The organism is Maricaulis maris (genome assembly GCF_049116555.1).
Taxonomy (GTDB): Bacteria; Pseudomonadota; Alphaproteobacteria; order Caulobacterales; family Maricaulaceae; genus Maricaulis; species Maricaulis maris_C.
Genome location: NZ_JAGDYT010000001.1, coordinates 678,306 through 732,848, shown reverse-complemented (window position 1 = coordinate 732,848; position 54,543 = coordinate 678,306). Strand labels below are relative to the sequence as shown.

Annotated in this window: 60 protein-coding genes (2 of these 60 running past the window's edge); 33 read left to right on the top strand and 27 right to left on the bottom strand. The window is 63.3% G+C overall.

From position 1 onward, the window contains the following. From JXQ94_RS03460 to JXQ94_RS03440, 5 genes are all read left to right on the top strand, one after another. A protein-coding gene (locus tag JXQ94_RS03460) for a TIGR02301 family protein (RefSeq protein WP_421922424.1) crosses the window boundary here: on the top strand, positions 1 to 385 show its 3' portion. 83 nt of this gene lie to the left of the window's left edge; the window shows 385 of its 468 coding nt (coding positions 84-468); its start codon lies beyond the left edge, outside the window; its stop codon occupies positions 383 to 385. Between the two features lie 103 nt (positions 386 to 488). Then, positions 489 to 1,520, top strand: coding sequence for an efflux RND transporter periplasmic adaptor subunit (locus tag JXQ94_RS03455; protein WP_421922423.1), 1,032 nt, complete (start codon positions 489 to 491; stop codon positions 1,518 to 1,520). Positions 1,521 to 1,607: 87 nt separating this feature from the next. Then, positions 1,608 to 2,321: an ABC transporter ATP-binding protein gene (locus JXQ94_RS03450; protein WP_295690580.1), complete on the top strand. Its 714-nt coding sequence runs from the start codon at positions 1,608 to 1,610 to the stop codon at positions 2,319 to 2,321. Continuing rightward, positions 2,318 to 3,475 (top strand): ABC transporter permease, encoded by a 1,158-nt coding sequence (locus JXQ94_RS03445; RefSeq protein ID WP_421922422.1) that lies wholly within the window; start codon positions 2,318 to 2,320, stop codon positions 3,473 to 3,475. The genes JXQ94_RS03450 and JXQ94_RS03445 overlap by 4 nt, the downstream gene beginning before the upstream one ends. A 10-nt stretch (positions 3,476 to 3,485) precedes the next feature. After that, a complete protein-coding gene (locus tag JXQ94_RS03440; RefSeq protein WP_421922421.1) occupies positions 3,486 to 4,670 on the top strand; it encodes an ABC transporter permease in 1,185 nt (394 codons plus the stop codon). Positions 4,671 to 4,845: 175 nt separating this feature from the next. On the opposite strand, the gene JXQ94_RS03435 is transcribed toward JXQ94_RS03440, so the two are convergent. From JXQ94_RS03435 to JXQ94_RS03420, 4 genes are all read right to left on the bottom strand, one after another. Then, positions 4,846 to 5,607, bottom strand: a complete 762-nt coding sequence (locus JXQ94_RS03435; RefSeq protein ID WP_421922420.1) for a hypothetical protein — start codon at positions 5,605 to 5,607, stop codon at positions 4,846 to 4,848. A 78-nt stretch (positions 5,608 to 5,685) separates the two neighbouring features. Beyond that, complete coding sequence (locus JXQ94_RS03430) at positions 5,686 to 6,078, bottom strand: DUF6165 family protein (RefSeq protein ID WP_421922419.1); 393 nt, start codon at positions 6,076 to 6,078, stop codon at positions 5,686 to 5,688. A gap of 38 nt (positions 6,079 to 6,116) precedes the next feature. Next, entirely contained in the window at positions 6,117 to 7,454 is a 1,338-nt protein-coding gene (locus JXQ94_RS03425; RefSeq protein WP_421922418.1) for a dihydroorotase, read from the bottom strand. 3 nt (positions 7,455 to 7,457) lie between these two features. Then, on the bottom strand, positions 7,458 to 8,408 hold the full coding sequence (locus tag JXQ94_RS03420; protein ID WP_421922417.1) for a glycosyltransferase family 9 protein: 951 nt from the start codon (positions 8,406 to 8,408) through the stop codon (positions 7,458 to 7,460). Positions 8,409 to 8,474: 66 nt separating this feature from the next. On the opposite strand from JXQ94_RS03420, the gene JXQ94_RS03415 reads away from it, so the two are divergent. Together JXQ94_RS03415 and JXQ94_RS03410 are read left to right on the top strand one after the other, a co-directional pair. Further along, positions 8,475 to 9,296, top strand: a complete 822-nt coding sequence (locus JXQ94_RS03415; RefSeq protein WP_421922416.1) for a YgfZ/GcvT domain-containing protein — start codon at positions 8,475 to 8,477, stop codon at positions 9,294 to 9,296. Positions 9,297 to 9,523: 227 nt separating this feature from the next. Next, positions 9,524 to 10,102 (top strand): DNA-3-methyladenine glycosylase I, encoded by a 579-nt coding sequence (locus tag JXQ94_RS03410; RefSeq protein WP_421922415.1) that lies wholly within the window; start codon positions 9,524 to 9,526, stop codon positions 10,100 to 10,102. Here JXQ94_RS03410 and JXQ94_RS03405 read toward each other — a convergent pair whose 3' ends face one another. Next, the gene (locus JXQ94_RS03405) at positions 10,103 to 10,717 is read right to left on the bottom strand and encodes a hypothetical protein (protein ID WP_421922414.1); all 615 of its coding nucleotides are present in this window, start codon (positions 10,715 to 10,717) and stop codon (positions 10,103 to 10,105) included. 149 nt (positions 10,718 to 10,866) lie between these two features. Here JXQ94_RS03405 and JXQ94_RS03400 point away from each other — a divergent pair, with 149 nt between their 5' ends. Continuing rightward, positions 10,867 to 11,109: a hypothetical protein gene (locus JXQ94_RS03400; protein WP_421922413.1), complete on the top strand. Its 243-nt coding sequence runs from the start codon at positions 10,867 to 10,869 to the stop codon at positions 11,107 to 11,109. A gap of 25 nt (positions 11,110 to 11,134) precedes the next feature. Here JXQ94_RS03400 and fghA read toward each other — a convergent pair whose 3' ends face one another. After that, a complete protein-coding gene (gene fghA / locus JXQ94_RS03395; protein WP_421922412.1) occupies positions 11,135 to 11,992 on the bottom strand; it encodes an S-formylglutathione hydrolase in 858 nt (285 codons plus the stop codon). A gap of 192 nt (positions 11,993 to 12,184) precedes the next feature. On the opposite strand from fghA, the gene JXQ94_RS03390 reads away from it, so the two are divergent. Next, positions 12,185 to 13,375 (top strand): DUF5694 domain-containing protein, encoded by a 1,191-nt coding sequence (locus tag JXQ94_RS03390; RefSeq protein WP_421922411.1) that lies wholly within the window; start codon positions 12,185 to 12,187, stop codon positions 13,373 to 13,375. 12 nt (positions 13,376 to 13,387) lie between these two features. On the opposite strand, the gene JXQ94_RS03385 is transcribed toward JXQ94_RS03390, so the two are convergent. The 4 genes from JXQ94_RS03385 to JXQ94_RS03370 all read right to left on the bottom strand — a co-directional run bounded on the left by JXQ94_RS03385 (position 13,388) and on the right by JXQ94_RS03370 (position 16,118). Beyond that, complete coding sequence (locus tag JXQ94_RS03385; RefSeq protein ID WP_421922410.1) at positions 13,388 to 13,816, bottom strand: type II toxin-antitoxin system VapC family toxin; 429 nt, start codon at positions 13,814 to 13,816, stop codon at positions 13,388 to 13,390. After that, entirely contained in the window at positions 13,813 to 14,046 is a 234-nt protein-coding gene (locus tag JXQ94_RS03380; RefSeq protein WP_421922409.1) for a FitA-like ribbon-helix-helix domain-containing protein, read from the bottom strand. The genes JXQ94_RS03385 and JXQ94_RS03380 overlap by 4 nt, the downstream gene beginning before the upstream one ends. A 592-nt stretch (positions 14,047 to 14,638) precedes the next feature. Beyond that, complete coding sequence (locus tag JXQ94_RS03375) at positions 14,639 to 14,968, bottom strand: hypothetical protein (RefSeq protein WP_421922408.1); 330 nt, start codon at positions 14,966 to 14,968, stop codon at positions 14,639 to 14,641. A gap of 43 nt (positions 14,969 to 15,011) precedes the next feature. Beyond that, a complete protein-coding gene (locus tag JXQ94_RS03370) occupies positions 15,012 to 16,118 on the bottom strand; it encodes an S-(hydroxymethyl)glutathione dehydrogenase/class III alcohol dehydrogenase (protein WP_421922407.1) in 1,107 nt (368 codons plus the stop codon). A 174-nt stretch (positions 16,119 to 16,292) separates the two neighbouring features. Here JXQ94_RS03370 and JXQ94_RS03365 point away from each other — a divergent pair, with 174 nt between their 5' ends. Continuing rightward, positions 16,293 to 17,408 carry a beta-ketoacyl-ACP synthase III gene (locus JXQ94_RS03365; protein ID WP_421922406.1) on the top strand — a complete coding sequence of 372 codons (1,116 nt, stop codon included), beginning with the start codon at positions 16,293 to 16,295 and terminating at the stop codon, positions 17,406 to 17,408. Positions 17,409 to 17,425: 17 nt separating this feature from the next. Here JXQ94_RS03365 and JXQ94_RS03360 read toward each other — a convergent pair whose 3' ends face one another. From JXQ94_RS03360 to JXQ94_RS03350, 3 genes are all read right to left on the bottom strand, one after another. Beyond that, a complete protein-coding gene (locus JXQ94_RS03360) occupies positions 17,426 to 18,865 on the bottom strand; it encodes a serine hydrolase domain-containing protein (protein ID WP_421922405.1) in 1,440 nt (479 codons plus the stop codon). Between the two features lie 66 nt (positions 18,866 to 18,931). Further along, entirely contained in the window at positions 18,932 to 19,156 is a 225-nt protein-coding gene (locus JXQ94_RS03355; RefSeq protein ID WP_421922404.1) for a hypothetical protein, read from the bottom strand. A gap of 168 nt (positions 19,157 to 19,324) precedes the next feature. Continuing rightward, on the bottom strand, positions 19,325 to 20,533 hold the full coding sequence (locus JXQ94_RS03350) for an ammonium transporter (RefSeq protein ID WP_421922403.1): 1,209 nt from the start codon (positions 20,531 to 20,533) through the stop codon (positions 19,325 to 19,327). Positions 20,534 to 20,775: 242 nt separating this feature from the next. Between JXQ94_RS03350 and JXQ94_RS03345 the strand changes: the two genes are divergently transcribed. The 3 genes from JXQ94_RS03345 (at position 20,776) to JXQ94_RS03335 (ending at position 24,074) form a co-directional block, all read left to right on the top strand. Further along, positions 20,776 to 21,894 carry a beta-ketoacyl-ACP synthase III gene (locus JXQ94_RS03345; RefSeq protein ID WP_421922402.1) on the top strand — a complete coding sequence of 373 codons (1,119 nt, stop codon included), beginning with the start codon at positions 20,776 to 20,778 and terminating at the stop codon, positions 21,892 to 21,894. Beyond that, complete coding sequence (locus tag JXQ94_RS03340; RefSeq protein ID WP_421922401.1) at positions 21,891 to 22,850, top strand: TolB family protein; 960 nt, start codon at positions 21,891 to 21,893, stop codon at positions 22,848 to 22,850. Before JXQ94_RS03345 ends, JXQ94_RS03340 begins: the two co-directional genes overlap by 4 nt. Before the next feature lie 504 nt (positions 22,851 to 23,354). Continuing rightward, positions 23,355 to 24,074, top strand: coding sequence for a hypothetical protein (locus JXQ94_RS03335; protein WP_421922399.1), 720 nt, complete (start codon positions 23,355 to 23,357; stop codon positions 24,072 to 24,074). Positions 24,075 to 24,400: 326 nt separating this feature from the next. Here the strand turns inward: JXQ94_RS03335 and JXQ94_RS03330 are convergent, their stop codons facing one another. Beyond that, positions 24,401 to 24,775 (bottom strand): hypothetical protein, encoded by a 375-nt coding sequence (locus JXQ94_RS03330; protein WP_421922398.1) that lies wholly within the window; start codon positions 24,773 to 24,775, stop codon positions 24,401 to 24,403. A gap of 129 nt (positions 24,776 to 24,904) precedes the next feature. On the opposite strand from JXQ94_RS03330, the gene JXQ94_RS03325 reads away from it, so the two are divergent. The 12 genes from JXQ94_RS03325 to JXQ94_RS03270 all read left to right on the top strand — a co-directional run bounded on the left by JXQ94_RS03325 (position 24,905) and on the right by JXQ94_RS03270 (position 35,619). After that, a complete protein-coding gene (locus tag JXQ94_RS03325) occupies positions 24,905 to 25,843 on the top strand; it encodes a hypothetical protein (RefSeq protein WP_421922397.1) in 939 nt (312 codons plus the stop codon). Positions 25,844 to 25,869: 26 nt separating this feature from the next. Next, complete coding sequence (locus JXQ94_RS03320; protein ID WP_421922396.1) at positions 25,870 to 26,856, top strand: acyl-CoA desaturase; 987 nt, start codon at positions 25,870 to 25,872, stop codon at positions 26,854 to 26,856. Between the two features lie 94 nt (positions 26,857 to 26,950). Then, on the top strand, positions 26,951 to 27,574 hold the full coding sequence (locus JXQ94_RS03315) for an HD domain-containing protein (RefSeq protein ID WP_421922671.1): 624 nt from the start codon (positions 26,951 to 26,953) through the stop codon (positions 27,572 to 27,574). Next, a complete protein-coding gene (locus tag JXQ94_RS03310) occupies positions 27,574 to 28,545 on the top strand; it encodes an NUDIX hydrolase (RefSeq protein WP_421922670.1) in 972 nt (323 codons plus the stop codon). The genes JXQ94_RS03315 and JXQ94_RS03310 overlap by 1 nt, the downstream gene beginning before the upstream one ends. 5 nt (positions 28,546 to 28,550) lie before the next feature. After that, positions 28,551 to 29,234: an RluA family pseudouridine synthase gene (locus JXQ94_RS03305; RefSeq protein WP_421922395.1), complete on the top strand. Its 684-nt coding sequence runs from the start codon at positions 28,551 to 28,553 to the stop codon at positions 29,232 to 29,234. Between the two features lie 124 nt (positions 29,235 to 29,358). After that, positions 29,359 to 29,610, top strand: a complete 252-nt coding sequence (locus JXQ94_RS03300; RefSeq protein WP_421922394.1) for a hypothetical protein — start codon at positions 29,359 to 29,361, stop codon at positions 29,608 to 29,610. Positions 29,611 to 29,728: 118 nt separating this feature from the next. After that, on the top strand, positions 29,729 to 30,868 hold the full coding sequence (gene nadA, locus JXQ94_RS03295; protein ID WP_421922393.1) for a quinolinate synthase NadA: 1,140 nt from the start codon (positions 29,729 to 29,731) through the stop codon (positions 30,866 to 30,868). 187 nt (positions 30,869 to 31,055) lie between these two features. After that, entirely contained in the window at positions 31,056 to 31,928 is an 873-nt protein-coding gene (locus JXQ94_RS03290; protein ID WP_421922392.1) for a hypothetical protein, read from the top strand. Beyond that, positions 31,925 to 33,535 carry an L-aspartate oxidase gene (locus JXQ94_RS03285; RefSeq protein ID WP_421922391.1) on the top strand — a complete coding sequence of 537 codons (1,611 nt, stop codon included), beginning with the start codon at positions 31,925 to 31,927 and terminating at the stop codon, positions 33,533 to 33,535. Before JXQ94_RS03290 ends, JXQ94_RS03285 begins: the two co-directional genes overlap by 4 nt. A gap of 10 nt (positions 33,536 to 33,545) precedes the next feature. After that, positions 33,546 to 34,394 (top strand): carboxylating nicotinate-nucleotide diphosphorylase, encoded by an 849-nt coding sequence (gene nadC / locus JXQ94_RS03280; protein WP_421922390.1) that lies wholly within the window; start codon positions 33,546 to 33,548, stop codon positions 34,392 to 34,394. Positions 34,395 to 34,431: 37 nt separating this feature from the next. After that, positions 34,432 to 34,824 (top strand): VOC family protein, encoded by a 393-nt coding sequence (locus tag JXQ94_RS03275; RefSeq protein WP_421922389.1) that lies wholly within the window; start codon positions 34,432 to 34,434, stop codon positions 34,822 to 34,824. A 69-nt stretch (positions 34,825 to 34,893) separates the two neighbouring features. Beyond that, entirely contained in the window at positions 34,894 to 35,619 is a 726-nt protein-coding gene (locus JXQ94_RS03270) for a type II CAAX prenyl endopeptidase Rce1 family protein (protein WP_421922388.1), read from the top strand. Positions 35,620 to 35,788: 169 nt separating this feature from the next. Here the strand turns inward: JXQ94_RS03270 and JXQ94_RS03265 are convergent, their stop codons facing one another. Beyond that, entirely contained in the window at positions 35,789 to 36,118 is a 330-nt protein-coding gene (locus JXQ94_RS03265) for a hypothetical protein (protein ID WP_421922387.1), read from the bottom strand. Further along, the gene (locus JXQ94_RS03260; RefSeq protein ID WP_421922386.1) at positions 36,115 to 36,672 is read right to left on the bottom strand and encodes a phosphoribosyltransferase; all 558 of its coding nucleotides are present in this window, start codon (positions 36,670 to 36,672) and stop codon (positions 36,115 to 36,117) included. Before JXQ94_RS03260 ends, JXQ94_RS03265 begins: the two co-directional genes overlap by 4 nt. A 94-nt stretch (positions 36,673 to 36,766) precedes the next feature. Here JXQ94_RS03260 and JXQ94_RS03255 point away from each other — a divergent pair, with 94 nt between their 5' ends. Continuing rightward, positions 36,767 to 37,783 (top strand): alpha/beta hydrolase, encoded by a 1,017-nt coding sequence (locus JXQ94_RS03255; RefSeq protein ID WP_421922385.1) that lies wholly within the window; start codon positions 36,767 to 36,769, stop codon positions 37,781 to 37,783. A 6-nt stretch (positions 37,784 to 37,789) separates the two neighbouring features. On the opposite strand, the gene JXQ94_RS03250 is transcribed toward JXQ94_RS03255, so the two are convergent. The 6 genes from JXQ94_RS03250 to JXQ94_RS03225 all read right to left on the bottom strand — a co-directional run bounded on the left by JXQ94_RS03250 (position 37,790) and on the right by JXQ94_RS03225 (position 43,576). Continuing rightward, on the bottom strand, positions 37,790 to 38,437 hold the full coding sequence (locus JXQ94_RS03250; RefSeq protein WP_421922384.1) for a hypothetical protein: 648 nt from the start codon (positions 38,435 to 38,437) through the stop codon (positions 37,790 to 37,792). A gap of 177 nt (positions 38,438 to 38,614) precedes the next feature. Beyond that, positions 38,615 to 38,953, bottom strand: coding sequence for a hypothetical protein (locus JXQ94_RS03245; RefSeq protein WP_421922383.1), 339 nt, complete (start codon positions 38,951 to 38,953; stop codon positions 38,615 to 38,617). A gap of 101 nt (positions 38,954 to 39,054) precedes the next feature. Next, positions 39,055 to 39,537 (bottom strand): response regulator, encoded by a 483-nt coding sequence (locus JXQ94_RS03240; protein ID WP_421922382.1) that lies wholly within the window; start codon positions 39,535 to 39,537, stop codon positions 39,055 to 39,057. Positions 39,538 to 39,556: 19 nt separating this feature from the next. Further along, a complete protein-coding gene (locus tag JXQ94_RS03235; protein WP_421922381.1) occupies positions 39,557 to 40,456 on the bottom strand; it encodes a sensor histidine kinase in 900 nt (299 codons plus the stop codon). A 77-nt stretch (positions 40,457 to 40,533) separates the two neighbouring features. Further along, a complete protein-coding gene (locus JXQ94_RS03230; protein WP_421922380.1) occupies positions 40,534 to 42,861 on the bottom strand; it encodes a sensor histidine kinase in 2,328 nt (775 codons plus the stop codon). Between the two features lie 244 nt (positions 42,862 to 43,105). Next, positions 43,106 to 43,576 carry an NUDIX domain-containing protein gene (locus JXQ94_RS03225; protein WP_421922379.1) on the bottom strand — a complete coding sequence of 157 codons (471 nt, stop codon included), beginning with the start codon at positions 43,574 to 43,576 and terminating at the stop codon, positions 43,106 to 43,108. A 186-nt stretch (positions 43,577 to 43,762) separates the two neighbouring features. On the opposite strand from JXQ94_RS03225, the gene JXQ94_RS03220 reads away from it, so the two are divergent. Continuing rightward, positions 43,763 to 44,749, top strand: coding sequence for a calcium/sodium antiporter (locus JXQ94_RS03220; protein ID WP_421922378.1), 987 nt, complete (start codon positions 43,763 to 43,765; stop codon positions 44,747 to 44,749). Here JXQ94_RS03220 and JXQ94_RS03215 read toward each other — a convergent pair. Together JXQ94_RS03215 and JXQ94_RS03210 are read right to left on the bottom strand one after the other, a co-directional pair. Then, positions 44,746 to 45,789, bottom strand: a complete 1,044-nt coding sequence (locus tag JXQ94_RS03215) for a serine hydrolase domain-containing protein (RefSeq protein WP_421922376.1) — start codon at positions 45,787 to 45,789, stop codon at positions 44,746 to 44,748. The two genes, JXQ94_RS03220 and JXQ94_RS03215, sit on opposite strands and share 4 nt — an antisense overlap. A gap of 90 nt (positions 45,790 to 45,879) precedes the next feature. Continuing rightward, positions 45,880 to 46,593: a DUF4197 domain-containing protein gene (locus tag JXQ94_RS03210; protein ID WP_421922375.1), complete on the bottom strand. Its 714-nt coding sequence runs from the start codon at positions 46,591 to 46,593 to the stop codon at positions 45,880 to 45,882. 184 nt (positions 46,594 to 46,777) lie between these two features. On the opposite strand from JXQ94_RS03210, the gene JXQ94_RS03205 reads away from it, so the two are divergent. Then, positions 46,778 to 47,983 carry a DUF418 domain-containing protein gene (locus tag JXQ94_RS03205; protein ID WP_421922374.1) on the top strand — a complete coding sequence of 402 codons (1,206 nt, stop codon included), beginning with the start codon at positions 46,778 to 46,780 and terminating at the stop codon, positions 47,981 to 47,983. A 63-nt stretch (positions 47,984 to 48,046) separates the two neighbouring features. Here the strand turns inward: JXQ94_RS03205 and JXQ94_RS03200 are convergent, their stop codons facing one another. Beyond that, on the bottom strand, positions 48,047 to 48,649 hold the full coding sequence (locus JXQ94_RS03200; RefSeq protein WP_421922373.1) for a DUF4291 domain-containing protein: 603 nt from the start codon (positions 48,647 to 48,649) through the stop codon (positions 48,047 to 48,049). 155 nt (positions 48,650 to 48,804) lie between these two features. Here JXQ94_RS03200 and JXQ94_RS03195 point away from each other — a divergent pair, with 155 nt between their 5' ends. Next, the gene (locus tag JXQ94_RS03195) at positions 48,805 to 49,536 is read left to right on the top strand and encodes a hypothetical protein (protein WP_421922372.1); all 732 of its coding nucleotides are present in this window, start codon (positions 48,805 to 48,807) and stop codon (positions 49,534 to 49,536) included. A 441-nt stretch (positions 49,537 to 49,977) separates the two neighbouring features. Here JXQ94_RS03195 and JXQ94_RS03190 read toward each other — a convergent pair whose 3' ends face one another. Both JXQ94_RS03190 and JXQ94_RS03185 read right to left on the bottom strand, forming a co-directional pair. Then, positions 49,978 to 50,379, bottom strand: coding sequence for a dihydroneopterin aldolase (locus JXQ94_RS03190; RefSeq protein ID WP_421922371.1), 402 nt, complete (start codon positions 50,377 to 50,379; stop codon positions 49,978 to 49,980). Next, positions 50,376 to 51,143, bottom strand: a complete 768-nt coding sequence (locus tag JXQ94_RS03185; RefSeq protein WP_421922370.1) for an SDR family oxidoreductase — start codon at positions 51,141 to 51,143, stop codon at positions 50,376 to 50,378. Before JXQ94_RS03185 ends, JXQ94_RS03190 begins: the two co-directional genes overlap by 4 nt. Here JXQ94_RS03185 and uvrC point away from each other — a divergent pair. The 4 genes in view from uvrC to JXQ94_RS03165 are tightly spaced (at most 59 nt apart) and all read left to right on the top strand, a layout consistent with a single transcriptional unit that may run on beyond the window. Beyond that, complete coding sequence (gene uvrC, locus JXQ94_RS03180) at positions 51,142 to 53,043, top strand: excinuclease ABC subunit UvrC (RefSeq protein WP_421922369.1); 1,902 nt, start codon at positions 51,142 to 51,144, stop codon at positions 53,041 to 53,043. The two genes, JXQ94_RS03185 and uvrC, sit on opposite strands and share 2 nt — an antisense overlap. 13 nt (positions 53,044 to 53,056) lie before the next feature. Next, on the top strand, positions 53,057 to 53,623 hold the full coding sequence (locus tag JXQ94_RS03175) for a hypothetical protein (RefSeq protein WP_421922368.1): 567 nt from the start codon (positions 53,057 to 53,059) through the stop codon (positions 53,621 to 53,623). Positions 53,624 to 53,682: 59 nt separating this feature from the next. Beyond that, on the top strand, positions 53,683 to 54,510 hold the full coding sequence (locus JXQ94_RS03170) for a hypothetical protein (RefSeq protein WP_421922367.1): 828 nt from the start codon (positions 53,683 to 53,685) through the stop codon (positions 54,508 to 54,510). After that, positions 54,488 to 54,543, top strand: partial view of an HAD-IIB family hydrolase gene (locus JXQ94_RS03165; RefSeq protein WP_421922366.1) — the beginning only. 745 nt of this gene lie beyond the right edge of the window; the window shows 56 of its 801 coding nt (coding positions 1-56); its start codon is at positions 54,488 to 54,490; its stop codon lies off the right edge, out of view. Before JXQ94_RS03170 ends, JXQ94_RS03165 begins: the two co-directional genes overlap by 23 nt.

The window sequence follows — 54,543 nt, the reverse complement described above, 5'->3', positions numbered from 1 at the left end:
CCCGGAGCCGGTCGCCGCAGCCGTGGAAAGCCGGGCCGAAAGCCTTCAGGACACGGAAATCAGCGCGGAAGTCCGCGCGGAGCTGGACCTCGAACGCACCCTGCCCTTCCTCGCCTATACGCTGGGCGAACTCCACTATCTGGCCTTTGCCTGCGAAGGCCCGGATGATCAGGAATGGCGCGAACAAATGGTCGAGCTCCTGGCCATGGAGGCCGCCGACGACCGGCGTTGGCGGGACCGCCTCATCTCCAGTTTCAATGATGGCTATCGCTCGCAGCAACGCTATCGCACCCGCTGCGGCCTCGAAGCCGACGCCGAACGCCGCGCCCTCGCCCATCGCGGCCGGGATCTGTCAGAGATGATGCGCGCCGCCTATTTCGATTGAGCACACGTCGATTATCGGCGGAAGCGGGGCGTTTGCGGCCTGTGTCCCGTTCCCAATGTCATGAACTCGTGTTTAGGATACGGGGTCGCGTGCAAGAGGGGGCATGATGTCGGATCGCCGATCGCAACTGGAATCACTGAGCATTGATCGCGAGGCCGAGAGCGCCCCGAGCGGGATTTCCATTCCCGTGATGATTGTCATTGTGCTCGTCTTCTCGGCCCTTTCGGCTGGCGGGACCTGGTATCTCACGCGCAGTTCCGCCCCGGAAGTGCAGCCTGTCGCCGCCCTGCCGGCGCCTGCCCCAGCCAGCGAAACGCCGGCTGAAAGCCCGGCCCCAGCCTCGGCGCGCCCGGCCCAGCGAACATCAGGCCTCGTCGCGACCGGCTATGTCGTGGCCCGCCGGCAAGCGACGGTTTCAGCCGAAATTACCGGCCGGATTTCCGAGCTTCTGGTTGAGGAAGGCGCCCGCGTCGAACAGGGTCAGGTCCTGGCCCGGCTCGACGATACCCGCGCCCGTATACAGCTCGACCTCTTGATGGCGCAGCGCGAGGCAGCAGCCACACGCCCGCGCGCGCTCCTGGCCCAGCTCAATGAGGCCCAGACGGTGCTGCAGCGAGCAGAAACGCTGGCCGCGCGCGAGATTGGCTCCCAGGCCGCCGTGACGGCTGCGGGCGCGCAGGTCGACAGCCTCACCGCCCAGATCAGTGCCGCTCGCGCGGACTACCAGGCCGTCGCTGCCCAGGTGAGGGCCCAGGAAGACCTGATCGACCGCCATATTGTTCGCGCGCCCTTTTCCGGCATCGTCATCGCCAAAAACGCCCAGGTCGGCGAAATCCTGTCGCCGGCATCCGCCGGTGGCGGTTTCACGCGGACCGGTGTCGCCACACTTGTCGACATGGAGTCCCTGGAAATCGAGGTGGATGTGAATGAAGGCCAGATCGGCCGGGTGACGCCCGGCCAGCGCGTCGAGGCGCGACTGGATGCCTATCCTGACTGGCGCATCCCGGCTCATGTCGAGGCCATTATCCCGACCGCCGACCGGGCGCGCGCCACGATCACGGTTCGCGTTGCCTTTGACGAGCGCGATACACGTATCCTTCCGGACATGGCGTCCCGCGTCATATTCGTTGAGTAGAAGTACTTTAATTTACAAAGCATGAAACTTGGCCCATGCTGACAGGCAGATCCTGACCGACCCGTGACAAGCGCCCGGGCGGTGTTGATGAATGAGGAAGACCCGATGACGTCGCTCTACACGCTCACCGACCTGTCCAAGGGCTATACCCGCGGCAAGGAGTCGATCACGATTTTCGAAGAGCTGACCATGACAATTCCGCAAGGGGATTTCATGGCGATCATGGGCCCGTCAGGGTCCGGAAAGACGACCCTGCTCAACCTGCTCGGCGGCATTGATCGGCCCTCTTCAGGGGCCGTGGACTGCGAAGGCGTACGGGTCGACAAGCTGTCCGAGGGCAAGCTGGCCAAATGGCGCTCGCAGAATGTCGGCTTCATCTTCCAGTTCTACAATCTCATGCCGACGTTGACGGCGGCGCAAAATGTCGAACTGCCGCTACTCCTCACCAGCCTGTCCGGCAAGCAGCGCAAGGAACGCGTCGCCACGGCCCTGGACATTGTCGGCCTCGCCGACCGCAAGGGACACCGGCCGCGCCAGCTCTCCGGCGGTCAGCAGCAGCGCGTGGCGATCGCCCGCGCCATCGTTGCCGACCCGAAAGTCCTGCTGTGCGATGAGCCGACCGGTGATCTCGACCGAAAATCGGCCGATGAAATCCTGGAGACGCTGCAACTCCTCAACAAGGAACTCGGCAAGACCATCGTGATGGTCACCCACGACCCCTCCGCTGCCAAATACGCCCGCCGCGAACTGCACCTCGACAAGGGCCGCTTCGTCGAACAGGCGCAGGAGCCGGCCCAATGAATGATCTCACGCTGATCCGGAAGAATCTCTTCCGCAAAAAGCTGAGGGCGATCCTGCTGACCTTGTCGATCCTGATCGCCTTTTTGATCTTCTCGGTGCTGGGCTCGTTCAACCGCGTGCTCAATGCCGGGGTCGAACTGGCGGCCGCTGATCGCCTCGTCACAATGAACAATACCGGTTTCACCCAAAGCCTGCCCTATGCTTATTGGGGCCGGGTCCAGGGGGTCGAGGGGGTCCGCAATGTCAGCCATATGAGCTGGTTCGGCGGCTATTACCAGGAACCGACCCGGATGGCGCAGACGTTTGCGGTCGACCCGGAGAGCTTCCTATCGGCCTATCCCGAATTCCTGATGCCGGACGAACAACGCGCCGCCTTCCTGAGCCAGCGCGACTGTCTCCTGGTCGGCGAGACCCTGGCCAATCAGTATGAATGGTCGGTCGGCGACCGCATCCCGCTCCTGTCCAACATCTGGCAGAAGACCGATGGCAGCTCATCCTGGGACTTCGACATCTGTGCGATCTACACCGGGTCCGAGCCGGAAATGTCGACCGCCGCCGCCTACATGAATTACGACTATTACAACGAGGCCCTAGCCTTCAACAATGACCGGCTTGGCATGCTGATCGTCAATACGGTCGACCCGGCGATGAATGATCGCGTCGCCAACCAGATCGATGACATGTTCGCCAATTCGTCCGATCAGACCGACACCGCCACCGAGGCTGCCTTCAGCCAGGCCTTCATCAACCAGATCGGCAATATCGGGCTGATCCTGATCTATATCGTCGGCGCCGCCTTCGGCATCATTCTCCTGATTGTCGGGACCAGCCTGGTCCTGGCCATTTCCGAACGCACCAAGGAAATCGCGGTGATGAAGACGCTTGGCTTCCCGGCCCCGCGCATCTTCCGCATGGTGCTCGTCGAGTCCGTCATGCTCAGCCTGGTGGGCGGACTGGCCGGGGTCGGCCTGGCCGCACTGACGCTGAAAGCCCTGGCGCCGGTCCTCGCGGGCGTCATGCCCGGTATCGTCGTCACCCCCGGCATATTCGGCATTGCCCTCGCCATGATGATCGGCTTCGGTCTGATCACCGGGATCGGCCCGGCCATGAATGCCCACCGCGTGCGCATCGTCGATGCGCTCGGCAAGCAATAGGAGGCCGGTCATGCTCAAACAGACAAGCGCCATCACGATGATGAATTTGCGCTCCCTGCCCCAGCGGGCCGGGATGTCACTGGCGACCGTGCTCTCCATCGCCCTCGTGGTCGGCGTGTTGCTCGGCTTCCTGGCAATGGCGAACGGTTTCCAGAGAACGGTCGACGGGACAGGCTCCGAGGATGTCGTGGTGATCCTGCGCGGCGGCTCACAGGCCGAGCTCAACAGCGTCCTCTCCGCCGACCAGTTCCGAGTCATCGAGACGGCACCGGGCATCGCCGTGGACGCTGACGGCAATGCGCTGATCTCGGGCGAACTCTATGTCGTGGTCGACGGGATCAAGAGGGATCTCGGCACCGAGGCCAATCTGCCCATGCGCGGTGTCAGCCTGCAGGCGCCCCGCTTGCGCGGCCAGTTCGAGCTGACCGCCGGGCGCATGTTCGAAACCGGCACCAATGAAATCGTCGCCGGCGAAGCCGTTCTGGACGCATTCGAGGGCTTCGAACTGGGCCAGACAATCCGGCTCGGTTCCAATGAATGGCAGGTCGTCGGCCTGTTCTCGACCGGCGGAACCGTGTTCGAAAGCGAGATCTGGGCCGATATCGGTGTGGTGCAGAACCTCTATCAGCGCGGCAGTTCACTACAGTCGATCCGCGCCCGCCTGACCTCGCCGGACGCCATAACCGGGCTCGAGGAATTTGCCGCCAATGATCCGCGCATCAATGAGCTGGACATCTTCAACGAGAAGGATTTCTACGCCAGCCAGAGCGGGACGCTGACCCAGGTCATCACCCTGATCGGCTGGCCGCTGGCCATCATCATGGCGATCGGTGCCTTCGCCGGTGCCTGGAATGCGATGTATTCCTCGGTCGATGCCCGCATGCGCGAAATCGCCACCCTGCGGGCGATCGGATTTTCGGGCGGTGCCGCTGCCATGGGCACGCTGATCGAGTCGCTGGTCCTGTCGGCCATTGGCGGCCTGATCGGCGCGGTCGGGACATATTTTCTGTTCAATGGCGCTTCGGCCTCAACCCTGGGATCAGGCTTCACCCAGGTGGTCTTTTCCTTCGCCGTGACCGGCGACTCGATCATCGCCGGCATGATCATGGCCGTCATCATCGGCTTCCTCGGCGGCCTGGTACCCGCGATCCGCTCCGCCTCGGTACCGCTGCTGACAGTCCATCGCAGCGACTAGGTTCTTTCCTCCCCGGCCTGCCGGGGAGGCGGACCGCGGAGCGGTGGAGGAGTCGCGGCCGTCTGGCCGCGGGCTGCCCACGACGGGGACTGACCTCACGCCGCCTTCGGCGGCGCCCCTTCGACCCGAAGCTTTGCTTCGGCCCACTTCCCCAACTCACGTTGGGGAAGAAACATTAGCCATACCAGTCATCTTCCGCCGCGCGGAGTTTTTCCTCGTCCTTGTGCGGCGGCAGGATTTCCATCTTCACATGGCGGCGGCGATTGGTGGAGATGACGAAGAAGCGCTTGTCGGGATAATCCAGCTTGGCTTCCAGCATGGCCGAGGTGATCAGGTCGACATTCTTCAAGTCGTCGTCCGACATGCCGAAAGAGTGCGGCAGTTTGCGGCCATACTCTTCCAGACCCTTCTCCACACACTGGCGGATGGCCCGGCGCTTGAGGCCGGCCGTGGTCAGATGTGGACCCAGCTCGTCGCGGATTTCCGGATTGGAGCAGGGGTAGATGGCCAGATAATTGGGCTCCTCGGGCAAATGCCCAGCCTCGACGATGAGTTGCAGCGCGGCCTTGATGGTCTCGCGCGAGTGCTGGCGCGCCGTGACGATGGCCACCGGGCGGCGCTTGAGTACGGCGTATTTGAAGATTTCCCAGGACGGGCCGCGCCAATTGGCGCTGTCGAGTGCGCGCTTGACGTCGCGCAGCAGGTATTCGTCGCCATTGCGGTCCTTGCCGTCGGCGAATTCGCGATAGGCGCGAGCTGGCGGATCGGCCCAGTCTTCCCACAGGCCGGGCACACCGAGATAGGCCTTGATATCCTCATACTCGTGCTGGCGCATCGCCCGCTCCTCACCCGTCATGGTGTTGAGCAGATGGATGCGCGTCGGCAGATGGAGAATATTCTCGTCAATGTCGAAGAAGTAGAAGCTTTGACGGTCCACGGGCTGTCCTTGCTTGGGTATCAGCGGCCGCAGGAGGTCGCCATCTGTGCGCCCGCATACCGAGGCGGGCGGCTGACATCAATAGGCGGCGTAGGATTTCTCTTCGACGATATTGGAACCGAGCAGGAGATTGATCTCCTTCTTCAGCGCCGCACGCTTGTCATTGGTGACATAGACCGCGCGGGCCAGGCGGATGAATTCGGGACCGAAATCGCCGGCGCGCTCGCAATCGCGGATATCATCCTCGATCTCCCAGAGCTCTTCATTGACGCTCTGAAGCGCGCCATCGAGACGGGTCAGCTCGTCACTGGCCGGCACGTCTTTCGCGAGGGTCTCGTTGAGAATGCCCAGCTCGGTGCGGACATTTTTCAGCTTGGCCTCATCCTCGATGCGTTCGGATTTGATACGCAGGATGGTGATCTTGTCGATCAGCTCGCCCGGAGCGATGGCGGTGAGAATGGTCGTGGTCACGTGTGTCTTCCTTCGTAAGGGCCTTCAGGCACAGGCAATCAGTCGTGCGGCAACGCTTCCATGAAGCGCACCGGTTCGCCGAGACCGGATGCAACAAGCTCGCCATCGCGCATCACCGAGCGACCACGGATGATGGTGCCGACCGGCCAGCCGGTGACGGACATGCCGTCAAACGGGGTCCAGCCGGACTTCGACGCCGACCAAGCATCGGTGATGGTCTCGGTCCGCTTCATGTCGACCAGGGTGAAATCGGCATCCCACCCAACGGCCATGCGGCCCTTGCCGGCAATGCCGAAAATGCGCTGGGCGCCGGCCGAGGTCAGGTCGACAAAGCGTTCAATGGTCAGGCGGCCGGCATTCACATGATCCAGCATCACCGGCACCAGCGTCTGCACGCCGGGCATGCCGGACGGGCTTTGCGGATAGGGCTTGGCCTTTTCTTCCAGCAGGTGCGGCGCGTGATCCGAGCCGATCACATCGACAATCCCGCGCTGGATGCCACGCCACAGACCGGCCCGGTGATGGGCATCGCGCAGCGGCGGATTCATCTGGGCCCGACCCTTGATGCGCTCGTAAATCCCGGGACCTTCCAGCGTCAGGTGCTGGGGCGTCGCCTCGACCGAGGCGATGTCGCGATGCGCGGCGAGGAAGTCCATCTCCTCCGCGGTCGAGATGTGCAGGACATGGATGCGCTTGCCGGTCTTGCGGGCGAGGCGGACCAGGCGCTTGGTCGACATGATGGCGGCTTCCGCGTCGCGGACATGCGGATGGCTGGTCCAGTCACCTTCAACGGCCAGGTCGCGGCGGTCAGCGAGGCGATACTCGTCTTCCGAGTGGAAAGCGGCGCGACGCTTGATCGAACGCAGGACCCGTTCCACGCCCTCATCATCGGCGACCAGGAGCGAGCCGGTCGAGGCGCCCATGAAGACTTTCACACCACAACAGCCGAGCATGCGCTCCATTTCGGGCAGGATGTCGGCATTCTCATTGGTCGCGCCGGCATAAAAGGCGTGATCGCAATGCATGCGGTTTTTGGCCCGGGCCAGCTTGTCCGTGAGCATGTCCGGCACGGTGGTCGTGGGATTGGTGTTCGGCATTTCGAACACGGCGGTGACACCGCCCATGACCGCGCAGAGTGAACCCGATTGCAGGTCTTCCTTCCACTCCATCCCCGGCTCGCGGAAATGGACCTGGGTGTCGATCACGCCCGGCAGGACCATCAGGCCGGAACAGTCGACCACCTCGCCGGCTGACGCTTGGGAGAGATCACCGATCGCCGCGGTCTTGCCGTCAATGATCCCGATATCGGCATGACCGCGGCCGTCATGATTGACGATCTCGCCGCCCTTGAGGATGACGTCATAGGTCGTGGTCATGGCTCAGCTTGTCCTCTCGTAAAGCGCTCTGGCGGCATCATACACGGTCTCGACCGTCAGGTCCGCCAGCAGGCTGGTCGACGCCTTGCGGCGGTCATCATGGGCCTTGTCGATTTCCTCGAAGGTCGCCGGGCCGCGCACCGCATCGGTGTGCTCGCCCCAGGGGGCGTAGCAGCGATCATCGGACGGTCCGAACAGACCCAGCGTCGGCGTACCGACCGCCGCTGACATGTGCATCAGCCCGCTGTCATTGCCGACATAGAGGCGGCACCGTTCCAGACAGGCCGCGGTCTCGGGCAGGCCGAGCCCCAGAAGGTCGACGAATTCGGTCTCGGGAAGGGCGTCGAAAATGGGTTGGGCATAGACCTCGTCTCCCGGCCCGCCGAGCATCACAACAGGCGCGCCCGGCATCACCCCGTCCGGTGCAGTGAAGCGCCGGATGAAGTCGGCGAATCTTTCCGCCGGCCAGACCTTGAAGATCCAGGAGGCCGAGGGGCAGATCGCCAGATAGGGACCGTCACCGGGAATGCGGGCCGCGGCTTCGGCGCGCACGGCATCGGAAAAGTGGAGTTTGGGGTCGGGCGCCGGCGCCAGTTTGAGGACGCTGGCGGCCTCTTCGACCTTGGGCACCGGCACAGCGCTCTGCTTGAGGATGCGGCGCTCCCTGGCGCGCAGGAACCAGGCGGTGCCGGAACAGCGCAGGTCAATGACCAGATCCCACTTCACATCGACCGTTTCGCGCCACAAATCCCACCAATGCAGGCCCGCCTTCTTCTTGCGCATCACGATGATGCGCTCAAGACGCGGGGTCTCGGTGAAGAGCGAGGCGGCGAGCGGACCACAGGCAATCGTGAAACGCGCCTCGGGCCGCGTCTCGACGAGATGGTCCAATACCCCGGAATTGATGATCGCGTCACCGATCCGGGTCGATGTGATGAAGAGGACGCGTTCCATGGGCACCGCAGATAGCGCGACGCGAAGGGCTTGGCCAGCGACGGACGCAATGGCTATATCGGTGGCATGAACCAGCCCGCCCCCCTGCCCTTCGCCCTGCCCGACCGCCAGATCATCTCGGTCGGCGGTCCGGATGCCCGCGACCTCCTGCAACGTGTGATCACGGCCGATGTGGTCAGCCTTGAGGATGGACAGTGTCGCCCCGGTGCGCTGCTCACACCGCAAGGCAAGATCCTGGTTGATTTCCTGATCTTCGCAGACGGCGAAACCCTGTGGCTGGACGTGCCGGCGAGCGCGGCCAACGGCCTGCTGAAGCGGCTGACACTGTTCAAGCTGCGCGCCAGGGCCGAGATCGTGCTGAATACCGACATGCGCGCCCTGTGGTCGACCACGCCCTTCCCCGGCAGCGCCGAGGATCCGCGCCTCGCGGGCCGGGTCCATCGCGGCATCGGTGAACAGGGCAGTGAGGACCGCCCTCTGGACCCCATCGAGATCCAGGCCGGCGTGCCCGCCTTCGGTCGCGATTATGGCGAGGCCGATGTCTTCCCGACCGATGTCAATCTGGACGCGTTCGGCGGCGTGGGCTGGAAGAAAGGCTGTTTCATCGGCCAGGAAGTCGTCTCCCGCATGAAACGCCGCGGCACGATCCGCAAGCGTTCCCTGCCCGCCACATTCGTCGCCGAGGCCCCGCCGCCAGGCACCGCCATCATGGCGGGCCCAACGACGGTGGGCGCCATCACGTCGGCGACGGGCCACCACGCCGTCATCCTCGCCCGCCTCGACCGGTTGCGCGCCGCCGAGCACTATTGCGAAGCCGACGGCCAGGAAGCCGCGATCGTGGTTCCCGATGAGTTCTGGGCCGATCTGGAAGCGGCGCCGAAGGTTTAGTCCGTCAGGTCCTTCCCCTTGCTGGGGACGGTGGCCCGCAGGGCCGGAAGGGGTGAAACGCGCCGGCGCTCCGGCACTTACCGCCGATCACCCACTCCGGCTCGCCCATCAAGGGCGAGGACCTCTGCCGCCTGTTCCTGCCACAACGCTGTCAGCAGGGCGAGGCAAAGCGGCTTGGCAGGGTGGGCGGAACAGGGTGCACTGCCGCCATCAAGCAAGGAGCCCCCATGAACCAGCGCTGCGCCTGGGTGAATTCGCCCGATCCGATCTATGCCGAGTATCACGACACTGAATGGGGCGTGCCGGAGTATGACGCCCGCGCCTTGTGGGAAAAGCTGATGCTGGACGGCTTCCAGGCCGGCCTCGCCTGGATCACCATATTGCGCAAACGCGAGACGATGCGCGCGGCCTTCCACGGCTTCGACCCGGACCGCATCGCCGCCTATACCGACGCCGACCGCGAACGCCTTCTGGCCGATCCCGGCATCATCCGCTCGCGCGCCAAGATCGAGGCCGCCATCGGCAATGCAAAGGCCTATATCGCCATGCGCGAGAACGGCGAGGGCTTCGCCGACTATCTCTGGGGTTTCGTCGACGGCAAACCCATCCAGAACGCCTATGCGACGCTGGCGGACGTGCCGACCAAAACGGCCCTGTCAGAGACCATCTCCAAGGACCTGAAGACGCGCGGCTTCAAGTTTGTCGGGCCGACGATCGTCTACGCCTTCATGGAGGCTGTGGGGATGGTCAATGACCATGAGACCGGATGCCCGCGGCATGCCGCTGTGAAAGCGTTGGTGCGCTAGCTACCAGCTCTCGAGCACCTGCTCGGCCGCGCAGTAGAACTGGCAGCTTGTCCGCTCCTCATTGCAAACCTCACCGCCGGCATTGCTGTCATAGCTCCAGGCGGTGTTGTTGTGCAGCGGCAGGCAATCACGGCGATTGATCGGGATGCTCACCGTGGCATGGCGGCCATAACTCGCACCATCATCCAGGCTATAGCGGCAGACCAGGCTGGACGACCGCGTTTCCACGCGGACCCAGTCGAGCACAGCTATGACTGGCGCCAGGTCCGGACTGGCCGGGTCGGTGCTCTCGCGAATGCTGACCGCACGATCATGCGTCAGCATCGGGGCAACAAGCGGCCGGTTCGCGGTCGGCACCGAGGATTGGCCGCGCGGGCCGGTGGCGGGGCGCGCGGTGATACGTCCGGACGGGATCGGCCGTCGCATCGTATCGGAAACGCCGAGTTCATTGCCGCGCACCCGCGCCGCATGACGCCAGCCCGGCGCGTCCGGGAATTCGGTTTCCACAACCCAGACATCGGCCGGGTCCGGGCAATAATAGGGCTGCAGCTGCGCCTGCGCCGAGGCCGACACCAGCCCCGCGAGAAAGCCTCCGACGAGAAAACGTACCAGCATGACCGGGCCTCCGCATGATAATCGCCGGAATGATGCGCCGGAACCGCCGGCAAGGAAAGGACCGCGCAAAACAGGCGCTTGCTCCCACTCCCCCACCCGCTAAACTCACCCCCATGCGCCGGCTGGGGAGCCCGCATTGGAGCGTTGTCATGCGCCTTGTTCTGTTTGTCCTGTCTGCCACACTCCTTTCCAGTTGTGCCTGGCTGGAGAAGGGGCGAGATCCCAATTTGCCGTCCGCGGCGGAGATGGGAGCCGGCGAGTGTCGCCCGGCCGGCCCGCACGACCCTGCCGCACCCGGTGAATGGATTTGCGATGACGGCGATGGCGACGAGGAAATGCGCCCGCGCCACCGCGTTGAAAACCCGGATGATTACCGCCGCGATCCGTTTTAGGGCCAACCTTGCCAGCGCTGACGGCTCAGCCGCCGGCGCCCAGCGCTTTGGCGTGATGGCTCAGTTGGTCCTCGATGAAGCTGGCGATGAACCAGTAGGAATGGTCATAGCCGGGATGGCGGCGGACGGTGACCGGCTGCCCCGCTTCCCGGCAAGCCGCCTCGAACAGCTCGGGCCGTAATTGTGCGTCGAGGAATTGATCGGCCTCGCCCTGGTCGATCAGGATCATCTGGTCGGTCGGCTGTCGCTTCACCAGGTCGCAGGCATCATGCTCGCCCCAGGCCGGGCATTCATCACCGAGATAGGCTTTCAGCGCCTTCTGTCCCCACGGCACTTGTGTCGGCGCGACGATGGGCGCGAAGGCCGAGACCGACGCATAGCGGCCGGGATGCCGGAAATTCAGGGTCAGCGCGCCATGCCCGCCCATCGAATGGCCCATGATGCCCTGGCGCGTCATGTCGGCGGGGAAATGCGCGCCGATCAAGGCCGGCAATTCCTGGACGATATAGGTTTCCATCGAAAAATGCGGCGTCCAGGGCGCTTCGGTCGCGTCGAGATAAAAGCCCGCGCCCTGCCCCAGATCATAGCCCTCATCATTGGCAACATCCTCGCCACGCGGTGAGGTATCCGGCGCCACCACCATCATACCCAGCTCGCCCGCCACACGCTGCAGGCCGGACTTCTCCATCACATTCGACCAGTTGCAGGTCAGACCGGAGAGGAACCAGACTACCGGAACCGGGCCATCCTTGGCTTGCGGCGGCGTGTAAACCGCAAAGCGCATCGGACCGTGGCAGGCGGCGCTGTCATGATCATGGACGGAGAGCGTGCCGCCGAAAGAGGCCCAGCTGGAAACCGTCGTGATGTCAGGCGTCTGGGTCATGATGCGGTAGGATCCTTTTTTGTCGGCGCTGGCGTAGTCATACGCTGCTCCGCCGCCCCGGCAAACACGGCGCCTGCGCTGTTCAAGATTTCGCGAGAATGGCCGGCAATCGGCCTCACCGGCATTGCGTCGGATCACCGCGTCCATTTGGATAGGACCGCACAGGCACCGGTGCCTGATGAGGGGGACAAAATGAGACTGACCGTGACACTGCTCGCTGCATTCGCGCTGGCTGGCGCTGCCGTCTATGCCTATCTCGGCATGAACGAAAACGCCGCGGCACCCGCCGTCGAACACACCGCGCCGGGCCTCCCCGGCTCACCGGACTTCACGCGCACCGGGGCGGCGCCCCTGATCGATTTCTCAGGCGTTCAGGTCCAGCTGGGCGGTGAGCCGACACGGGTTCTGGTCCTGGGGACCGCGCATCTGAACGCACTGCCTGAGGACGCCTTCTCCCCGGATCATCTCGACCTGGTGATTGACCGCCTGACCGACTGGGCACCGCAGATCATTGCCATCGAAGCCGTCGACGGCCGCACCTGCGATACCTTGCGGCGCTATGGCAATCTCTATCCCGGCGTCGCCGACAGCTATTGCTACGATCCCGCCCCGGCCCTGGACTCACTGCAGATGGACCAGCCGGCGGCCGCTCTCGCGGCCCTGACGACCCTGTCCGAGTGGCCGGAACAGCCCGGAGCCAGTGATCGGCGGCAATTGGCGGCGCAGTTCTTCGGCGCCGGCGAGCCCTGGTCGGCCGCCCTGCAATGGTCCCGGCTGGACAGCGCCGACCGGATCGCCGCTGACGGCGTGTCCGAGGCCTTGCGGGACCAGCTCGACCGGATGCTGACCTCACGCAATGAGAACAATCTGCTCGCCCTGCGACTGGCCGGCGCCCTGGGCCTGGAGAGGCTGGCGGCGATGGACGACCATTCGGCCGACATCATCCAGGTTCTGGCCCCGCCGGAGCTGGGCCCGGTCATCCAGTCGGTCTGGCAGGCCGACCACCCCCGGGACGCCGAGATGGCAGAGGCCCGGGACGGCTATATGGGGTCGCCCGAAGCGGTGCTGGACGGCTATCGCTTTTTGAACAGCGCGCCCTACCAGCGCTATGTCATCGAGGGCGATTTCGGACGCGCGGCGGCGACCCCCGAGTCCGACGCCGTGGCCCGCCAATATGTGGCCTGGTGGCAGGTGCGCGGCCTGCGCATGGCCGCCAATGTCGTGGAAGCGAGCGGCAATCGGCCCGGCGCCCGCGTCCTGGTCATCGTCGGCGCCTCGCACAAGGCCTATTTCGACGCCTATCTGGACCAGATGCACGACATTGAACTGGTCGATGTCGAGGCCGTGTTGGCGGATCCGGAGATCAGCGCGGACGCGCCCTGACCGGCGCCAGAATTACGGCGCAGGCTGTGGAGTGATGCTGTCGAGCGGAATGATTTCAAGGCCCAGACGGTCGCGAGCGAGGGTGAGCATGCGCCTGTCGGCAGACAGTATCGGACGATGGTCCCGATCCGCCAGAGCGAGATAGGTGCAGTCATACACCGGGTGACCCAGTTCGCAGGCCATCTCCAAGGCCGATGCGGCCAGACCCGCCTCCTCGGGCTGCGCCACAAGACCGGCCAATTTGACCAGGGCAGTCGAGGCATCTGCGACCGTGGTCTGGTTGTGGCGAACATATTGCCAGAGCGCATTGCCGGTTTCCGCGAAGATGAGGCGCGGCGCGTGCAGCTCGAACATCTTGGCTGCGGCAATCGCCTTTTCATACCCGGGAACCGGCAGGAAGAGTTTCACGGCGACCGAGGCGTCGACTATGACGGGTCTCAATGCCCTTGGTCCCTGTCCCTGCGGATGAGATCGGTCGGATCGAGATCAGACGGTGTCGCCCGCTCGCGCATACCCTTGGCGAACTCGAAGAAACCTTCCCGGTCACGGCGCGACGCGTCCGCGAGCACTTCACGCAGGAATTGCTCCAGCGATTTGCCATCCTTGGCCGCCAACCGCTTCAGACTGGCGACGACTGCGTCGTCAAGATTGCGAATGATGACCTGACCCATGGGCGCCTCCTGATAGCATGATGATATCATGATGGGGCGGAGTGGGGAATACAGGTCCTCGCCCTTGATGGGCGAGGTGGATCGCCCGCCAGGGCGAGACGGAGTGGGTGATGCGCGGTGGCGGCTAGAACGCTGCCGCGTTTCACCCCAGCAGACGCGCCGCTTTGCGCCGGCCCACCTTGCCTACACTAGGTTGTCATCCCGGACGGAGCCCTGACCTGATCAGGGCGCGGATCCGGGACCCATAAGCCCGGTGCTGCCGATATCGGCGCGTAGGGGTCCCGGCTCTACGGCCTGCTTTCACAGGCCATTCGGCCGGGATGACAATAAAAAGCGTTCCTTTATTCCCCGCACCAGAAGTCTAACCCCTGCAGACGCACACCCAGAGAAAAATCCTGTCCGCAGCCGCGCCACCAGGCGCGCAAGGGACCACAAATCACTTGTCAGCCAGCGGGCCGTCTCCGCTTGTTCAGGTCAAGGGCCTGAAGGGCCGCGAAGCGGGTATACCCCTTGACCTGAACAAACGGAGACGGCGAACTCCCGGCAAGCGGATTATGGCGGGGTGTGCGCTGAGAGCTCTGCTATCAGCGGATCAAGGACACCCCCAATCCAGCCGGGAGCTGATTTCGGTGATCAGCCCCTCCGCCTCAGTCCAGTTCAACACAACAGTCGTCAGACATATCCCTGAGTCCCAAACCATGTCTGCGCGCGCCGGTCCATTGATCGCAAAACCGTCCGCTTCAAGTCGCGCCACCAGATCGGCATGCTCCAGACCGATTGGATAGCGCGCCGAAACAATGCTCTCTAAGGTCTCAGTCGACAGGGGCTCGGCATTTGCGAACAAGGCGGGCGTTGCCTCCTTATCCATGGCCGCGAACACCCATACAAAGCGATTGCCCCACATCAGGGCAGCGACGAGCATCAGGAAAAGGCCGATACCAAGGAGCCAGCTGAGCCGCACCCCCCTAATACTCCACCACAGCCCGGATGCTCTCGCCGGCGTGCATCAGGTCGAACCCCTTGTTGATGTCGTCCAGCTTGAGCTTGTGGGTGATCAGGCTGTCGATATCGATGCGGCCTTCCATGTACATGTCGACGATCCTGGGGACGTCGGTGCGGCCGCGTGCGCCGCCGAAGGCGGAGCCGCGCCAGACGCGGCCGGTGACCAGCTGGAAGGGGCGGGTCTGGATTTCGGCGCCGGCCGGCGCCACGCCAATGATGATACTTTCGCCCCAGCCCTTGTGGCAGCATTCCAGCGCGGCCCGCATCACCTCGACATTGCCGATGCACTCGAAGGAATAGTCGGCCCCGCCGCCGGTCAGCTCGACCAGATGGCCGACGAGGTCCTTGTGGTCCTTGGGATTGACGAAATCGGTCATGCCGAACTGGCGGGCGATGGCCTGCTTGGCCGGATTGGTGTCAACGCCGACAATCTGCCTGGCGCCGATCAGCTTGAGGCCCTGGATGACATTGAGACCGATACCGCCGAGACCGAAGACGACGGCGGTGGAATTGGGCTCGACCTTGGCGGTGAACATGACCGCGCCGATACCGGTCGTCACGCCGCAACCGATGTAGCAGATCTTGTCGAAGGGTGCGTCCTGGCGGACCTTGGCGAGGGAGACTTCCGGCAGGACGGTGAAATTCGAGAAGGTCGAACAGCCCATATAGTGCAGGATTTTCTCGCCCTTGTAGGAAAAGCGCGACGTCCCGTCCGGCATGACGCCCTGGCCCTGGGTCGCCCGCACGCGCTGGCACAGATTGGTCTTGGGATTGAGGCAGTATTCGCAGGTCCGGCACTCGGCCGTATAGAGCGGGATGACATGGTCCCCGACCTTGAGATCCGTCACGCCCGGCCCGATCTCGCGCACAATGCCGGCGCCCTCATGACCGAGGATGGCCGGGAAGGCGCCCTCCGGATCAGCGCCGGAGCGGGTGAATTCGTCGGTGTGACAGATGCCGGTCGCCTTGATCTCGACCAGGACTTCACCGGCCTTGGGACCTTCCAGATCAACCTCGACAATTTCCAGCGGTTTTCCGGCCTCGAAGGCGACGGCGGCACGTGTCTTCATGGTTCGCTCTCCCGGCGATGATTGCGGTCTTCAAATCAGTCGGAGTACAGAACTGGCATCGCTGGCCGACAAGGTCAAAGCCTTGCAGGCCCGGCATACGCAGCTGCACAGGTGACGGAGCGCAAGGCAGCCACTAAGTTGCGCGCCCTGTCTGCCCGTTGCGGAGTGAAGTGAATGAGCGCGGTGATCCGGTCGACCGGTCTTTGGACCCCTGAAGAGTCGATTTCCAACGACGAACTCGTGGCCTGCTACAACGCCTATGTTGAGCACTTCAACGCCGAGCATGCCGACGCCATCGAGCGCGGCGCGGTCGAAGCGAAGAACCCCTCCTCCTCCGGCTTCATCGAGAAGGCCTCCGGCATCAAGTCGCGCTATTCGATTGACAAGGCCGGCGTGCTGGATATCACCCGCATGCGACCCCGCGCCGAGCCGCGGCCCAATGAGGCGCTGTCACTGATGGCGGAAGCTGGCGTCGCCGCTGCGAAGGACGCACTCGAGGCAGTCGGACGCGATGCTGCCGATGTCGATGCGGTAATCTGCTCTGCCACCTCGATGCAACGCACCTATCCGTCGATGGCGATCGAGATCCAGGACGCGCTGGGCATTGAGGGCTTCGGCTATGACATGACGGTTGCGTGTTCTTCGGGCACGTTCGGCATCATCAATGCGGTCAACATGATCGAGACCGGCATGGCCAAGTCGGTCCTCGTCGTGACGCCGGAAATCACCACGCCGCAGCTCAATTTCCGTGATCGCGACAGTCATTTCATCTTCGGTGATGTGGCCGTGGCCATGCTGATCGAGCATGAGGACGTCGCCGGTGGCGACGGCTGGAAGATCATCGGTCGCAATCTGATGACCAAATTCTCCAACAATATCCGCTCCAATTTCGGCTTCCTGAATGCGTCGGAAGAGCCGGAGCCGGAGTTCGAGGACCGGTATTTCGTCCAGGAGGGCCGCAAGGTCTTCAAGGAAGTCTGCCCGATGGTCGCCGACATGATCCTCTCCGACATGGAAAATTTCGGACTCGCGCCCGCTGACATGAAGCGCCTCTGGCTGCATCAGGCCAATATCAACATGAATATGATGGTGGCGAAGAAGGTCTATGGCCGTGAGTTCACGGTGGACGAAGCCCCGGTCATTCTCGACGAGTTCGCCAATACCGCCGGCGCCGGCTCCCTGGTCGCCTTCCACCGTCACCATGACGGTTTTGAAGCCGGCGAGAAGGGCCTGATCTGCTCCTTCGGCGCAGGCTATTCGGCCGGAACCGTATTCGTCGAAAAGCTGTAGGCCGGTCGGCGGCGGGTCTATCGCCGGCCCGTATAAGCCACGCCCAATCTGAAGACCGCAAAACTGACGCCGATCACCGAACTGGCGATCAACAGGATGACCATGTCCGGCTGGTAGAGGCTGAGCGTCATGAGCGGGGCACCGAAGAGTCGGGGCATCAGGTCCAGAAACGCCCACGCCATGGCAAGGGTCGAGACAAGCGGAAACCAGAGGCTGAACAGGCCGACCGGTCCTGATTTTGCCCGCAGCCCGGCGCGACGTATCCAGACCATGACGATCCCGGCCAGGAACAGAATGGGCGTTCCCACCAGCATGAGATAGAAACTCTGTGCGCCCAGATGGCCGCCGCCAGTTGCGGGCATATTGCCGAGCGCATAGGCGCTCAGACCCGCGAGAATGTCGCCCGTCACACCGAAGCCCATACCGCTATTGGCATTCACCAGGCCGACCCCGCCCCTCTGCTCCGAGCGCGACAGGACGGCGACGGTCTCGATCCCCGGGACCAGTCCGGTATGGTAGGCCGTATCGGCCCCGGCATCCAGAAACCAGCCGAAACCGTAAAACGGTGAAGCGGCGCTGGCGGGCTGTAACATCATGGCCTTGTGGTCGGCGGTGATCAGGTCGTCCTCGCCATTCATCATCATCGCCAGATACCGGGTCACATCGGCGGCACTGCCCACAATACCCCCGGCAGGCGCCATGGCGCGTGCCATCGGGTCGTCGGAAGCCGCAACCGGCCGGCGTCCACCAAACCACGGCGTATGGCCAATCGCCACGGCCTCGCCAATCCCGCGATCACTGCCACCAACAAAGCTGTCCTCCATCCCCAGCGGGTCCAGGATCCGCGTCTCGACATAATCACCAAACTCGCGACCGCTGACCGTCTCGATCAGCGCCCCGAGAACGAGATAGTTGGCGTTGGAATACTGCCAGTCGACACCCGCCTCCCCGGCCGGCGGTGTCAGGGCCAGCTGCCGGACGCTGTCCGCCAGACTTGCGACGTGTCCGGGCTGATCGGCGTGGGACTGGTTGCCCTGCAGGGTGGAGTATCCGCTGGTATGGCTGAGCAATTGGCGGATCGTGATCGCCGCGCCCGGCTGCCCCTCGAAAGCGTCCAGATAGGCAGATATCGGGCGATCCAGATCGACCTGACCCGCCTCGACCTGCTGCATGATGGCAAGCGCCGTGAAGCTCTTCGAGATGGATCCGAGCGGGAACGGCGTGTCTTCGGTGACGCGCCGGCCACTGCCCGCGACCAACTCACCCCGAACGCCAGAGCGAACCTCACCCGCGTCGATAATCGCCCAGGCCAGACCCGGTGCCGAAGCGGCCGGCATGGCGTCATCGAGGAAGGCCTCAACGTCCGAGGATTGCGCCCCGGCTTGCGAGACGGCTGGGGGTGTCAGACACAAAACCCCCAGGACCGCCAGACCGTAAACCACAAGATAGCGCCACATTCGATGTCCCCCGTCCCGACGTCGCAGAGTATCGCCAGCGCGCGGCGCTTGCACAAGCCGGGCCTGTCAGGCGCCGATGATGATGATGGCCAGGCTGTGCGCGCCCGAGCGCCGCCCAATGTGTCTCGCAGGGCCGACAGGCTGATATTTCGCCCGATGACCGTTTCTGTCATCGCCAGGCGTCACCCTCCCCTTGAACATCAGGAGGGACATCATGCGCCATACGGAATTATTCGAATTTGCATCCAATGTGCTGGATGCGGTCGTCTGGGTTGGTTTCGTCGTCATCATGGCGGGCTTATAGCCTGCATACACACGCAAATACAGGTCATGCAAATTTGAAACTTCGGCCAAAAAGAAGCCCGGCCCGCCAACCCCTGCGAACAGGAGCGACGGGCCGGGCCAAGTATACGTCACAGGCCGGGGAGGACAGGCCAGGACGAAATGATGTGTCGGCGCCTAGCCGACGGATTCGCCGTGCAGGGTGGTGTCGAGGCCGGAAATCTCGCCTTCCTCGTCCACGCGCAAGCTCATGAGCTTTGATTGCACGAATAATATGACAATTGTCATCACGCCACAGTAAAGCGCTGCAGCCAATGCCCCCCAGGTCTGGGTCCAGACCTGCAGGAGATTGCCTTCGATCGCGCCGCTGGCCCCGCCAATGGCTTCGCTGGCGAAGACACCGGTCAGGATGGCCCCGACAAGTCCGCCTACGCCGTGCAGGCCGAACGCATCGAGCGTGTCATCAATCTTGAGGACTTTCTTCAACGCGGTGACGCCCCAATAAGCGCCAAAAGCCCCGCCGGCGCCAATGATGAAGGCCGACCAGGCCGGCACGAAACCGGCCGCCGGTGTAATGGCGACCAGGCCCGCAATGGCGCCGGAGGCTGCGCCCAGGACGCTGGCCTTGCCGCGCAGGATCCACTCCAGGCCAATCCAGACCAGAACCGCACTCGCCGCGGCCAGCTGGGTGGTCACGAAAGCATGGGCAGCCGCGCCGTCAGCCGCCAGGGCGGAACCGCCATTGAAGCCGAACCAGCCGACCCAGAGGAAACCGGCACCGGTGACGGTGAGGACAAGATTGTCCGGCGCCATGTTGGAGCCAGGATAGCCTTTGCGCGGCCCGAGAAATTTGGCGAGCACCAGGCCGGCAACACCGGCATTGATGTGGACAACGGCGCCGCCCGCGAAATCGAGCACGCCCGCCTCGCCGAGAAAACCACCCCCCCACACCCAGTGACAGATGGGCGCGTAAACCAGGATGAGCCAGGCTGCGCCGAACACCATGAACGCCGAGAAGCGGATCCGCTCGACCGCCGCACCGGCGATGATCGCCACGGTGATAATGGCAAAGGTGAGCTGGAACATCAGGAAAAGGTTTTCCGGCAGGTCACCGGACATCGTGTCCGGCATGATGCCGGACAGGCCCAATCGGCCAAGCCCGCCAACGAAGGCATTGACCGGGCCGCCATCGGAGAAGGCCAGGGAATAGGCAATCAAGGCCCAGAGAACCGTCACGACCGCCGCAGCGCCCAGGCTCTGCATGAGGGTCGAGAGCACATTCTTGCGCCGGACCATGCCGCCATAGAAGAGTGCCAATCCCGGCAGCGTCATCAGCAGGACGAGGGCGGTCGAAGTCAGGATCCAGGCGTTGTTACCACTATCCATGGGGCTCTCCGTGAACGGGCCTTGGTGTTCTTGCGATCGCTGACGAGCTAGGCCGCGGAATCGGCAGGAGTCGATGTTGCGGCGGTGATTTTTCCATATTGGCCACAGCGCGCCTCGAAATTGTGCACGCCTGCCCGCTTTCGAGGCGGGCGCGCATCATCCGTGCAATGACAGCGCGGATTGATCGGCAGCGCTCATCGTTTACGGTGGGTTGATCAGGGACAATCACAGAGTCCGGGACAGTGCAAAACAGCCTCATCCGATCAACGGGATACTGGGTCCCGCCCAACGTCATCACGAATGACGAACTCGTCGCCAGCTATAATGCCTATGCGACTCGCTTCAATTCCCGGCATGCGGACGCCATCGCCGCCGGCGAGGCCGAGGCCGTGCCCTTGTCCTCCAGCGAATTCATCCGCAATGCCTCGGGCATTGAACGCCGGCATGTCTACGAGAAAACAGGCATTCTCGACATCGATTCCATGGTGCCGCGGATTCCGCCGCGCCCGATCGAGGCGGTTTCGGTACAGGCCGAGTTTGCGCTCAAATCCGTGCAGATTGCCCTCGACAAGGCCGGGTATGAGGGCAGCGACATAGACGGCGTGATCGTCGCCTCCTCCGCCCAGCAGCGCAATTTTCCAGCCGTCTCCTGCGAGATTCAGGAGGCCATTGGCGCCAGCGGCTTTGCCTTTGACATGACGATGGCCTGCGCGGCCGCACTTTACGGGCTGAATTTGGCCAATGGCCTGATCCGGTCCGGCCAGGCGAAGCGCATCCTGATCTGCTCGCCAGAACTGATGACCTGTATCAATGTCCATTCCCGCCGCGAGGTCCATTTCATCTTCGGCGATGCCTCGGCCGCGATGATCGTCGAGGCTGATGACGGACGGCCGGGCGGCTGGGATGTGCTTGGAACCCATACCGAGAACAAGTGGTCCTCGGCCCTGCGCTCCGATTACGGCTTTATCAATGTCGCGGAGCAATCGGTCGATCCGGCCTTCGCCCCGCATCTCGACCAGGACGGACACAAGGTCTTCAAGGACGTCGTCGGCTTCGCGCCGAAAGTTGCCCGCCGGATGATGCAGCAGATTGATCTGACGCCGGAAGACGTGCGCCGGACCTGGCTCCACCAGGCCAATATCCGCATGGTCGACATGATTGCGAAGCGCATTCTCGAGCGCGACCGCACCCATGAGAATGCTCCGTCCATCCTGCACGAGTACGGCAATACCTCCTCGTCCTCGGTGGTGATGAATTTCGACATGCATTCCGACGATATGGATGTCGGCGAAACAGGCGTGATGTGCGCCTTTGGAGCCGGCTATGGTGTCGGTGCTGCTGCCGTGAGGAAACGCGCATGAAAACCTGGCTCTCCCTGATCCCGATCGCGGCGCTTGTCGCCTGCAATCCGACCCCGGTCGACGAGACCGACCCGACGGACGCGACACCTGACGCCGGAACGGACGCCGAGACGGACACGGACGCCGAGGAAACGGCGGGCCTGCCGGGCACAGACATTCATCTCTTCGCGCTCGACTGGGCCTCCGGGGCTCCGGTCCTGGGCGCTGCCGCCGGCGGCGTGATGCGCCCGGGCTATGACAACCAGCCCTTTTTCACCGCGGATGGCGGCCTGCTCTACACCGCGGGTGATGACAGCGGCGAGACGGATATCTGGCGGCTCGACCTGGCCAGTGGCGAGACCTCGCCGGTGACACAGACGCCCGGCGAAAGCGAATATTCACCGCGCATCGCGCCCGATGGTCGCCTGAGCTATATCTACCAGCCACCCGGCGGCTATGCCGGCAATGCCTATCTCGCCAATCCGGACAATTCCGACCGCGAACCGGCCGAGGCCCTGGCCCCTGTGGGCTATTACGGATTCTCCGGCGATATGAGCAAGGTCGCGGTCTTCCATCTCGGCGAGCCGATGACGCTGCAGCTCATCGACCGCACCACGACGCCCGAGACTGTCACCCATATCGCCGATAATCCCGGCCGCAGCTTCTTCCGGGCCGCCCGCGGACCGGCCATTTACGTGACCCTGGCAGATGAAGGCGGCGTCCACACCCTGCACGCGCTCAATACGCGCACCGGCGAGCTGCGCGAGATGTTCACCCTGCCCGGCACGAGCCAGGACTTTGCCGTCGCCGTCATGCCGGACGACCGCGTCACCTTCCTGACGGTTGAAGACGGCCAGCTCCTCTGGCGCACACGGGGCCGCTGGGAACCGGTCGCGGCGATTGACTGGCTGAGCGGCGTGACGCGGCTGGCATTGAGCCCGGACCTGTCCACCCTGGCGATTGTGGCGGAGGAATAGTCAGGCGCTCCCCTTCTATCCCCGATGCTCCCGCACAAATCCGCGCGGAGACGAAAAGCCGTGGACGTCACCGAGGGACATGGACCTGCGGTACATGTCCGACTGAATAGCGCGTCCTTAGACGGGACACGTACCAGAGGTACATGTCCCTATACTCTTCGCCAAAAACCCGCGCTGCGCGCAGGGCCGTCCATACATCGCTTGTCAGCCAGCAGGCCGTATCCGCTTCTTCAGCTCAAGGGTGAAACCGCGCAGCGGCGCCTGCGGCGCCCTTGACCTGAAGAAGCGGATACGGCGACGTCTCGGCAAGCGGTTTATGGTGAGGTTTGCGCCGGGGCGCAGGGGCGTAGAGAGGGACTCGCGAGAAACGGCACATGTCGCCGTGTATTCTGGAAGGTCGGCGAAATGATCAAACTTATAAAAAGCACCAGAACCGAGTAGGTCCTGAATGAAGATTGCTATGAGAAATTCAAGATCGAATCGATAATGGATAGAGGCAGAGTTATGATGAACGACCGTGAAGCAGACCCTTTTTCTGTCCTCGCAACGCCTGACGAAACTTGGACGAAGGGTCGTGGGGAGCTGTGGCATGACGCCATTAAGGCCTTTGATCCCACTGCGCCAGAGCCATTGATCAGATTGTTACGCAACCCTTGTTCGGTCACGGCAATGTCTGGTCTATATATTTTTGGTGAGCTGGGGCGCAAGGCATCGGGGGCTTTGGGCGCGGCATTGGCCTGGCATCAGCACCCGTCCGAAGCGGCACGGGCTAACTTGTTACAAGGCGTCAATGACTGTTGGCGCGACCTGACCGCTAGGCAGTTAAGTCAGATACTGCCCTTGTTGACGGACGACAGTTACCTCGTTCGTCAAAAGATGCTCACGGTGTTGGTTTCGGTAGATACAAGCTTGATCGAAAGTGCGATTGGTTTGATCGAGTGTGAAGAGGAGCGGTCGCAGCACCTATCTGGCTTTATGTGCCTTCGAGATCCAAAACTCGACGTGCAATCCGCATTCGAAGAAGCCTTATCAAGCGACAGACTAATGTCTGCGTACTTGATGGCCAACATATTACGCAGAGCGCGTTTCGACGAAGACGCGCCCGTGCCCAAATATGATGGAAGCGCCGATTTCCCAAAGAGTGTCGTAGATAGCGTTAAAGTAATGAAGGATCGCGCACGTCGCAGACGGGTGCGGAGGGGTAAACGGGATAAACGCGAATAGTGCCCCTTTAGCGCGGCCTCGATCGGATTTGAGTTCCAGATTTGTGATCCATTGATCGAAAAAGGGGACGTGCCCCTACCTCCCATCAAAACCCGGCACTGCTCGCCGGCGCGCGGAGGGATAGAGAGAAACTGGCAAGAAACCATACACGTCCCGCTTCATTCCCCGCACACCCCACACAAACCGTCATCCTGACGAAAGTCAGGACCCAGTCTCGCACGCACGATCCAGCCAATCCCGGCAATCACGTCGCGTCGCAGACCGGGTCCCGATTGTCATCGGGATGACGGTGCTTGGGGCGGGGGTAGAAATGAACCGGCGTCCGACTAAACCCCCACAGCCTCGGTCACCTTGTAGGTCAGATCGTCGCCATCGGCTTCGTGAATGGTGAGATAGTCGCCGACGCGCATCGTGTGATCGCCGAGCCGGTAGACCGGCTCGTCCGGTCCCTCATCCTCCTCGTCATAGCGAAAGAACCAGTGACTGCCGCGATGGGAGAGCCAGCCATCCGCCTTGTCGGCGGGATCCGGCGAAAAGCGATCAACCGTGCAGGCAGCCCTGTCGGCACGCCAGAGCTCGAGATCGAGTTTCCCGTCCTTGTCCAGCGGCGCCACGATCACATAACCATGGGCGTCATCACCCTCGGGAAAGCCGGCATCCGGATTGCGGCCGAGCCGCAGGACCACGCGTGTCAGAGACATTTTTTTCTCCCCTATTTTGGTAGGGCTATTTCGCGCCATCAAGCAGCCACCGTCAATGCATGAAGCTGCGGCATCTTCGCCTCTTGCTTGCATGTGAGCACGCTGACAAGTTTGCGGTCGGGGGCTAGGATGCCGAGTATCAAGACAGCGCCAAAATGGGTCTATCTGGTCTTCCTGATCGGCATCGGCACGATCACGGTGCGCGCCCTCCTGGACTCCCGCTTCGGCAATTCGGCCTTGCTCTACATCGCGACGCCGTTTGCGATTTCCTTCTTGATTTTCCAGTTCAGCGACCGGCCAAAAATCACCTCGCCCCTGATCGGATTTCTGTCCCATCTGCGCGACGCGACCATTATCATGCTGGGCAGTTCGGCCTTCCTGTTCGAAGGCTTCATCTGCGTCCTTTTCTTCATGCCGATCTACTACCTCTTCATTACGCTCGGCTATCTGGTCAGTCTGATGTTCAGGAAAGCTGACAAGGCGAAGGGCGAGGGACGGATGCGTGGCTCCGTTCTCAGCCTGATCATCCTGGTCGCGGCGCTTGAGGGCACAGCGCCATCCACCAGCTTCGAACGCCAGAACAGTGTGACGCGAACCGCGATCTTCGAGGCCGATATTGCGACCTTGCAAGCCAATCTTGCCCGACCGGTAGAATTGCCGTCGCAGCGGCAATGGTTCCTGTCGATCTTCCCGCTCCCTGTCGAATCCCAGACCGGCTCGCTGGAGCCTGGCGACATTCACACCCTGCACTTCATCTACAAGCGCTGGTTCTTCACCAATGTGAAAGAGGGCGATTTCCGCCTCCGTATCGACTCGGTAAGCGATGAGGAAGTGCGGACCAGTGTGATCGGCAATTCCAGCTATCTGGCGACCTATCTCGACCTGCAGGGCACGCATATCACCTTCGACGCCCTTCCCGATGGCCGCACGGAAGTCTCGCTGACCATCACTTATCAGCGCTTGCTGGACCCGGCCTGGTATTTCGGACCGCTGCAGCGCCATGCCATCGAGCAGAGCGCGGATTATTTCTTCGCATCCGTCTTCTCCAGAGGCATCCCCTATGAGTGAGCATTCCCTATGGGTGAGCAGGCCCTATGAGTGAACAAGCACGTGCTGATGCGGCTGGCGGCGCCTTCAAGGTCAATTCGCTGACCGGTCTCGACACAGCGGACCCGGTCGCCGGACATGTCGTCTGGGATGCGCCGCGCTCGATCTGGAACACAATCATGTTTGTCGGCGCGATCACCCTCGCACCGCTTTTCTTTTCCTGGTCGGCGCTGGCGATGTTTTTCATCCTGACCGGCTTCACCCTGTGCGCCGGCCACTCGGTCGGCTTTCATCGCCGCCTGATCCACCGCAGTTTTGACTGTCCGACCTGGGTCGAGCGCGTTCTGGTTTATCTCGGCACGCTAGTCGGCATGGGCGGACCGATCTGGACCATCCGTCTGCACGATTTTCGCGACTGGGCCCAACGTCAGCCTGACTGCCACCCCTTCCTGCGTCATGAGCGCGGCTTCCTGATGGACGGACTGCTCTATCTTCACGGAAAACTCGTGCTGGACAGTCCGCCGGGCTTTGATCCGGGACCCGGCATCGGCGACTCGGCCTTCTACCGCTTTCTCGACCGCAGCTGGATGCTGCACCAGATCCCGCTTGCAGCACTGCTTTTCGGACTCGGCGGCTGGCCCTGGCTGGTCTGGGGCATCTTCGTCCGCGTGGCCGCCTGCACCACCATGCATTGGGCCATTTCCTACTTTGCCCATACACGCGGATCGAGCGATTGGGCGCTCGAAGGCGCGGTCATCCAAGCCTATAATGTCCCGGCGCTGGCCATCCCCACCATGGGCGAGAGCTGGCATGCCAATCATCATGCCTTTCCCAGCTCAGCCCGCCACGGCCTCTATCCGGGCCAGATCGATCTGGGATGGCATTTCATCCAACTGCTGGCCTGGCTCGGCCTAGCCAGGAATATCTGCCTGCCGCACGATCTGCCCGCGCGGCCGAACATCCGGCCGCTGACCGCACGTGCCACCGACATTGTCTCGGACGCACAAAAATCGGTCTCCGGCCCGGCGGAATAATCACCATCTGTGAACAAGTGGGCTTGCCGCATTGGTCCCGGCGGCGCTTCTCTGCTATCTCCCCTGCCCGCAAGATGCTGACGAGATGGATGACATGCCCGCTGCCGCCAAGAATACCAAAACCAAGGAAGCCCCCCGCGCCTGGCAGAGAATGATTTCGGGGCGTCGACTGGATCTGCTGGATCCGTCGCCCTTTGATGTCGAGATCGAGGATATCGCCCATGGCCTGGCGCGCGTGGCGCGCTGGAATGGGCAGACCAAGGGCGATCACGCCTTCTCCGTCGCCGAACACTCGGTCGTGGTGCTGGAAATCCTCGACTTTCTCTATCCGGAGCTCGAGCAGAAATGGCGCCTGGCCGCACTCCTCCACGATGCGTCGGAATATGTGATCGGTGACATGATCAGCCCGTTCAAGGCCGCATTGGGCGTCAATTACCGCGCATTCGAGGACCGGCTCGAAGCGGCGATCCAGCTGCGTTTCGGCCTGCCGCCCAAACTGCCCGCCGAGGTCAAGCGCAAGATCAAGCGGGCCGATGTCATCTGCGCCTATTTCGAGGCGACCCAGATCGCCGGTTTCAGCCACGCCGAATCCGTGAAATTCTTCGGACGCCCCCCGGCCGGACTGGAGATCGCGATCAAGCCGCTGCCTGTGAAGACCGCCCAGCAACTCTTCCTCGACGTCTTCGCCGAGGTCCTTGCCGAGTTCGAGGCCGAGTGATGGACACGGCCGGCCAGTCCCTTTCTGTCGGCCTCAACGCGGTCATCCTGGCGGTCGATGGCGACACGCCGCAAGTGCTCATCGTGCCCCAGCCGGGTGGCGGCGAAGCCCTGCCCTTTGGTCCCTTTGACCCCACCGAGCATCGCACACTGGAGATCGGCCTGCGACGCTGGGTGGATGAGCAGGCCCGTTTCCAGCTGGGCTATGTCGAACAGCTCTACACCTTCGGCGATCGCGGCCGCGAGGCCCCGGTCGCGGCGATGACCGGCTCGGAGGACGACCGCATCATCTCGATCGGCTATCTCGCGCTGACCCCCAATGTCTCCGATCCGCCCGAAGGTGGCGGTCAGTGGCGCGCCTGGTATCGCTTCTTTCCGTGGGAAGACTGGCGCGACGGCCGGCCCGACATCATCGACAGCCAGATCCTGCCGCGCCTGTCTGCCTGGGCCGACGAGGCTGGTGGTCCCGGTCGCCGGGCCTCCTGCCATGACCGCATCAAACAGTGTTTCGGCCTCAATCCCGGCGGCTGGCAGGAAGGCCGGGCGCTGGACCGCTATGAGCTGCTCTACGAGGCGGGACTGGTCGAGGAAGCCGCACGCGACGGCCAGACCGAAGCCCGGCTGGTGGCCCCGGGTCTGGGCCAGGCCATGGCGTCGGATCATCGCCGAATCCTGGCGACCGCCATTTCCCGTTTGCGCGGCAAGATCAAATACCGCCCGGTCGTGTTCGAGCTGATGGCCGAGGTCTTCACGCTTTCGGCCCTGCAACAGGTGGTCGAGGCGGTCGTGGGCTACCGCCTGCACAAGCAGAATTTCCGCCGCGCCCTGGACAGGTCCGGCTTCGTTGACGGGACGGGCAAGGTCGAGAGCCGCACCGGTGGTCGTCCGGCCGAACTCTTCCGCTATCGCCGCGAGGCACTGGCCGGCCTGCCCTCGCTGGGCCTGTCGACGCCGCGCCTGAAAGAGGGCTGAAACCGGTGTCGGACGCCACAAGCGCCTCATCACCGCGCCCCTTCGAATACCGGCCCCCGCCCGCCGGGCCGCTGCCCGTCATCCACCGGGACGACCACATCCTGGTGCTCGACAAGCCATCCGGCCTACTGACCGTGCCCGGCAACCGGCCGGAGCGGGCCGACTGTCTGGAAGCGCGGGCGCGGGCCGACTTTCCGACCGCCCGCATCATCCACCGGCTGGACATGGACACGTCCGGCGTGATCGTGCTGGCCCTGACGCCCCACGCCCAGGCCCATATCGGCAAGCAGTTCGAAAAGCGCCAAACGACGAAATCCTACATCGCCAGGGTCTGGGGCGAGATGAGCGAGGATGACGGCGAGATTGATCAGCCCATCATCACCGACTGGCCGAACCGCCCCAAACAGATGATCTGCCATGAGTGCGGCCGCGCCGCGCAGACCCGCTGGCAGGTCCTGGCGCGAACCGGCGGAACAAGTCGTGTCCGGCTCGCTCCGCGAACCGGGCGGAGCCATCAGCTGCGCGTCCATATGGCCCATCTCGGCCACCCGATACTCGGGGACAATCTTTACGCCCATGCCGACGCGCTGGCCGCCAGCTCCCGGCTCTGCCTGCATGCGGAACGCCTCGCTTTTCGTCACCCCGATGGTGGCGCGCCTGTCTCTTTTGAGCGCAAGCCGGACTTTTGACATTCGCCTGCGAGGCGATTCGGATTGAAGGCCGGCAAGCTACACGTTTAACCTGCAACCCGTCGACAGACAGGCTTCCGGCCTGGTCCGGATATGCGCGTTTTGTCTGTGACGGGGGGGCAAAATGGTTGAGCGGTTGAAAGTCCGGGATTTTGTTCAGGCGGGCTTGTTGTGCCTGGCCCTGTGTTTCGCCCTGCTCGCCATCCGTTTTGAAGTTTTCGGCTGGATTGGCTCCGGCGCGACGATCCTGATCATGGTCGGCCTGCTCTGCGCCGGCCAGGCGCGGTTGCGCTGGCGCCTCATCCTGCCTGCCATCCTGCTCGGCAGCCTCGGATACAGCGCTGCGTCGGCCACAATGGTCGCCGCTTTCCTTTGACCCCTTGCGCAATGCTCAGCTTGAGCATATATCTGAATCACGGTTAAGCTCATTTCGAGCATAAGATCGCATTTCCGGTGATGGCCCTCCAGTCATCGCCTCTTTTCAGACCCTAGATATGCTCGTTTTGAGCAAAAGAGAGGGAAAAATGGACCGGATGAATATGGACGGCACGCTCCAGGACTTTGATCAGGATCGGCCCGAACTGGCGTATACGGACGAGGTGAAAGCCGCGACCGACCCTCTTTACGCCAAGGTCAGCCATGTCGTCACGCCGATGGAGTGGCCCGCCAAGGCCCCGCTCATCCACGCCATCAACCAGCTGAAAAAGGAAAAGAACGCGGTCATCCTGGCGCACAACTACATGACCGCCGATATTTTCCACTGCGTCGGCGACCTGATGGGCGACAGCCTCGCCCTGGCCCGCATGGCGGCCGAAAGCGAAGCCGACATCATCGTCCAGGCCGGCGTCCACTTCATGGCTGAGACCGCCAAGGTCCTGGCCCCGGAAAAGACCGTCCTCATCCCAGACACCCGCGCCGGCTGTTCGCTGGCGAGCTCGATCACGGGTGAGGACGTACGGCGCATCAAGGCCGCCTATCCGGGCATCCCGGTCGTCACCTATGTGAACACCTCGGCCGACGTGAAGGCCGAATGCGATATCTGCTGCACCAGCTCGAATGCCGTGCAGGTCGTCGAGAGCCTGAACAGCGACACGGTTATCCTGCTGCCGGACCAGTATCTGGCCAAGAATGTCGCCGCCCAGACCGATGTCAAAATCCTCACCTGGGCCGGTAGCTGCGAGGTGCACGAGCAATTCACGGCCCAGGACATCCAGGACCTGCGCGATGCGCACCCGGGCGTGGTCATCATCACCCATCCGGAAAGCCCGCTGGAAGTCGTCCAGGCCGCGGATTTCGCCGGCTCGACCGCCGCCATGGCCGACTGGGCCAAGGATAGCGGTGCCAGGAAGGCCGTCCTCCTCACCGAATGCTCGATGAGTGACAATGTCGCCGCCGACGTGCCGGAGGTCGAGTTCATCCGCCCGTGCAATCTGTGCCCGCACATGAAGCGGATCACGCTGGAAAACATCTATGACTGCCTGCGCCTGGAACAGCACGAGGTGACCGTCCCCGACGCCGTCATCGAAGGCGCCCGGGCTTCTGTCCAGGCCATGCTCGACCTGCCCAAGCCGGCCAAGCCTGCGAACTTTGACCCGAAGGCGCAGGAGAAGCGCGTGGATCTGGTGGTGATCTAGGGAGGTGGACATGCGGACCCTCGGAATAGTTATCGCCACAGCCGCGACAGTCTTGGGTGCGTCCGCTATCGCACAGGACGAAACCGTATCGATCGTCATGCCCAGCTCGGCGACCTGCCAACCGCCCGACACAGGCCCGGGATCCCGCCCTGACAACGCTTTGCCAGTAAGCCCGCAACAACTGGTCATGGACGCTGAAGATGTCGCGGAATTCGACATCGTATCCGAGTTTGATTGCCGCTGGGTCCGAACGGCCGGGCAGTTTCGCGCCATCGATTACTGGCACTATCGCGGTCAGATAAAACCGTCCGGCCTCGCCGTTTATGACCGCTCAGAGACGGCCATCTGGATCGAGAATTTCGCCGAGCCCACCCCCAGCTTCGGAAACCTCCACCAGCGAGATATCGAGCTCGTCGGTCTCTTCTATGACTTGTGTCTTCGCGCGGAAGCAGGGCGGGCGGCGGCGGAGGCCGACGGGGAGATTCTCATCAATATGGGCGGCCCTTGCCATTACGGGCGCCTGAACGGTTTGATGCTCGATGATGTCCGTGTGGTCGCCGTCAACTCGACACGACCCGAGCGCCTGCGCGGCGAGAGCAATCGGGACAGCTTCGGCGACCTTGTGGATCTTCACGCGATTGCCCCCGACGCTGTAGTGGAAGTGCGAGACACCGCGAACGCAATGCTGTCCAATCTGGCCGCGGGTGAGCGGGCGTATCTGGAACACGCACTCGCCGATCCGGATTTTGTTGCTGACAGGTTGGCCGATAGCAATGACGCCACAAGCATGATGGCCGCATGGGCTGAAACCGCGCTCGCGGCGGCAGACAACAATCCCTCCGAGCTGGCGTATCGGGCGTTCGCCCAGCGCGAACGGGGTTGGTATGCGGATCCCTACTACGACGAACCGCAACCGGTTTACGAGGCCATCGCTTGTTTTTGCACCGCCCAGGACTGTGCCGACGAGTGGCCACTCTTGGAACCAGATACCTGGTTCATCGCTGACACCGTGATGTGCCTTGGCGTCGAGGGACCGGATGACGGGTGGCCGGTCGAATGACCCGCCCCATCCTCATCTGCGGCGCTGGCATTGCCGGGCTCTGGGCGGCCCTGAAGCTCGCCCCGAGCCAGGTGATCCTGCTCACCGGTGCGCCGCTCGGTGAGGGCGCAGCTTCCGGCTGGGCGCAGGGCGGGGTTTCGGCCGCACTGGCCGCTGATGACACGCCAGCCTTGCATGCGCGCGACACGATCGAGGCCGGTGCCGGGCTGGTGGATCGCCGGGCCGCCGAAGCCCTCGCCTCGGGCGCCGCGGCAGAAGTCGCCGACCTGGCCGCACTGGGAGCACCGTTCGAGCGCGACGGGTCCGACTGGTCGCTGTCGCGCGAAGCCGCCCACTCACGACACCGCGTGGCGCGCGTGAAGGGCGATGGCGCGGGGGCCGCGATCATGGCGACCCTGATCGCTGCCGTGCGCGCGGCGGATCACATCGAGATCCGCGACGGTTGGAAAGCCGTGGCCCTTTTGGGCTCGGCCGAGGCCTGCACCGGCGCTGTGGCCGAAGGCTCCGGCGGCGCGCGTGAGCGCATCGAGGCCGACACCACACTGCTCGCCATGGGCGGCGCCGGCGGGCTGTTCGCCCTGACCACCACGCCGGCGATCGCGCAGGGCCAGGCCATGGCCATGGCGGCGCGGCTGGGCGCGGTGATCCGTGATCCCGAATTCGTCCAATTCCACCCGACCGCGCTCAATGCCGGTCTCGACCCGGCGCCCTTGTGCACCGAGGCCCTGCGCGGAGACGGTGCGACGCTGATCGACCAGACCGGCCATCGCTTCATGAAAGCCATCCACGACGATGCCGAACTCGCCCCGCGCGATGTTGTCGCCCGGGCCGTGCATCGGCAGAACGCGTCCGGCAAAGGCGCCTTCCTGGATTGCCGCGAGGCGGTTGGAGCGGCTTTCCCGGATCGTTTCCCCGCAGTCTTTGCGGCCTGCCAGGAAGCCGGGATCGATCCGCGCATTGACCCCATCCCGGTTGCGCCGACCGCGCATTATCACATGGGCGGTGTCGCCACCGATATTGACGGCCGGACCTCCGTGCCCGGTCTTTTTGCCATCGGCGAATGCGCCGCGACCGGCCTGCACGGCGCCAACCGCCTGGCGTCGAATTCGCTGGCTGAAGGCCTGGTGAGTGCGGCGCGGTTTGCGCATGTGCTCGGGTCCTCGCCCTTGATGGGCGAGGGGGACCGCGAAGCGGTGGAGTGGGTGACCGGTGGTCAGAGACAGAACGCTGCGCGTGTCACCCCTTCCGGCCCTTCGGGCCACCTTCCCCATCAAGGGGAAGGACCTGCACCGAGCTTGCCTCTCCTCGCCCTCACGCGTCTGCGGCAGGCGATGTCACGCTATTGCGGCGTCGAGCGCTCGGCGGCGGGGCTGACCGAACTGGCCGGGTTGATCAATGACCTTCGCGCCGAACACGGTGACGCCGATGCCCTGGTGGCGGCGCGCTTCATCGTCACCGGCGCGTTGAACCGGTGTGAGAGCCGGGGTGGTCATTTCCGGACCGATTGTCCACTAACACTCACGGAGGCGCGCCATACCGAGCTTCGCCTCGATGACCTTGCCGCCCCGGAGCCGGCGCCTGCCGCCCTTACCGGACCCGCCGAATAGGACGACCGACATGCCGATCATGCCCCTGCCCCGCCATGTGGTGAATGACGCCGTGGCCCGCGCCATTGCCGAAGACCAGGGCGGTCGCGGTGATGTCACCTCGCTGGCCTGCATCCCGGCCAAGGCCGAGGCGAAATTCTACGTCAATGCGCGCGAGGCCGGTGTGGTCTGCGGTTTCCAACCGGCGCTGGCGGCGATCTGGCAGTGCGATCCGGAAGCGCTGGTCAGCCCGCAGATGGAAGACGGCGACGCCGTGAAACCCGGTGATGTGCTGGTCTCGGTGACCGGTCGGGCGCGTGGACTCCTGTCCGCCGAGCGCATCCTGCTCAACTTCATGGGACGAATGAGCGGGATCGCAACGTTCACGCGGGCCTATGTCAACGCGGTCAGGGGGACCGGCGCGCGGATCGCCCATACCCGCAAGACCACGCCGGGCTTTCGCGCGTTCGAACTGCAGGCCGTACAGGCCGGGGGTGGGGCGCTGCATCGTTTCGGGCTCGATGACGCCATCCTGATCAAGGACAATCATGTCGCCGTGTGCGGCGGCGTCCGCGAAGCGGTCGAAGCTGCACGCACCAGCGCCGGGCACATGACGCGTATCGCCGTGGAGGTGGACCGCCTCGACCAGCTCGACGCGGCGATCGCAGCGGGTGCCGAGAGCGTGCTTCTGGACAATTTCTCACTGGATGACCTGACCGCCGCGGTTGCCGCCGGCAAAGGCAGGGTGACGCTGGAAGCCTCCGGCGGTGTCAATCTGGACACCGTGCGCGGCATTGCCGAAACCGGCGTGGATGTCATTTCCATTGGTGCATTGACCCATTCAGCGCCAAATTTCGACATCGGGCTCGACGAAGCCTAGGTCGTGGCGGCCGCGCCACCTTGAGGGAGAGACAGGCATGTTCAATCACATCATGGTCGGAACGAGCGACATCGAGCGCTCGAAGCGCTTTTACGACGCCGTCCTGGGCGCGATGGGCGCCGGCGAGGCGGTCCGCAATGAGGCCGCCACCGGTCACGTTCGCTATTTCTATCTGCATGACGGCAATGCCTTCTGCATCAGCGAGCCCATCAATGACGAACAGGCCACAGCCTCCAATGGCTCGACGATAGGGTTCAAGTGCAGCTCACCTGAGCAAGTGGTCGAGTTTCACGATGTCGCCGTCGCCAATGGCGGCACATCCATTGAAGACGCCCCCGGTCCGCGCTCCAGCAATATGGGCACGCTGCACCTCTCCTATGTACGCGATCCCGATGGCCACAAGCTGTGCGCGATACACCGTCCGGGATAGCGACCCCCACCCCCGAACCCGGCGGACGCCGCGCTTGCCGGGCAGTGCGGCCTTCCCTAGTCTTACCGGATGGGGATTTACAACACAGTCATCGTCGAAAGCATCGTTCTTCTGGGACTTTGCCTTGTGGCCGCAATCCTGCTGCGCGGACGGGTTCACTGGGGCTGGCTGGGTGGCGCGATCGCGCTCTACGCGGTTCACAAATTCCTGCTGTTTCTTGGGGTGGCCGGGCTGTATCCGGACATCCTTCCCGGTCGCTATAACTGGGAAGGCAAGATCGCGGGAACCGTGCTGGTGCTTGTCGCCGGTCTGATGCTGTTCCGTGGCGACCGCGCCGCCTTCGGTCTGACCCTGGCCCAATCGGGACCGGCGCCGCGGACAGGCTTTGCTGTCGCTGCTTTCACCGCCATCGCGACCGCGCTGTTCATGTGGCTTTACTGGCCTGGGGTGAAGTCGGAGCCGCTGGCCGAGTGGACCTACCAGCTCACCATGCCGAGCCTGGACGAGGAACTCCTGTATCGCGGCGTGCTGTTGTTGATGCTGGAACGCGCGTTTCGTCCGACCGTCAATATCCTCGGCGCGCCGCTTGGTTTTGCCGCCCTCATCGTCACGGCCCAGTTCTACGTCACCCACGCACTGGGGGTCGGGCCGGACTGGTCAATCAGCTTTGTCTGGGGCGAGATCGTTCCACTGATCTATGCCGCGCTGTGGATCCATGTCCGCGTTGCCACAGGCAGCCTGCTCCTGCCGATCCTGCTCCACAGCTGGGCGAATACGGCTGGCTACCTCATCTGACCTCGGATCAGGGCCAGGCCGCGTCTTTCGGGTGGCGACTTCCGCGCGCACGCCCAGCCACTCTGCTTCGGCAACCCGGTCTGCCGTAGTCGGGTGTCAGCCGTCATGGCTACAGCCTGAAAAAACAAATGGTGAGGTTTGCGCCAGGACGACCGCGGAATGGAGCGGATTAGCCGCGTCGATCCCGGGCGTGGTCTTCACTCGCGAGCTGGTCAACCAAAGCCGTCAGCTCACCGCGCCCGAGGCCGGGGGCGTCAAGCTGGCCCGGCCTGGCAAAGCGCGACAGCTCGAAGCAATTGGCGACGCTGTTGAACCAGACCGCCCGATCACCTTGGACGGCCACGACCCAAACAGCGAAATCAAACCCGGTCTCAACCGGCGCGCGCCAGGTTTCCGGTTCGATCATCACGCCCTCCCAGAACCGCCATTGGGCCTCTGAAAGCGCCCCTTCCGCCACGATAAGGAGGCCGCGCAGCTGGGCCGCGGTGACCAGGCTCATGGTTTCAGGATCACCGAGCCGGCCTCGCCCTTGGCCGCGATCTCCGCGTCGCTGAGACCGCAGATCTCATGCGGGAAGACCAGCCAGTCATCGCATTCATGGACAAAATAGTCCGGAGTCAGGTCGGTCGTGTTGCGCAGCGGCTTGTAATAGACCGTCGCAATCCGCGCATCGGCGGGGAAGTTGCGCCGGCACTTGGCGCGCAGGACTTGCAGGACCGCGGCGATCGAGCGGCCGCTGTCATAGACATCATCGACGATCAGAAGACGGTCATCGGCATTGAGCGTATCGACCAGATAGCCCTCGCCATAGACCCGGACATTACGGTCCTGCTCGCCAATCCCGGTATAGGAGGCGGTGCGGATGGCGATGTGGTCAGTCTCGATCCCGCGCCAGGCGAGATATTCCTGCACCGCAATCCCGACCGGCGCCCCGCCGCGCCAGACCCCGACGATATGGGTCGGACGAAAACCACTCTCGAGGATTTGCCGCGCCAGGCGCAGACTGTCTTCGAGGAGGTCATTGGCAGAGATGTAGTGCTTGGCGCTGGTCATGGCCGCAGGATGGCCCGGTTTGCGACCGCAGCTCAAGCATTTGCGACCGGCGCGGCGCAGCCTAGGCTGCCCGCCAGCAGATCGGGGAGTTGATATGCGCCAGGACCATTCCCTGCCAGCCGGGCAGGTTCACACCCTCTACATCGACAGCCAGGTATTGGCGGGCAACCGCCTGGGCGATCCGACGCGGCGCCGGGTCGATGTCTATGTCCCGCATGGCCATGACGGCAGCGACCTGCCGCTCCTCGTCGATCTGGCCGGCTTCACCGGCTCGGGCCTTGGCCATGTGAACTGGAAAAATTTCGGCGAGAATGTCCCCGAGCGCGCCGACCGCCTGATCGCCACCGGCGTCATGAAACCGGCCGTGATCGCCTTTCCCGACTGCTTCACCCGGCTGGGTGGCAATCAGTATGTGAACTCACCGGCCATGGGAATGTGGGCGGATTTCCTGATCAAGGAAATGTTGCCGGGCATCGAGAACAAATTTGGCTGTGGCGGGACCGGCAAACGCGCTGTCTTCGGCAAGTCCTCTGGCGGTTATGGCGCCATGATGCATGCGCTTGAGCATCCCGATGTCTGGGCCGGCGCGGTGTGCCATTCCGGCGATATGGGCTTTGAACTGGCCTTCGCGACCGACTTTGCCCACACGCTGCGCCGGATCGACCGGCATGGCGGCACGATTGCCAGCTTCATCGAGGCCTTCGAGGCCGCCCCGAAACTGTCCGGGGACGATCTGCATGCGCTGATGACCCTGGCCATGGGCGCGACCTATGATCCCGATCCGGACCCGGATGTGCTGATGGGTATCCGCCTGCCCGTGACCATGGATACCTGCGAACTGATCCCCGAGCGCTGGGCAGAGTGGATGAAGTGGGATCCGCTGGAACTGGTCGACACGCATGGCGAGGGACTGAAAACGCTCAAGGCGCTGATGATCGATTGCGGCGATATCGACCAGTATAATCTGGTCTATGGCGCCCGCCGGATGACGCGAAAGCTCACCGCGATGGGCGTCAATCACCGGTATGAGGAGTTCCCGGACACGCATTCCTCCATCGATTACCGGATGGATGTGTCCCTGCCCTATCTGGCGGCGGCACTCAGCGACTGAGACCGATCAGGCCTGCGCCTTCGGGGGCACGATCTCGGCCTTGCCGCCACCAACCGACCGGCTGACCCCGGTCGCGACCACGGCGATGAGAAGGCGGGCGATGATGGTGAAGAAAAGCAGCACGATCTTGTCGTCGGAGACCGCAAAGCGAACGCCGGCGCGCCAGCGTCCGCCAATCGGCAAATGGGCAAGCTGGTCTTCGACCCAGTCCGCCGCATCAAGCAGGGAGTGCAGGACACCTTCCGCCGCAATCGAGATCACGGCCAGCATGATGATGGCCACCACGAAGGACAGGAAGAGCGTCGCCATCATTGAGGAGACCTGGCTGATCAGCCCCGGCTCCTTGACCTTGTAGCGGTCATTCCCGCCCGTCAGGGCCGTGAATCCGCCACCAATGATCGCCAGGATGATGCGCGCGATGATGGTGAAGATAAGCAGGACGATCTTGTCGTCGCTGGCGAAGAGCCGGACGAAATTATTATAGCGGTCCTCGAGCGGAATCGCAGCGATCATGTCCTCGAGCAGATCGGCGCCATCCTGGACCCAGCTGAGCCAGTCCGCGGCGTAGAACCACAGCAGGGCCAGCATGAAGATGGCCATGACCATCGACAGGAACAGCGTGGCCGAGATCTTGGACAGACGCGCTAACAACATGATCTTCCCCTCGCCATCACCCTGTACCGGCCACCCTCGTAATGGCGACCTGCGGGCCCGATGTTAGCCGGAAACCAGGCCGTCGTCGCCTGCGGTCGCGTGAGGCGCGAAACAGCCGGGGGACGATCGCGCATCACGATCGGCTCCCCGGACTGCCATGATTGAGATTACAGCTGACTATTCAGCGATGATCTGCACGGTCAACGCGCTGCCATCATCCGACCAGCCATTGGTGACCCAGCTTTCGCCCGCGGCGAGCGCTTCATTCCACGGACCGCAATTCTCATTGGCGCCGTTCTCGGTCATGACCTGGATGCAGAGCTGGCTGTCATAGGTCCAGGTCCCGGCAACGCCGCGACTGTCGCTATAGCTGCCATCGGCATTGAACCATGCGTCGAAGGATTGCTCGCCTGCGGTCACGCGAACGGCATGCCCGAATGCATTGCTCATGCCTTCAGCCAGAGCCGGTGACGCCATCAGCGCACAGGCCATGCCGGCCACAAGAAGATGTTTCATATTGATTCCCCGAACTGCGGATCACGCAGACCCGACTTCGCCCCCCGGCAGAAGGGAGGTTAGCAAATTCGCCTGCGCGGGGAAACCGGAAACGGTTCGGGTCAGATGTCGTCCGCGCCAGTGTCGGCCTGGCCTTCGATCGTCGGTACTTCGACAATCTGGACCCAGTACTCGCCGATCGAATTGACGACCCGCATCAGGCGGTCCAGCGAGATCGGCTTGACGATATAGGAGGAGGCTCCCAGCCCGTAGGAGGAGAGGATATCATCCTCATCCTTAGATGTGGTCAGGACGATGATCGGGATATGCCGCAATTCGTCATCGGCCTTGATTTCCTCAAGTGCCTCGCGGCCATCCTTCAGCGGCATGTTGAGATCGAGCAGGATAATCCCCGGAAAAGGGGCTCCCTCGCGATCCGCGTAATTGCCCCGCCGCTTGAGATAGTCCACCAGCTGCTCGCCATTCTCCAGGAAGTCGAGCGGATTGCGCAAACGCACTTCCTCGCAGGCTTCCTTGAACAGCAGCCGATCATCCGGATCGTCATCGACCATCAGGATGGTGAATAGCTGGTTTTCGTCGCTCATGATGACAGCCTCAACCCGGTTAGAGCGTTGATTTGGGATCGTCTTGGAACAAACTCGCCTTTTGGCGCGGCAAGATCAAGGTGAAGACCGCCCCATTTCCGATTTCACCCTGCGCTTTCAGCGTTCCGCCCTGCCGTTCCGCGATTTTTCGAGCTGTTGCGAGACCGATGCCAGTGCCGGGATAGGCGTCGCGCGTATGCAAGCGCTCAAAGGGCTTGAAAATCCGCTCCGCCTTGTCCGGTGCAAACCCGATCCCGTTATCGCCATGGCGAAATTCGACCTGCCCGTCGGGCCGGGCCGCGCCTTCAATCGTGACCCGCAGCGGCGTATCCGTGCGGGCATACTGGATCGAATTGGCCAACAGGATTGCGAAGAGGACACGGAATTGCGCCCGGTCGCAATACACATCCGGCAATTCTCCCAGCGCCACCTCACCGCCTGTTGCGGCGATCCGGTCGGCGCTGGCAGCGACAAGCTGGGATAATTCCTCCGCCGCCGCGAAGGCCTGAGGATCAGTTGAAGCGTCATTCACGCGCGCATGCTGGGCCAGCTCGTCGAGCATGCCCTGCATGCGTTCCGCGGCGTTGGACATGCGCTCGGCATAGCGATCAAGCTGGGCATCGGGGGCCGGTCCGAGCCGACCACGCAGGCGCTCACCAAAGGTGATGATCTTGCGCAGGGGTTCGCGAAGATCGTGACGGGCCGCCACCGCATAGAGCTCGATATCCTCGATCCGGCGCTGCAGGGCGGCCGCCTCGCGACGCTGCCGGGAGATGGCGCGCAGACCGTGAATGGCCAGCCCGGTCAATCCGAATACCGAGACCGCACCAAGTCCGAGCAGCACGGTCTCGCCAAGCGCTGGGCGCGGCATCTCGAGGAAGGGCAGAACCACGATAAGGGCGAGCAAACCTCCGGCCATGCCGATGAAAATCGGGGCGAACCGGTAAAGAGCTTGCTCGCGAGAGGTCATGCTTGTCCCTGCTGACACATGGGGGGCTACATCACGCTGCCCTGCCGTACAGGCAGGAGCAGGGTGAAAACAGCACCGGAGTCCGGTTCGCCCCAGGCGGTAAGCTCGCCGGCATGACGCTCGGCAATCTTGCGGCAGGTCGCCAGGCCAACGCCGGTGCCGTCAAACTCGTCACGCCCGTGCAAGCGTTCGAACATGCCGAAAATGCGCTCGGCATGGCGCGGTTCGAACCCGACCCCGTTATCGGCGACGGCGATACGCGCGATGGCACCATTCTCGCCAACCTCGACACTCCCCTCGATGGAAATCGACGGCTGGATGCCGGGACGGCGAAACTTGAGTGCATTGGCCAAAAGATTGAGGAAGAGCTGGTGCATCTGGCTGGGATCGGCCTCGATCGCCGGCAATTCGCCAACCCGGACCTTCGCCTCCTCGGCATTGATCCGCGGCTCAAGGTCAGAGAGCACGTCCGCCAGGACGGTCGAGAGGTCGACCGGGAGGAAATTGGTCGTCTTGGAATTGACCCGCGAATAGCTGAGCAGGTCATCAATCAGCCGTCGCATGCGCGTCGAAGCGTCAACCATGCGCTCCAGATAATGCCGCCCGGTATCGTCCAGCGCGTCATAGCACTTATTGTTCAGACGCTCACCGAAGGCCTGGATCTTGCGCAAAGGCTCCTGCAGGTCATGCGAGGCCGCATAGGCGAATTCCTGCAGCTCCGAATTCGAGCGCTTGAGTTCCTGTGCATAGCGCCGGAGGGCCAGCTCATCCCGCTTGCGATTGGTGACATCGCGGAAGGTGACAACGGCGCCGACAGACTTGTCGTCCGGATCGATCGGCGAGGACGCCGACTCAATCGGGATGGGCTGGCCGCTCTTGGTCCAAAAGACGTCACCATCCGGCGATTCTGCCGCCACGCCGGCGCAATGGATCGGACACTCCTCACGCGGGAAGACCGAACCGTCACGCCGGGAATGATGCACCACGCTGTGCATGGTCTTGCCGATCAGCTCGTCCTCGCGATAGCCCAGCATGGCGCAGGCGCGCGGATTGATGAATGTCACGACCCCGTCGCCATCAATGCCGTAAATACCTTCGGCGACGGTCATCAGGATCTGCGACAGGCGCTGATTGGCCTCATGCGTGGCGTGGGCCCGGCGCCGGGTGATCGAACGGTGGGCACTGAACAATACGGCGAGCAGGATGAAGGAGAGCGCCATCGCCACGGCAAAGACACGCAGGACAGCGCGCGCCTGATTGGCGCCGGCCATCGCTTCGCCCAGCTCAACCTCGGTGACAAAGCCGATATCGCGGGCCGGGTCCCAATCCCACGCTCCCATCACGAGCACACCACGCATGTCACGATAGCCACGAAGATCGCTGCCCTGGCCTTCGGCGATAACGCCGGACGCAGCCTCGGTCAGAGGCCACTCTGCATAGGGCAGTGAGGGAATACCGCCCAGGGTCACGTCAACGCCGGGATCGCGCACCTCGACATGGAGAATGGAGGGATGCCCCTCGACCAGAAGGTCGGCTTCGATCAATTCCTCGCCATAGCGGGTCTCGGTCAACAAGCGCCCATCGCGATCAATGGCAAAAGTCTCGCCGGACACACCGGTACGCCCGACCCGGAAAGTGGCGGTGTACTCGGACAGCGGATCGATGCGCAGGGCCAGATAGCCCAGCAGCATCTCGCCTTCGCGGACCGCCGCCACGGCATACATCAGGATTTCCTCGTCGACCGCGTCCAGATTCGCGGCGTCTGCCGTATCGATGAGGTCAACGATATGCGGTCGGGTCAGGACGACCCCGGTAGAGTTGAGCCGGTCCTCATTGACGAGGCTGATGATCAATGAGGGTTGGCCGAGATCCTCGTCTCGCATCGACGCCAGTGTCGTGCCATTGGGGGCCAGCAAGGTGAAGCCGCGATAGCCATATTCGGTTAGCCAGGGCCCCAGCGTATCCCGCAGCCAGGCCTGATCCGCGGATTGCGCCAGATCGGCAGGAACAGGCGAAGACATGAGGCCTTCGATAGCGACATGGAGCCGGTCATTCTCGGCCCAGACCCGCGCGTCATTCTCACGCGACTGTGCCCACAGCTCGAAGCGTTGGCGCGTATTGCGCAGAACCGTTTCCAGCGTACGAAGATTGGTTTCCCGGGCGGACGACATCAATCGTCCCTCGCCCGCCATGACGGCCAGGGCGACGATAAAGATACAGCTGACGGCGACCAGGCCGGGCAGAACCTGTCCCACCCAGCCATCCGTGTCGGTCAGACGCTGGACTGCCGATTTCGGCTCGTCGGCGTCAGACGCAGTTCGAAGATAGGTATCGCCGCTTGGCGTCGTGGTCATTCGAATCGGCCCCGATCCATCTCCCCATACAAGGCATCCTAATGAATTTGCCGCACTTGTCCCCACTTGAAGCCACATTCAGGGCAAAAATGGGCCGGGATGGCTCAGCTGGGGTTCACACCGGGCTGCCTAATGTCGTCAGCGTGCGCCCCGCGGTGTACCGGACAGTCTGGCTCGATATCCCTCGCTTCGGGTTGGCCTGCTCCGGTACACCGCACCCTTTCCGGGCGGCCATGCCAACCCGTCACCAGTTATCGGCAACCGGCGCCTGATCACGAAATTCGGCCAGGCGCGCCCGCGTGGCCGGTGTTGTCCCGTCGGGCAGGTTGTCCGGGTCGAACCAGCCGGTCTCGGCGATCTCGCCCGCGGCATTGGACTCGCAGCGCGACCAGTCCCGAACGACACAGACAACGACATGATCCCCGCGGAATGTCCGGTGATTGGCATGGACGCCCTGGACCCTTGCCTCGCCCGCCAGCGCCACGCCGGCCTCGTCACGCAATTCATGCGTCAGAGCGTCGCGGACGCTTTCACCTTTCTCCACTCCGCCCCCCGGCAGATGCCAGCCTCCGACATAGGTATGGCGGACCAGAATCACCCGGCCATCCGCGCGCACGACAATCCCCCTCACCCCCAGCGTGGTGCCGCGTGAAAGCCGCCAGAAGGCGTGCATGAGCGGGCGGATGACGGGTTCGACACGCTGACGCCAGTTCATGCCGCATCCCCCGCTAGCCAGTGCCGCATCGGCGGGCTATGTACGGGTCCAATACACGCCGTTTTGGGGAATTTTCTCATGTACGCTCTGATTGCTCTCGGCCTCGTGGCAGGTCTGTTCGGTTTGCTCAATCTCATCGAATACCGTCGTCTCGACTAGTCCGCGAACCGAACGGTCCGCCCGACAATGGCTGCTCCCGTATATATCGCGCTGATTCTGGCCGGCATCATTATCTTGCTGTTCGGTGGAGATCTGCTTGTGCGCGGTGGTGCCGCGCTGGCCCGCCAATGGCGTTTGCCACCGCTTCTGGTCGGCTTGACCATTATCGCCTTCGGCACGTCCGCGCCCGAACTGGTCGTATCGATCCAGTCGACCCTGTCCGGGGCGCCGGGACTGGCTCTGGGCAATATCGTCGGATCAAATACCGCCAATTTCCTGCTTATTCTGGGTTTGCCGGCGGTGTTTGGCGCGATTGCGACCACCACGCCGGGCGTGCGTCGCAATGCGATCTTCGCCCTGGGAGCGGCCGTGATCCTCATCGCCGTCAGCTGGGATCACGTGATTACGGCCTGGGAGAGCTATTTCCTTTTCGGCCTGATCATCGCCTATATCGCCCTGCTCGCCTATCTGGCGCGCGGCAAGACGGATGATCCAAGCATCACCGAGCTGACCGATCTGGAACACATGGACGGTCTGCCCAAATCCATGCCGACCATTCTGGGCGCCTTGCTGATTGGTCTTGTCGGTCTTCCGATCGGGGCACAGATGATCGTCGCCGGTGGCACGGCCGCCGCGGCGGACCTCGGCGTGGATGACGCGCTCATCGGCCTCACGGCGGTGGCGTTTGGCACGTCGCTGCCAGAGCTGGCGACCGTGGTCATGGCCTCGGTGCGGCGCCAGGCGGAACTCGCAATCGGCAATGTATTGGGCTCGAACATCTTCAATGTCTTCGCGGTCGGCGGCGCGACCGGAATTGCCGCAGCCCTGACCGGCAACGCGCTCCCGGTTCCCGAAGACTTCTTCCGGCTCGACTTCTGGGTCATGCTCGGAGCCAGCGTGGTGATCGCCGGCATCATCCTGCTCAAGCGGCCGATCAGCCGCCTGCTCGGCGCCGCGCTCTTCGCCGGCTATATTGGCTACATCTACGTTCTGGCCCGCGGCGTCCTCAGCTAGTCCGACGGGTCGGCCTGCCGGTCGACAATCAGCGCCTGCAAAAAGCGACGATCCGACCACGCCTCGGTCTGTGTGCGTGGGTCAACCAGCACACCGCGCGTCATCCGTACCACAACCAGATCAAGGTGCGGGATGACATAGAGTCTTTGCCCGCCTGCCCCCGCCGCCATGGCGACGAAGGGGAAATCGGCGTCATGCATGACGATTTGTGGCCCGCCTCTCATCTCGGCTGCCCCGCCAGGCGGATTGATCAGCCACCAGCCGAGCCCGTAATTGGGGTTGGCGGCACTCGGCTCCCACATCGCCGCCAGCACGGCCGGATCACCCAGCTGGACATCCTCGAAATGCCCGCCTTCCAGCACCGCATGGCCGAAACGCGCCCAGTCGAGCGCGGTGATCTGCGTACCCTCCGACATCGTTGGATTACCCTCCACCGAGCGCCAGGCCCCGACGCCAATCCCCAGCGGGCGCAAAAAGCGCCGCAGGAGGTAATCTGCCGGCGTCGGATCCAGCTCTGCAGCCGCGAGCCGTCTCCGCACGAGCTCACCCAGAGCCTCGAAATGCACGGCGCCATAAACAAAACGCTCACCGGCCGGATAGTCCCGGCGAGCCCTAACCGCACGCTGATAGCTGGGCAGGCGCCGATTGCGCGGATTGGTCGCCAGACCGCTCGACTGATTGAGCAATTGGCGGATCGTGATGGCGGAACGCTCCGGGTCATCCTGCCATTCGGTGAGTATGTCCGCGGCGGGCTGGTCGAGCTCGAGCAGGCCGTCCTGGACCGCGAGGGCAATGATGACCGGGGTAAAGCTCTTCGTACCGCTGGCCAGCCACCAGGCTTCATCGGCCTCGACACCCCGGTCATAGCGCTCGCAGACCAGGGACCCTCGATGGACGACGAGGAAGGCCACACCACGGGCACCGGCGTGGAGACGCCCGCCGGCCTCGCAATCAACCTCGTGACGCGGCTGGGCAGGCGCCGATGAGACACCGAGGCCCCAAAGCAGGGCCACGGACAAACAGATTCTGACGATCATCATCAACCGGATACTCCCCGCGCCCGAGGCGATCCAGTTTGCTCATTCCTCGCCCAACGACCAGTCGCGATGGGTCACTTGGCCGTGATCAGCCTAGCCGAAGACGCGGCGCAGAATGTCGGTGGTACGATTGACCGGATCGCGGCGAATGGCCTGTTCCTCTTCGCCGACATAATGGAAGACACCGGACATGGCGCGACGCGACGCGTCGTCGGTCAGCTGGTCGCGCAGGGATTGCCCGCCCGAGCTGCCGCGCATGAGGCGGCCGAGGAAGCCGCCCTGGCTGTTCATCCGTTCCTCGATCGGCTGCAGGGTGCGATAGGCGCCGGACGCCTCCAGCGTGTTCGCCATGCGCGGGCGGATCAGCGCGTAGAGCTGGTCGGATGTGCGACCTTCCAGATAATCCGTGGCCGAGCGATCACCGCCGCGGACAATACCGATGGCGTCATCCAGGGTGATGGAGCGTACAGCATCGACGAAAATGGTCTGAACCGCCGGCATCGCCGCCTCGGCGGAGCGGTTGATCTGGCGTTCGAGATCATCGAGCTGGGACGACAGCCCGACCCGACGCAGCATGGATTGCAGGTCGCGGATTCGGGATGGCAGGGGGATACGCACCTGGGGGTCACCGAAAAACCCGTCCGTGCGCCCAAGCCGGATCGTTGCCAGACGAGCCGCCTGCCCCAGCGCCGCACGAATACCGTCACGGGCCTGGCTCTCGGAGAGCCGGAACTGACCGGCCCGGGCCGGGCTGGTCGTCATCAAAAGCGCGCTGGCCAGTCCCAGCGTGAAGAAACGTCGATCCATGCAGGCCTCCCTTGAAGCCCCGTACTCTGGCACATCCCGGCCGGCCGGAATACGGGGCAGTTCCGGCGGGCATATGGGCGGGCGCATGACGGGGGACCGCGCCGCAATCTATCCCCGGGACTTTCCTGTTTCTTGGCGTTAGTCTCTCGCGCGAAGCGATCAGGGTCGAAGGGGGACCAGACCAATGAATGCACCGAGAACCGACCGCCTGGTCTCGATCGACGCCCTGCGCGGCATCGCCGTGCTGGGCATCTTGATGATGAATGTGCAGGGCTTCGCGATGACGCCCTTTGCCTATGACAATCCAACCCTGCAGATGGATCTGACGGGCGCCAATCTGGATGTCTGGGCCTTCGCCCACACTTTCTTCGCCTTCAAGTTCATCACCATTTTCTCGACACTGTTCGGCGCCGGCATCATCCTGATGGCGGGTGAGAATGATGACACCGGCAAGCATTATCCGCGCATGCTCTGGCTGCTCGCGATCGGCGCTTTCCATGCCTATGTGCTGTGGTGGGGCGATATCCTCGTCACCTATGCCCTTCTGGGCATGCTGGCCGTAAAGGCCCGCCGCATGGTGCCGCTCAAACTGGTGATCTGGGGCCTGGTCCTGATCGCCGTCAGCGCCGTCCTGATGGTCGGCGGCGGCTATCTGGGCACATTGTTTGAAACCCCGCCGGAGCAGATGGCCCAGCAGGAAGAGATGATGGCCGGCCTCCTGTCCGACATGACCGCCGCCTATCAGGCCGGTTGGCTGGACCGCCTGCCCTGGAATGCCGGTTTCGGCCTTGTCGGTCAGATCGCAGGCCTCCTCATGATCGGCGCACGAACGCTGGGCCTGATGTTCATCGGCATGGCGCTGTTCAAAAGCGGCTTCCTGTCAGCCAGCTGGTCAACGGCACGCTATGCCGTTCTGGCCGTGATCGCCCTGGCTGCGGGTTGGTGGCTCAACCACACCTCCACCACCACGATGATCGCCGGTGATTTCGACGTCGCGGCGATGGCAGACGGCAATGCCCTCATCTATGTCGGCAGCCTGGTGATGTCCTTTGGCTATGCGTCGGCCGTGATGCTGCTGTCGAAGATCGGCCTCTTCAGCCTGATCATCAAACTCTTCGCCGCGACCGGGCGCATGGCCTTCACAAACTACCTGACGCAAACCCTGATCATGAGCTTCATCTTTGTGGGCGCGCCGGGCCTCGGCCTGTTCGGGACGGTGGAGCGGGTCGACCAGGCCAAGCTGGTCCTGATTGTCTGGGCGGTCCAGCTCGTCTGGTCCCCGATCTGGCTCCACTTCTTCCGCTTCGGCCCGCTGGAATGGGTCTGGCGCTCGCTGACCTATGGCGGTCTGCAGCCAATCCTGAAGCCCAGGACCGAGACGGCGGGTTAAAGCGCGCGCCGCATTCCTGTCATCCCTGATGAACGCCCGGCGAAAGCCGGGCGCTCGTCAGATTCACGGGGTGCCCTGGCTGGCGGTCCACTTGGGGGCGTCCGCGACATAGGGGCGTTCCGCAGGCAGGAGCGCTTCAGCTTTGGCCAGGTCGCCGGTCTCGACATGAGAGAAAATCGTCTTCGCCAGACTCGTGACATCGGTGATCCGGACAATCCAGTCATCGACATAGCGGCGAACGGCATCGCCATGAACACCAATCTGGATCGATCGATGCGCGAGCGGCTGCAGATGGAGATCGCGCTCGGGGTCCCACTGGATCCGCACCGGTGACGCGGCCTTCAACCGGGCCCAATCTTCCTTGCTCATGGACGGGTCCGGATGACTAGGACAGCTATGCTCCAGCGCCCAGGCAAACCCGTCCCGCGTGATGTCGATGGCGAGGATTCGACTCTGTCCGGCGTCTTTGAAGCCCCAACCGGCGCGATACATCATCCACAGGAAAGAGGGCTTGATCCAGGTCATCCGATCCATCTTGAAAGGGGGAGAGACGAATCGGCCCTCCTCCAGCGCCGTGTCGGCGATAGCGTGACTGTAAGCCTGGTAGACCCGGATCGTATTCTCGTCATGGACGGCGCGAATCTGTTTTTCGGGGATATCAATCATCGGACGACTGGGCAGGCTCTTTGGCGACGGATCAAGACTGGAAGTCAGGCTTTTTATCGCATGATTGGCCGGGAAGCCCCGTGGCGATGGCAAGGTGACAGCCTGCCATCACCGCATTAGCGTCCCCTTGAAAGATGTTGAAAAAGGCTTGGCCAATGAGAGTGTTTGTATTTGCGCTGTGCGCATTCCTGATCCTGCCGCATGCCGCCGAAGCGTTTCAGGACGAGATCGTGGTGACCGGATCGCGGATCGCCCGCCCGGACGCCGCCCGGGCGCGTGAAGTCCAGGCCGTCCCCCATGTCCATGTCGTGCGCCGGGCCGACAATTTCCTCGTCACCGTTGAAATCCTCTCTGACACCCGCGAACGCGATGAGCGCCGCGAAGAAGTGCGTGCCACACTCCAGACCGTGCTGGAGCGCGCCGACAACGTCGCCGGGATCACCGTGTCGATGATGGGTGACGGGCTGGTCGATCTCGACGCAGGCATGATCGGCCAGGTCGATATCCAGGAACATCCGCGCCGCGAGGATGTCTCGACTGTCACGCTATATCTCAAGACGCCGGTAGGGGCGCCCGATGATTTCGATGATGCCGACAACCGCGTCGCCGCCTTCGTCGCGGGCCTGACCGCGACCGGTCGCGCCACGGTGGAAGCGTCATCCTCCTACAGCCTCACCCTGACCGGTGGCGCCGACCAGTATCGCAATGACGTCATCCGCGCGATCGCCACTGATGTCCGCTTCCTGCGCTCGACGTTCGGCAATGAGTACGACATCAACGTCGCAACAAGCTTGCACGAACGCGTCCGCCTGACCCAGTCCGGCCCGCTGGAACTGTCCATCTATCTGCCCTACACGGCGACGATCATGCTGAAGCGGGACGATTGAGGCAGGGTGAGACGGTTGAGGCAGGGTGGGACGCCTGCGTGAGCGCGCGCCTTGGAAGCTGGCCAAGCGCCTTGATCTGCCGCGCTCGCGCGCAGTCTGGACCCTACATCACTTGTCTGCCAGCAGGCCGTGTCCGGTTTTCCAGCTCAAGGGTGAAACCGCGAAGCGGCGCTGCGCGCCCTTGACCTGGAAAACCGGACACGGCGACGTCTCGGCAAGTGATGCATGGGTGGGTTTGCGCGGCTAGGCGCAACATGGTCACCAGGTCCTCGCCCGGACAAGGCGAGGTGGATCGCCGCGCGAACGGTGGGGCGGAGGGGTGACGCCGCAGACAGCATGCCCCCTCGCTGCGCTCGGGGGCCGTCGACCTCAGCTTCGCGTCGCGACGCTGAACCCAATTCCCCACATTGCGGGAAAGAAAGGGCGGAGAGGTCGCCGGCCCTAAACCTTCCGCCGGAACCGCGTCAGACCCACCGCTTCGGCATCGGCATAGGCATCAACCTTGCGGGTGGTGACCTGGGCGGCGGCGACGGTGGCGGGCGCCAGGGCGAGATCGAGGACAACTCCGCACAGGGTTTCCTGGAGGTCGAACTGGCGCTCTTCAAGGGCCTTGATGCCGTGCAGGATATAGTCGTAATCGACCACGGTGGCGATATCGTCCGAGCCGCACCAGGCCTTGTTGACCAGGGTAACGACATCGATCAGCACGCGCTGTTTCACGCCGCGCTCATAGTCGTGAATGCCGATCTCGACATCCATCTTCACGCCCTCGAGCCGATAGACGAAGACATCCTCGCCCGAGGCATTGGCAAGGGCATTCTCGATCACCTGATCCAGTCTCATGAGGCGTCATCCTTCGGCACGCCGGTGGCATACATGACGTCGCGATTGCGGGCGTCGAGATGCTGGCCACCATCAATGGTGATCGTCTCGCCCGTCATGGACGGGGTCGCAAGGATGAAGCGCACCGCGCGGATGATGTCATCAGGCGTCGAGCCACCACGCATCGGGTTCATCGCGTGGGCGCGGGCAAACTCCTCGGCGCCCTGGCCACCCGATGGCAGGGTAATGCCGGGCGCGATCGCATTGACGCGGACGGCCGGTGCAAAGGCCATCGCCATGGTTGTAGTCGCCCCCAGCAGCGCCTGCTTGGACAGGGTGTAGGCGAAGAAATCCGGATTGAGATTGAAGAGTTTCTGGTCGAGCAGATTGATCACACAGCCCGAGGCCCGCTCCGTGTGATGGGCTGACATCGCCTTCGCCAGCAGCACCGGCGCGGCGGCATTGATGCGCCAGTGAGCCTCCAGCGATTGCGGGGTGACGTCTTCCGGCCGGTCCATCTCGAAAATGGAGGCGGAGTTGATCAGAACGTCGACACGTCCCACACCGGCCAGGAAGGCCTCGACCGCGCCGGTATCGGCCAGGTCGAAACCGACCGCTGTCCCCGATCCGCCGACCTCGCGAATTTGTGCGGCCACGGCCTGTGCCTCGGACGCCGAAGCATTGTAATGGACGATCACATGCCAGCCATCCTCGCCGAGGGCGCTGGCGATTTTGGCACCCAGGCGCTTGCCGCCGCCGGTTACGAGCGCAATCCTGTCCGACATGACGTCCCAAACTCCTCAATCCGAAGCGATAGATGACGCGTCGTCCGCGGCAAGGCAATCGCTCGGCGGCGCGAAACTCATCGCCGACTACGTCAAGAACCTGCCACCCAAGCCGGGCGTCTATCGCATGTTCGGCGAAGATGGGGCGGTCCTCTATGTCGGCAAGGCCCGACATTTGAAGAACCGGGTCTCCAATTATGCCAATGGCCGCGGGCACTCCAACCGCATCGCCATGATGATTGCGCTGACCCGCCGGATGGAGTTCGTCGTCACCCAGACCGAGACCGAAGCCCTGCTGCTGGAAGCCAATCTGATCAAGTCGCTCAAACCGCGCTTCAATATCCTGCTGCGCGATGACAAGAGCTTCCCCTATATCCTGATCCGCAAGGATCATGCGGCGCCGCAACTGACCAAGCATCGCGGATCACGCAAGGCGAAAGGCGATTATTTCGGCCCCTTTGCCTCAGTCGGTGCGGTCAACCAGACCCTCAACACGCTGCAGAAGGCCTTCCTCATCCGCACCTGTTCGGACAGCGTCTATGAAGGCCGATCGCGCCCCTGCATGCTCTATCAGATCAAGCGCTGCGCCGGTCCCTGTGTCGATCTGATCGAACCGGCCGCCTATGGCGCCCTGGTCGCAGAAGCGACGGATTTCCTGCGTGGCCGTTCCAACGCCTTGCGCCAGGACTTGCAGGCCCGCATGAGCGAAGCCGCGGAGGCGATGGACTTCGAAAGCGCGGCCAAGCTGCGCGACCGGATTCGCGCCATCGCCGCCGTCACCACGGACCAGGGCATCAATCCGGACGGAGTCGAAGAGGCCGATGTCGTTGCGGTCCATCAGGATGGCGGCAAGTCCTGCGTCCAGGTCTTCTTCTTCAGGGCCGGACAGAATTGGGGCAATCAGTCCTTCTTCCCGCGTCATGACAGCGAGGCCGAACCGGCCGAAGTCCTGGCGGCCTTCGTGGCCCAATTCTATGACGACAAACCGGCGCCCGCATTGATCCTCCTCTCGCACGAGATCGAGGAAGCGCAATTGCTGGGCGAGGCCCTAAGTCTGAAGACCGAGCGCAAGGTCGCCCTGCACACGCCCCAGCGCGGTGAAAAGCGCAAGCTCGTCGAGCGCACGCTGACCAATGCCCGCGAGAGCCTCGCCCGCCGCCTGTCGGAAAGCGCGACCCAGACACAATTGCTCAAGGGCGTTCAGCGCATCTTCGATCTGCCCGACATGCCCCAGCGCATCGAGGTCTATGACAATTCCCATATCCAGGGCACGAATGCGCTTGGCGCCATGATCGTCGCCGGTCCGGAAGGGTTCGAGAAAACCCATTATCGCCGCTTCAACATGAAGGGCGATGATGCCGCCACCAATGACGATTTCGCCATGATGAAGGCGATGCTGAAGCGGCGCTTCTCACGGCTCCTGAAAGAGCGCGACGACGGCGCCCCCGTGCCCGATCTCGTCCTGATCGATGGCGGCAAGGGGCAATTGTCCTCCGTCATGGAAATCGCGGAAGAGCTGGGCATCACGGCGGAGACCGGCATCACCATTGCCGCCATCGCCAAGGGGCCTGAACGCGATGCCGGCCGCGAGGCTTTCTACCTGCCTGGCAAGCCGCCGTTCAAACTGCCGATGAAGGACCCGGTCCTCTACTATCTCCAGCGTCTGCGCGACGAAGCCCACCGCTTCGCCATTGGCGGGCATCGGGCCAAGCGCAAGAAACAGATGACAGAGAACCCGCTGGACGGGATCGACGGCATCGGCCCCTCGCGCAAGAAAGCGCTGCTGGCCCATTTCGGCTCTGCCAAGGCGGTGCGCAATGCGGCGCTGGCGGACCTGGAAGCCGTTGACGGCATCTCCAAAGCCATGGCCAAGAAGGTCCATGACTGGTTCCAGAAATAACGGAGCGACACCTGTGTCCACGCGCCTCTCAAACCTCGCCGCCCTGCTGCGCCTCATCCTGGTGATCACCGGTCCGGTGGCGATCTGGTTTTCCTTTCGCTGGACCGCAACGGCCGAGGGCGTGGCCCAGTTCGACGGCTTTCTCGACAGCGCCCGGGCTCTGGCGGCCTTGGGAGCTGCGGGCTGGATTGGGGCCAGTGTGATCGCTGCCACACGGCTAACCGGCGACACGCTGCTCGCCCGACTGGCGCGGGCCGGCCATGCCAATCTCTTCCTCCTCCTCTACCTCCTCATCATCGGCACACCGGCCCTGCTTGTGGTGCCGATCCTGGCAATCCTGGTCAGCGATGGCGACACACTGCTGCGCCCGCAACCTGCAGACAGCCTCTCCGCTTCAGCCGCCCCCATCGCGCTGATCGGGCAACTCCTCGCCGTGCTGGGCGCCGGCCTGCCCCTGCTGGCGGCGGGGATGGGCTGGATTGGCCAGGATCTGGCCCTGAATGCCTGGATGATCGGGCTGTGGCTGGCGGCGGCCTTCAAGCTCTATCGCTTCCTGCCCGGGCCCCTGCGGGCCGATTGAGGTTTTCCGCCACGCGGCTGGCTTGTATGATCGTCGGATAACACCCGGAGGAGGATGATGTGGGGAATCTGCTCAAATACGTGACGCTGACGCTCCTGGTCGCCTTGGGATGGGTCTTCCTGAGCGCGTTTTTCCTGCCGGACGAGACATGCAGCCCGGGTCCGATGTCTCCCGGTTGTGCCTGGGACAGCTTTATCAACCTGCCGCCGCTCTCCAGCATGATCGGCATTTACGGCGTCGCCATCGTGTTTTTCGCCTTGACGGCGCGGGCGCAGAACCGAAAGGCCTCTCGCGGCAAGGATGGCGTCATCCGCCGCTACCGTCATGCCGAGGAATACCTGATCGAGACCGGCAAGCTCTCCCATGAGGCGCTGATCGAGTATCACCGCGAGTACAAGTGGGAATCCTATGCCGGTATCGCACTCTCGGCCTCGATGGTCGTGGCGACACTGGTCATCCAGGGCGGGATGGACGGACTTCTGGGCGCGCCGGTCGGACCGAATACCAGCCTGACGGGCTCCACGCTGGCGCTGTGGAATGCGGGCGTATTGGCGATCTCGGGCGCAATGATGGCCGCTGCCGAACTCGTCCACACCAATACCCTGTCTCCAATGGTCCCCATCAAGACTCGTTTGAAGGTCGTCGGTCGGACCATTGTGATCGCCGGCATGGGCGTGACGCTCGCGGTCTCCTCGGTCTTCGCCTTTTTTGCCCTCGCCGCGCCGTTGCTCGCCATGCTGGGCACGCTGGTCTTCTTCTTCCTGGGCATGTGGCTGCCTTCAGCGCGCGCCATTCCGCGCAACGAGATGATAGACAGGTTCAAGCTCACCGATGACGAGTGGGACGAGATGGTCAAACGGGTCAATGATGGTTCCAAGCGCAAATGATGCGTCCCTGGCGGACGTCCGGGCCTTCCTGTT

Bases quoted from the DNA above. Each gene is read 5' to 3' on its own strand.
- JXQ94_RS03455 (WP_421922423.1), top strand. From the start codon at position 489: ATGATGTCGGATCGCCGATCGCAACTGGAATCACTGAGCATTGATCGC.
- JXQ94_RS03450 (WP_295690580.1), top strand. From the start codon at position 1,608: ATGAATGAGGAAGACCCGATGACGTCGCTCTACACGCTCACCGACCTG.
- JXQ94_RS03445 (WP_421922422.1), top strand. From the start codon at position 2,318: ATGAATGATCTCACGCTGATCCGGAAGAATCTCTTCCGCAAAAAGCTG.
- JXQ94_RS03440 (WP_421922421.1), top strand. From the start codon at position 3,486: ATGCTCAAACAGACAAGCGCCATCACGATGATGAATTTGCGCTCCCTG.
- JXQ94_RS03425 (WP_421922418.1), bottom strand. From the start codon at position 7,454: ATGACCACGACCTATGACGTCATCCTCAAGGGCGGCGAGATCGTCAAT.
- JXQ94_RS03420 (WP_421922417.1), bottom strand. From the start codon at position 8,408: ATGGAACGCGTCCTCTTCATCACATCGACCCGGATCGGTGACGCGATC.
- JXQ94_RS03415 (WP_421922416.1), top strand. From the start codon at position 8,475: ATGAACCAGCCCGCCCCCCTGCCCTTCGCCCTGCCCGACCGCCAGATC.
- JXQ94_RS03410 (WP_421922415.1), top strand. From the start codon at position 9,524: ATGAACCAGCGCTGCGCCTGGGTGAATTCGCCCGATCCGATCTATGCC.
- JXQ94_RS03405 (WP_421922414.1), bottom strand. From the start codon at position 10,717: ATGCTGGTACGTTTTCTCGTCGGAGGCTTTCTCGCGGGGCTGGTGTCG.
- JXQ94_RS03400 (WP_421922413.1), top strand. From the start codon at position 10,867: ATGCGCCTTGTTCTGTTTGTCCTGTCTGCCACACTCCTTTCCAGTTGT.
- fghA (WP_421922412.1), bottom strand. From the start codon at position 11,992: ATGACCCAGACGCCTGACATCACGACGGTTTCCAGCTGGGCCTCTTTC.
- JXQ94_RS03390 (WP_421922411.1), top strand. From the start codon at position 12,185: ATGAGACTGACCGTGACACTGCTCGCTGCATTCGCGCTGGCTGGCGCT.
- JXQ94_RS03380 (WP_421922409.1), bottom strand. From the start codon at position 14,046: ATGGGTCAGGTCATCATTCGCAATCTTGACGACGCAGTCGTCGCCAGT.
- JXQ94_RS03375 (WP_421922408.1), bottom strand. From the start codon at position 14,968: ATGCTCGTCGCTGCCCTGATGTGGGGCAATCGCTTTGTATGGGTGTTC.
- JXQ94_RS03370 (WP_421922407.1), bottom strand. From the start codon at position 16,118: ATGAAGACACGTGCCGCCGTCGCCTTCGAGGCCGGAAAACCGCTGGAA.
- JXQ94_RS03365 (WP_421922406.1), top strand. From the start codon at position 16,293: ATGAGCGCGGTGATCCGGTCGACCGGTCTTTGGACCCCTGAAGAGTCG.
- JXQ94_RS03360 (WP_421922405.1), bottom strand. From the start codon at position 18,865: ATGTGGCGCTATCTTGTGGTTTACGGTCTGGCGGTCCTGGGGGTTTTG.
- JXQ94_RS03355 (WP_421922404.1), bottom strand. From the start codon at position 19,156: ATGATGACGACGAAACCAACCCAGACGACCGCATCCAGCACATTGGAT.
- JXQ94_RS03350 (WP_421922403.1), bottom strand. From the start codon at position 20,533: ATGGATAGTGGTAACAACGCCTGGATCCTGACTTCGACCGCCCTCGTC.
- JXQ94_RS03340 (WP_421922401.1), top strand. From the start codon at position 21,891: ATGAAAACCTGGCTCTCCCTGATCCCGATCGCGGCGCTTGTCGCCTGC.
- JXQ94_RS03335 (WP_421922399.1), top strand. From the start codon at position 23,355: ATGATGAACGACCGTGAAGCAGACCCTTTTTCTGTCCTCGCAACGCCT.
- JXQ94_RS03330 (WP_421922398.1), bottom strand. From the start codon at position 24,775: ATGTCTCTGACACGCGTGGTCCTGCGGCTCGGCCGCAATCCGGATGCC.
- JXQ94_RS03325 (WP_421922397.1), top strand. From the start codon at position 24,905: ATGCCGAGTATCAAGACAGCGCCAAAATGGGTCTATCTGGTCTTCCTG.
- JXQ94_RS03320 (WP_421922396.1), top strand. From the start codon at position 25,870: ATGAGTGAACAAGCACGTGCTGATGCGGCTGGCGGCGCCTTCAAGGTC.
- JXQ94_RS03315 (WP_421922671.1), top strand. From the start codon at position 26,951: ATGCCCGCTGCCGCCAAGAATACCAAAACCAAGGAAGCCCCCCGCGCC.
- JXQ94_RS03310 (WP_421922670.1), top strand. From the start codon at position 27,574: ATGGACACGGCCGGCCAGTCCCTTTCTGTCGGCCTCAACGCGGTCATC.
- JXQ94_RS03300 (WP_421922394.1), top strand. From the start codon at position 29,359: ATGGTTGAGCGGTTGAAAGTCCGGGATTTTGTTCAGGCGGGCTTGTTG.
- nadA (WP_421922393.1), top strand. From the start codon at position 29,729: ATGCTCGTTTTGAGCAAAAGAGAGGGAAAAATGGACCGGATGAATATG.
- JXQ94_RS03290 (WP_421922392.1), top strand. From the start codon at position 31,056: ATGGACGCTGAAGATGTCGCGGAATTCGACATCGTATCCGAGTTTGAT.
- JXQ94_RS03285 (WP_421922391.1), top strand. From the start codon at position 31,925: ATGACCCGCCCCATCCTCATCTGCGGCGCTGGCATTGCCGGGCTCTGG.
- nadC (WP_421922390.1), top strand. From the start codon at position 33,546: ATGCCGATCATGCCCCTGCCCCGCCATGTGGTGAATGACGCCGTGGCC.
- JXQ94_RS03275 (WP_421922389.1), top strand. From the start codon at position 34,432: ATGTTCAATCACATCATGGTCGGAACGAGCGACATCGAGCGCTCGAAG.
- JXQ94_RS03270 (WP_421922388.1), top strand. From the start codon at position 34,894: ATGGGGATTTACAACACAGTCATCGTCGAAAGCATCGTTCTTCTGGGA.
- JXQ94_RS03265 (WP_421922387.1), bottom strand. From the start codon at position 36,118: ATGAGCCTGGTCACCGCGGCCCAGCTGCGCGGCCTCCTTATCGTGGCG.
- JXQ94_RS03260 (WP_421922386.1), bottom strand. From the start codon at position 36,672: ATGACCAGCGCCAAGCACTACATCTCTGCCAATGACCTCCTCGAAGAC.
- JXQ94_RS03255 (WP_421922385.1), top strand. From the start codon at position 36,767: ATGCGCCAGGACCATTCCCTGCCAGCCGGGCAGGTTCACACCCTCTAC.
- JXQ94_RS03250 (WP_421922384.1), bottom strand. From the start codon at position 38,437: ATGTTGTTAGCGCGTCTGTCCAAGATCTCGGCCACGCTGTTCCTGTCG.
- JXQ94_RS03245 (WP_421922383.1), bottom strand. From the start codon at position 38,953: ATGAAACATCTTCTTGTGGCCGGCATGGCCTGTGCGCTGATGGCGTCA.
- JXQ94_RS03240 (WP_421922382.1), bottom strand. From the start codon at position 39,537: ATGAGCGACGAAAACCAGCTATTCACCATCCTGATGGTCGATGACGAT.
- JXQ94_RS03235 (WP_421922381.1), bottom strand. From the start codon at position 40,456: ATGGCCGGAGGTTTGCTCGCCCTTATCGTGGTTCTGCCCTTCCTCGAG.
- JXQ94_RS03230 (WP_421922380.1), bottom strand. From the start codon at position 42,861: ATGACCACGACGCCAAGCGGCGATACCTATCTTCGAACTGCGTCTGAC.
- JXQ94_RS03225 (WP_421922379.1), bottom strand. From the start codon at position 43,576: ATGAACTGGCGTCAGCGTGTCGAACCCGTCATCCGCCCGCTCATGCAC.
- JXQ94_RS03220 (WP_421922378.1), top strand. From the start codon at position 43,763: ATGGCTGCTCCCGTATATATCGCGCTGATTCTGGCCGGCATCATTATC.
- JXQ94_RS03215 (WP_421922376.1), bottom strand. From the start codon at position 45,789: ATGATGATCGTCAGAATCTGTTTGTCCGTGGCCCTGCTTTGGGGCCTC.
- JXQ94_RS03210 (WP_421922375.1), bottom strand. From the start codon at position 46,593: ATGGATCGACGTTTCTTCACGCTGGGACTGGCCAGCGCGCTTTTGATG.
- JXQ94_RS03205 (WP_421922374.1), top strand. From the start codon at position 46,778: ATGAATGCACCGAGAACCGACCGCCTGGTCTCGATCGACGCCCTGCGC.
- JXQ94_RS03200 (WP_421922373.1), bottom strand. From the start codon at position 48,649: ATGATTGATATCCCCGAAAAACAGATTCGCGCCGTCCATGACGAGAAT.
- JXQ94_RS03195 (WP_421922372.1), top strand. From the start codon at position 48,805: ATGAGAGTGTTTGTATTTGCGCTGTGCGCATTCCTGATCCTGCCGCAT.
- JXQ94_RS03190 (WP_421922371.1), bottom strand. From the start codon at position 50,379: ATGAGACTGGATCAGGTGATCGAGAATGCCCTTGCCAATGCCTCGGGC.
- uvrC (WP_421922369.1), top strand. From the start codon at position 51,142: ATGACGTCCCAAACTCCTCAATCCGAAGCGATAGATGACGCGTCGTCC.
- JXQ94_RS03185 (WP_421922370.1), bottom strand. From the start codon at position 51,143: ATGTCGGACAGGATTGCGCTCGTAACCGGCGGCGGCAAGCGCCTGGGT.